The sequence below is a fragment of the Sphingobium sp. TB-6 genome (assembly GCF_012927365.1).
Lineage (GTDB): Bacteria > Pseudomonadota > Alphaproteobacteria > Sphingomonadales > Sphingomonadaceae > Sphingobium.
This window is the reverse complement of sequence record NZ_JABBGL010000001.1, coordinates 514,033-569,500: the sequence shown is the minus strand read 5'-3', so window position 1 is coordinate 569,500 and position 55,468 is coordinate 514,033. Positions and strand designations below refer to the sequence as shown.

The 55,468-nt window shown below is 62.7% G+C and carries 58 protein-coding genes, 1 pseudogene and 1 other annotated feature (2 of these 60 running past the window's edge); of the genes and pseudogenes, 30 read left to right on the top strand and 29 right to left on the bottom strand.

Going from position 1 to position 55,468, the window contains the following annotated elements; all coding sequences use genetic code 11:
• Nucleotides 1-2,072: the 5' portion of a TonB-dependent receptor gene (locus HHL26_RS02575; RefSeq protein WP_169575798.1), read on the bottom strand. It extends 286 nt beyond the left edge of the window; only the first 2,072 of its 2,358 coding nucleotides appear in the window; it begins with the start codon at nt 2,070-2,072; its stop codon lies beyond the left edge, outside the window.
• A gap of 250 nt (nt 2,073-2,322) precedes the next feature.
• Here HHL26_RS02575 and wrbA point away from each other — a divergent pair, with 250 nt between their 5' ends.
• Nucleotides 2,323-3,168 carry an NAD(P)H:quinone oxidoreductase gene (wrbA, locus tag HHL26_RS02570; RefSeq protein WP_206377306.1) on the top strand — a complete coding sequence of 282 codons (846 nt, stop codon included), beginning with the start codon at nt 2,323-2,325 and terminating at the stop codon, nt 3,166-3,168.
• 471 nt (nt 3,169-3,639) lie between these two features.
• Here wrbA and HHL26_RS02565 read toward each other — a convergent pair whose 3' ends face one another.
• A complete protein-coding gene (locus HHL26_RS02565) occupies nt 3,640-4,482 on the bottom strand; it encodes an SDR family oxidoreductase (protein WP_066562347.1) in 843 nt (280 codons plus the stop codon).
• Nucleotides 4,483-4,854: 372 nt separating this feature from the next.
• Here HHL26_RS02565 and HHL26_RS02560 point away from each other — a divergent pair, with 372 nt between their 5' ends.
• Both HHL26_RS02560 and HHL26_RS02555 read left to right on the top strand, forming a co-directional pair.
• On the top strand, nt 4,855-5,268 hold the full coding sequence (locus HHL26_RS02560) for a nuclear transport factor 2 family protein (protein WP_066562346.1): 414 nt from the start codon (nt 4,855-4,857) through the stop codon (nt 5,266-5,268).
• A gap of 498 nt (nt 5,269-5,766) precedes the next feature.
• Nucleotides 5,767-6,450, top strand: coding sequence for a VOC family protein (locus HHL26_RS02555; protein ID WP_066562344.1), 684 nt, complete (start codon nt 5,767-5,769; stop codon nt 6,448-6,450).
• Between the two features lie 64 nt (nt 6,451-6,514).
• On the opposite strand, the gene HHL26_RS02550 is transcribed toward HHL26_RS02555, so the two are convergent.
• Genes HHL26_RS02550 through HHL26_RS02535 form a run of 4 tightly spaced genes read right to left on the bottom strand, consistent with a single transcriptional unit; the run spans nt 6,515 to nt 11,425 of the window.
• Nucleotides 6,515-7,264, bottom strand: a complete 750-nt coding sequence (locus HHL26_RS02550; RefSeq protein ID WP_169575797.1) for a polysaccharide deacetylase family protein — start codon at nt 7,262-7,264, stop codon at nt 6,515-6,517.
• Nucleotides 7,265-7,310: 46 nt separating this feature from the next.
• Nucleotides 7,311-8,219: a fumarylacetoacetate hydrolase family protein gene (locus HHL26_RS02545; RefSeq protein ID WP_066562341.1), complete on the bottom strand. Its 909-nt coding sequence runs from the start codon at nt 8,217-8,219 to the stop codon at nt 7,311-7,313.
• A gap of 19 nt (nt 8,220-8,238) precedes the next feature.
• Nucleotides 8,239-9,549: a phosphopyruvate hydratase gene (eno, locus tag HHL26_RS02540; protein WP_066562340.1), complete on the bottom strand. Its 1,311-nt coding sequence runs from the start codon at nt 9,547-9,549 to the stop codon at nt 8,239-8,241.
• Nucleotides 9,542-11,425 carry an NAD(P)-dependent oxidoreductase gene (locus tag HHL26_RS02535; protein WP_169575796.1) on the bottom strand — a complete coding sequence of 628 codons (1,884 nt, stop codon included), beginning with the start codon at nt 11,423-11,425 and terminating at the stop codon, nt 9,542-9,544. The genes eno and HHL26_RS02535 overlap by 8 nt, the downstream gene beginning before the upstream one ends.
• Before the next feature lie 130 nt (nt 11,426-11,555).
• On the opposite strand from HHL26_RS02535, the gene HHL26_RS02530 reads away from it, so the two are divergent.
• Complete coding sequence (locus HHL26_RS02530; protein ID WP_066563759.1) at nt 11,556-12,563, top strand: LacI family DNA-binding transcriptional regulator; 1,008 nt, start codon at nt 11,556-11,558, stop codon at nt 12,561-12,563.
• Here the strand turns inward: HHL26_RS02530 and pyk are convergent.
• The 3 genes from pyk to HHL26_RS02515 all read right to left on the bottom strand — a co-directional run bounded on the left by pyk (nt 12,560) and on the right by HHL26_RS02515 (nt 15,146).
• Entirely contained in the window at nt 12,560-14,029 is a 1,470-nt protein-coding gene (gene pyk / locus HHL26_RS02525; RefSeq protein ID WP_066563757.1) for a pyruvate kinase, read from the bottom strand. The genes HHL26_RS02530 and pyk overlap by 4 nt on opposite strands.
• 2 nt (nt 14,030-14,031) lie before the next feature.
• The gene (locus HHL26_RS02520) at nt 14,032-14,181 is read right to left on the bottom strand and encodes a hypothetical protein (RefSeq protein WP_158511761.1); all 150 of its coding nucleotides are present in this window, start codon (nt 14,179-14,181) and stop codon (nt 14,032-14,034) included.
• A 119-nt stretch (nt 14,182-14,300) separates the two neighbouring features.
• Nucleotides 14,301-15,146: a fumarylacetoacetate hydrolase family protein gene (locus HHL26_RS02515; RefSeq protein WP_066563755.1), complete on the bottom strand. Its 846-nt coding sequence runs from the start codon at nt 15,144-15,146 to the stop codon at nt 14,301-14,303.
• A 146-nt stretch (nt 15,147-15,292) separates the two neighbouring features.
• Here HHL26_RS02515 and HHL26_RS02510 point away from each other — a divergent pair, with 146 nt between their 5' ends.
• Nucleotides 15,293-16,012, top strand: a complete 720-nt coding sequence (locus HHL26_RS02510) for a TetR/AcrR family transcriptional regulator (protein ID WP_066562339.1) — start codon at nt 15,293-15,295, stop codon at nt 16,010-16,012.
• Between the two features lie 101 nt (nt 16,013-16,113).
• Here the strand turns inward: HHL26_RS02510 and maiA are convergent, their stop codons facing one another.
• The 3 genes from maiA to hmgA are packed head-to-tail and all read right to left on the bottom strand — an operon-like array spanning nt 16,114 to nt 19,363.
• The gene (maiA, locus tag HHL26_RS02505) at nt 16,114-16,761 is read right to left on the bottom strand and encodes a maleylacetoacetate isomerase (protein ID WP_066562338.1); all 648 of its coding nucleotides are present in this window, start codon (nt 16,759-16,761) and stop codon (nt 16,114-16,116) included.
• The gene (gene fahA, locus HHL26_RS02500; protein WP_066562337.1) at nt 16,758-18,059 is read right to left on the bottom strand and encodes a fumarylacetoacetase; all 1,302 of its coding nucleotides are present in this window, start codon (nt 18,057-18,059) and stop codon (nt 16,758-16,760) included. Before fahA ends, maiA begins: the two co-directional genes overlap by 4 nt.
• Nucleotides 18,056-19,363, bottom strand: a complete 1,308-nt coding sequence (gene hmgA, locus HHL26_RS02495; protein WP_066563754.1) for a homogentisate 1,2-dioxygenase — start codon at nt 19,361-19,363, stop codon at nt 18,056-18,058. Before hmgA ends, fahA begins: the two co-directional genes overlap by 4 nt.
• Before the next feature lie 110 nt (nt 19,364-19,473).
• On the opposite strand from hmgA, the gene HHL26_RS02490 reads away from it, so the two are divergent.
• The gene (locus HHL26_RS02490; RefSeq protein WP_066562336.1) at nt 19,474-19,929 is read left to right on the top strand and encodes a MarR family transcriptional regulator; all 456 of its coding nucleotides are present in this window, start codon (nt 19,474-19,476) and stop codon (nt 19,927-19,929) included.
• 8 nt (nt 19,930-19,937) lie between these two features.
• On the opposite strand, the gene HHL26_RS02485 is transcribed toward HHL26_RS02490, so the two are convergent.
• Entirely contained in the window at nt 19,938-20,831 is an 894-nt protein-coding gene (locus HHL26_RS02485; protein ID WP_066562331.1) for a LysR family transcriptional regulator, read from the bottom strand.
• A 97-nt stretch (nt 20,832-20,928) separates the two neighbouring features.
• On the opposite strand from HHL26_RS02485, the gene HHL26_RS02480 reads away from it, so the two are divergent.
• From HHL26_RS02480 to HHL26_RS02460, 5 genes are all read left to right on the top strand, one after another.
• Entirely contained in the window at nt 20,929-21,537 is a 609-nt protein-coding gene (locus HHL26_RS02480) for a TetR/AcrR family transcriptional regulator (RefSeq protein WP_066562329.1), read from the top strand.
• A 345-nt stretch (nt 21,538-21,882) separates the two neighbouring features.
• A complete protein-coding gene (locus HHL26_RS02475) occupies nt 21,883-22,260 on the top strand; it encodes a hypothetical protein (RefSeq protein ID WP_066562327.1) in 378 nt (125 codons plus the stop codon).
• 5 nt (nt 22,261-22,265) lie between these two features.
• Nucleotides 22,266-23,516 carry an efflux RND transporter periplasmic adaptor subunit gene (locus HHL26_RS02470; RefSeq protein ID WP_066562321.1) on the top strand — a complete coding sequence of 417 codons (1,251 nt, stop codon included), beginning with the start codon at nt 22,266-22,268 and terminating at the stop codon, nt 23,514-23,516.
• A gap of 95 nt (nt 23,517-23,611) precedes the next feature.
• Nucleotides 23,612-26,797: a multidrug efflux RND transporter permease subunit gene (locus HHL26_RS02465; protein ID WP_066562319.1), complete on the top strand. Its 3,186-nt coding sequence runs from the start codon at nt 23,612-23,614 to the stop codon at nt 26,795-26,797.
• Between the two features lie 11 nt (nt 26,798-26,808).
• Nucleotides 26,809-28,215: an efflux transporter outer membrane subunit gene (locus tag HHL26_RS02460; protein ID WP_066562317.1), complete on the top strand. Its 1,407-nt coding sequence runs from the start codon at nt 26,809-26,811 to the stop codon at nt 28,213-28,215.
• A 260-nt stretch (nt 28,216-28,475) separates the two neighbouring features.
• On the opposite strand, the gene HHL26_RS02455 is transcribed toward HHL26_RS02460, so the two are convergent.
• The 3 genes from HHL26_RS02455 to HHL26_RS02445 are packed head-to-tail and all read right to left on the bottom strand — an operon-like array spanning nt 28,476 to nt 32,934.
• Nucleotides 28,476-31,001 (bottom strand): TonB-dependent receptor, encoded by a 2,526-nt coding sequence (locus HHL26_RS02455; protein ID WP_066562316.1) that lies wholly within the window; start codon nt 30,999-31,001, stop codon nt 28,476-28,478.
• 30 nt (nt 31,002-31,031) lie between these two features.
• A complete protein-coding gene (locus tag HHL26_RS02450; protein ID WP_066562315.1) occupies nt 31,032-32,042 on the bottom strand; it encodes an ABC transporter substrate-binding protein in 1,011 nt (336 codons plus the stop codon).
• Between the two features lie 28 nt (nt 32,043-32,070).
• Nucleotides 32,071-32,934, bottom strand: a complete 864-nt coding sequence (locus tag HHL26_RS02445) for a TauD/TfdA family dioxygenase (RefSeq protein ID WP_066562314.1) — start codon at nt 32,932-32,934, stop codon at nt 32,071-32,073.
• Nucleotides 32,935-33,253: 319 nt separating this feature from the next.
• Here HHL26_RS02445 and HHL26_RS02440 point away from each other — a divergent pair, with 319 nt between their 5' ends.
• Together HHL26_RS02440 and HHL26_RS02435 are read left to right on the top strand one after the other, a co-directional pair.
• Entirely contained in the window at nt 33,254-33,832 is a 579-nt protein-coding gene (locus HHL26_RS02440; protein ID WP_237230139.1) for a hypothetical protein, read from the top strand.
• A gap of 81 nt (nt 33,833-33,913) precedes the next feature.
• A complete protein-coding gene (locus HHL26_RS02435; RefSeq protein ID WP_066562312.1) occupies nt 33,914-35,251 on the top strand; it encodes an LLM class flavin-dependent oxidoreductase in 1,338 nt (445 codons plus the stop codon).
• Nucleotides 35,252-35,448: 197 nt separating this feature from the next.
• Here HHL26_RS02435 and HHL26_RS02430 read toward each other — a convergent pair whose 3' ends face one another.
• The 5 genes from HHL26_RS02430 to HHL26_RS02410 all read right to left on the bottom strand — a co-directional run bounded on the left by HHL26_RS02430 (nt 35,449) and on the right by HHL26_RS02410 (nt 37,656).
• Nucleotides 35,449-35,634, bottom strand: a complete 186-nt coding sequence (locus tag HHL26_RS02430) for a hypothetical protein (protein WP_066562309.1) — start codon at nt 35,632-35,634, stop codon at nt 35,449-35,451.
• On the bottom strand, nt 35,631-35,822 hold the full coding sequence (locus HHL26_RS02425; protein ID WP_066562308.1) for a hypothetical protein: 192 nt from the start codon (nt 35,820-35,822) through the stop codon (nt 35,631-35,633). The genes HHL26_RS02430 and HHL26_RS02425 overlap by 4 nt, the downstream gene beginning before the upstream one ends.
• Nucleotides 35,823-35,947: 125 nt before the next feature.
• Entirely contained in the window at nt 35,948-36,316 is a 369-nt protein-coding gene (locus tag HHL26_RS02420; protein WP_066562307.1) for a DUF6481 family protein, read from the bottom strand.
• Between the two features lie 292 nt (nt 36,317-36,608).
• Nucleotides 36,609-36,670: a sequence feature (sul1 is cis-regulatory element that is thought to sense ions involved in sulfur or methionine metabolism; They are found in Alphaproteobacteria), on the bottom strand.
• The gene (locus HHL26_RS02415) at nt 36,665-37,048 is read right to left on the bottom strand and encodes a metalloregulator ArsR/SmtB family transcription factor (RefSeq protein WP_066562304.1); all 384 of its coding nucleotides are present in this window, start codon (nt 37,046-37,048) and stop codon (nt 36,665-36,667) included. Its footprint overlaps the feature before it by 6 nt.
• Nucleotides 37,045-37,656 carry a peroxiredoxin gene (locus HHL26_RS02410; protein WP_237230137.1) on the bottom strand — a complete coding sequence of 204 codons (612 nt, stop codon included), beginning with the start codon at nt 37,654-37,656 and terminating at the stop codon, nt 37,045-37,047. Before HHL26_RS02410 ends, HHL26_RS02415 begins: the two co-directional genes overlap by 4 nt.
• A gap of 114 nt (nt 37,657-37,770) precedes the next feature.
• Between HHL26_RS02410 and HHL26_RS02405 the strand changes: the two genes are divergently transcribed.
• From HHL26_RS02405 to HHL26_RS02335, 15 genes are all read left to right on the top strand, one after another.
• Nucleotides 37,771-38,688, top strand: a complete 918-nt coding sequence (locus tag HHL26_RS02405; RefSeq protein WP_066562300.1) for an MBL fold metallo-hydrolase — start codon at nt 37,771-37,773, stop codon at nt 38,686-38,688.
• Nucleotides 38,685-39,125, top strand: a complete 441-nt coding sequence (locus HHL26_RS02400) for a YeeE/YedE thiosulfate transporter family protein (protein WP_066562299.1) — start codon at nt 38,685-38,687, stop codon at nt 39,123-39,125. Before HHL26_RS02405 ends, HHL26_RS02400 begins: the two co-directional genes overlap by 4 nt.
• Nucleotides 39,125-39,532 (top strand): DUF6691 family protein, encoded by a 408-nt coding sequence (locus HHL26_RS02395; RefSeq protein WP_197672820.1) that lies wholly within the window; start codon nt 39,125-39,127, stop codon nt 39,530-39,532. Before HHL26_RS02400 ends, HHL26_RS02395 begins: the two co-directional genes overlap by 1 nt.
• Nucleotides 39,533-39,560: 28 nt before the next feature.
• Nucleotides 39,561-39,770 (top strand): hypothetical protein, encoded by a 210-nt coding sequence (locus HHL26_RS02390; RefSeq protein WP_066562297.1) that lies wholly within the window; start codon nt 39,561-39,563, stop codon nt 39,768-39,770.
• Nucleotides 39,767-40,564 carry a sulfite exporter TauE/SafE family protein gene (locus tag HHL26_RS02385; protein WP_066562295.1) on the top strand — a complete coding sequence of 266 codons (798 nt, stop codon included), beginning with the start codon at nt 39,767-39,769 and terminating at the stop codon, nt 40,562-40,564. Before HHL26_RS02390 ends, HHL26_RS02385 begins: the two co-directional genes overlap by 4 nt.
• A gap of 53 nt (nt 40,565-40,617) precedes the next feature.
• Complete coding sequence (locus HHL26_RS02380; protein WP_066563748.1) at nt 40,618-42,018, top strand: cytochrome ubiquinol oxidase subunit I; 1,401 nt, start codon at nt 40,618-40,620, stop codon at nt 42,016-42,018.
• A 2-nt stretch (nt 42,019-42,020) separates the two neighbouring features.
• Nucleotides 42,021-43,019 (top strand): cytochrome d ubiquinol oxidase subunit II, encoded by a 999-nt coding sequence (gene cydB / locus HHL26_RS02375; RefSeq protein WP_066563745.1) that lies wholly within the window; start codon nt 42,021-42,023, stop codon nt 43,017-43,019.
• Complete coding sequence (locus HHL26_RS02370; RefSeq protein WP_145907578.1) at nt 43,019-43,123, top strand: DUF2474 family protein; 105 nt, start codon at nt 43,019-43,021, stop codon at nt 43,121-43,123. Before cydB ends, HHL26_RS02370 begins: the two co-directional genes overlap by 1 nt.
• A 293-nt stretch (nt 43,124-43,416) precedes the next feature.
• Nucleotides 43,417-43,962 carry a thermostable hemolysin gene (locus HHL26_RS02365; protein ID WP_066563742.1) on the top strand — a complete coding sequence of 182 codons (546 nt, stop codon included), beginning with the start codon at nt 43,417-43,419 and terminating at the stop codon, nt 43,960-43,962.
• Nucleotides 43,959-45,992, top strand: a complete 2,034-nt coding sequence (locus HHL26_RS02360) for an AMP-binding protein (RefSeq protein ID WP_066562293.1) — start codon at nt 43,959-43,961, stop codon at nt 45,990-45,992. Before HHL26_RS02365 ends, HHL26_RS02360 begins: the two co-directional genes overlap by 4 nt.
• Nucleotides 45,979-46,749, top strand: coding sequence for an SDR family NAD(P)-dependent oxidoreductase (locus HHL26_RS02355; RefSeq protein ID WP_066562291.1), 771 nt, complete (start codon nt 45,979-45,981; stop codon nt 46,747-46,749). The genes HHL26_RS02360 and HHL26_RS02355 overlap by 14 nt, the downstream gene beginning before the upstream one ends.
• A gap of 43 nt (nt 46,750-46,792) precedes the next feature.
• Nucleotides 46,793-47,434 (top strand): tetratricopeptide repeat protein, encoded by a 642-nt coding sequence (locus tag HHL26_RS02350; protein ID WP_066562289.1) that lies wholly within the window; start codon nt 46,793-46,795, stop codon nt 47,432-47,434.
• A 17-nt stretch (nt 47,435-47,451) separates the two neighbouring features.
• Nucleotides 47,452-48,072, top strand: a complete 621-nt coding sequence (locus tag HHL26_RS02345; RefSeq protein WP_066562287.1) for a methyltransferase domain-containing protein — start codon at nt 47,452-47,454, stop codon at nt 48,070-48,072.
• A gap of 17 nt (nt 48,073-48,089) precedes the next feature.
• The gene (locus tag HHL26_RS02340; RefSeq protein WP_066563739.1) at nt 48,090-48,710 is read left to right on the top strand and encodes an RNA polymerase sigma factor; all 621 of its coding nucleotides are present in this window, start codon (nt 48,090-48,092) and stop codon (nt 48,708-48,710) included.
• The gene (locus HHL26_RS02335; protein ID WP_066562285.1) at nt 48,707-49,660 is read left to right on the top strand and encodes a FecR domain-containing protein; all 954 of its coding nucleotides are present in this window, start codon (nt 48,707-48,709) and stop codon (nt 49,658-49,660) included. The genes HHL26_RS02340 and HHL26_RS02335 overlap by 4 nt, the downstream gene beginning before the upstream one ends.
• Before the next feature lie 112 nt (nt 49,661-49,772).
• On the opposite strand, the gene HHL26_RS02330 is transcribed toward HHL26_RS02335, so the two are convergent.
• Nucleotides 49,773-50,621, bottom strand: a complete 849-nt coding sequence (locus HHL26_RS02330; protein ID WP_237230136.1) for a class I SAM-dependent methyltransferase — start codon at nt 50,619-50,621, stop codon at nt 49,773-49,775.
• Nucleotides 50,622-50,638: 17 nt separating this feature from the next.
• Here HHL26_RS02330 and HHL26_RS02325 point away from each other — a divergent pair, with 17 nt between their 5' ends.
• Nucleotides 50,639-51,088, top strand: coding sequence for an Rrf2 family transcriptional regulator (locus tag HHL26_RS02325; protein WP_066563737.1), 450 nt, complete (start codon nt 50,639-50,641; stop codon nt 51,086-51,088).
• 130 nt (nt 51,089-51,218) lie between these two features.
• Here the strand turns inward: HHL26_RS02325 and HHL26_RS02320 are convergent, their stop codons facing one another.
• The 6 genes and pseudogenes from HHL26_RS02320 to HHL26_RS02300 form a co-directional block, all read right to left on the bottom strand.
• Nucleotides 51,219-51,881, bottom strand: a complete 663-nt coding sequence (locus HHL26_RS02320) for a peroxiredoxin-like family protein (protein ID WP_169575795.1) — start codon at nt 51,879-51,881, stop codon at nt 51,219-51,221.
• Between the two features lie 473 nt (nt 51,882-52,354).
• On the bottom strand, nt 52,355-52,678 hold the full coding sequence (locus HHL26_RS02315; RefSeq protein WP_066562280.1) for a hypothetical protein: 324 nt from the start codon (nt 52,676-52,678) through the stop codon (nt 52,355-52,357).
• A gap of 302 nt (nt 52,679-52,980) precedes the next feature.
• The gene (locus tag HHL26_RS02310) at nt 52,981-53,556 is read right to left on the bottom strand and encodes a DNA-binding protein (protein ID WP_066562278.1); all 576 of its coding nucleotides are present in this window, start codon (nt 53,554-53,556) and stop codon (nt 52,981-52,983) included.
• Nucleotide 53,557: 1 nt separating this feature from the next.
• Nucleotides 53,558-53,821, bottom strand: a complete 264-nt coding sequence (locus tag HHL26_RS02305; protein ID WP_197672819.1) for a hypothetical protein — start codon at nt 53,819-53,821, stop codon at nt 53,558-53,560.
• A 124-nt stretch (nt 53,822-53,945) separates the two neighbouring features.
• Entirely contained in the window at nt 53,946-54,074 is a 129-nt protein-coding gene (locus HHL26_RS24455; protein WP_257721824.1) for a hypothetical protein, read from the bottom strand.
• A 179-nt stretch (nt 54,075-54,253) separates the two neighbouring features.
• A pseudogene (locus HHL26_RS02300) lies at nt 54,254-54,520 on the bottom strand (FAD-dependent oxidoreductase); the annotation flags it as partial.
• Between the two features lie 10 nt (nt 54,521-54,530).
• Here HHL26_RS02300 and HHL26_RS02295 point away from each other — a divergent pair.
• Entirely contained in the window at nt 54,531-54,680 is a 150-nt protein-coding gene (locus HHL26_RS02295; protein WP_197672818.1) for a hypothetical protein, read from the top strand.
• A 162-nt stretch (nt 54,681-54,842) separates the two neighbouring features.
• Here the strand turns inward: HHL26_RS02295 and pcaF are convergent, their stop codons facing one another.
• A protein-coding gene (gene pcaF / locus HHL26_RS02290; protein ID WP_066562275.1) for a 3-oxoadipyl-CoA thiolase crosses the window boundary here: on the bottom strand, nt 54,843-55,468 show its 3' portion. 583 nt of this gene lie beyond the right edge of the window; only the last 626 of its 1,209 coding nucleotides appear in the window; its start codon lies off the right edge, out of view; it ends in the stop codon at nt 54,843-54,845.

Genomic DNA, 55,468 nt, shown 5'->3' with positions numbered 1-55,468 from the left:
GTGTCGTAGGCGATCGTTCCGCTGGCTGCCCACTTAGGCGTGAGCTCGAAAGACTCGCCCTTCAGATTGATGGGCGCGCCAGTCGGCGTAAGACCCGGATAATCCGATTGGACCTTGGAGTCCGCATAGGTCACGTTCACCTCGAAGGTGAGGCCGGGAGCAGGCGCTGTGAGAATCTGCAGCTCAGCACCCTGAACGCGCGATTTGGGAATGTTGATCAGGGCTTCGCCTGTACCCAGGACTGGATAGATGAACTTTCCGCGCAGTTGCTTGTCGCTATAGTCGTAATAGAAGGCCGAAGCGTTAAGTTGCAGCTTGCGGTCCAAGAGCGAGAGCTTCGTCCCGATCTCATAGGCGAGAAGGCTTTCCTGGCGCGCCGGGATATATTGCGTGCTTAGACTCGCACCCAGGGTTGGAAAGCTGCCTTGCTTGTAACCCCGGCTGACGCTCGCATAGATGAGAGCGCCATCGGCCGGCTTGTAGTTGATGGCTCCGCGCCAGGAAATATTGTCTTCGTTTAGATCGTCGCCCTGAAGGCCGATGACGCCCGTCGCGGGATTGATCGTCGTGCACTGCCCGACGCCCAGTGTAGTGCCGTAAAGGTACGAGAACAGAGCCGCCCAGCGACCCTCGCCAATCGGGCCCGGGTCGCCCAGGCAGCCAGTGAAGCTACGGTCCTGCTTCGTATAGCGGATGCCACCCTGAAGGTTGACGCCTCGGGATAGTTCATAGTCGATGTTCGCAAAGCCCGCATAGGTATCGGCCTTCTGCTTCGTGTACGTCCGCGCATAGCGGAAATTCAATCCCTGCGCTCGCAATCCGTTGGCCTGCGATCCATCGGCCACGATGTAGAGCGTGTCGTCGAAGATTGTATCGTGGGAGTAATTCGCCCCCACGACATATTTGATCGGGCCCGCTTCGCCCTGCAAACGCAATTCTTGGGAAAATGACTTGATATAGCCGGACTGGTTGCTGTCGGCCGCTTCGGCATTCGTGCCGTCCGCATCCGTGGTCTGATCCTGCTTGAAGTGCTGATAGGCGGTGATCGCGATCAAATCCGCGCCGCCGAGCGAATAGGTCGTTTTCAGCGCAGCCTGATAATACCAGTTGTTTCGGCGATATTCGCGGTTGGCACCCCAATCGGCCAGACGGTTGCTGCCCGGCGATGTAAGAACGGCCGCAAGCTCCGCTGGCTGTACCGACGTTGGATCGTTCGGCGAAAAACTTGCCGCGGCCAGCGCCTGGGTGTCCGACCTGTCGATAAAGCCGTTCAGGTTGAGCTCGAAGGTCAACGCGTCGCTTGCATCCACGTCGAGGAGGAAACGTCCCATCGTGACACGGGTCGCACCCATGGTGTCTTCCCTCGAGACGCTCTTCTGCCAATCACCGCTCTGATGCGTTCGAAGGGCAAGGCGAGCCCGAGCGGAGTCGCCCAACGGCCCGCTGACGAAGCCCTGGACATCGGTATCCATGAAGCGCCCGAGGCTCGCGTCGAAGCCAGCCTTGATCTCATCCGTAGGCTTGTTTGCGATGAAGTTGATGGCGCCGCCGGTCGAATTCTGGCCATAGAGCGTACCCTGCGGCCCCTTGAGCACTTCGATGCGCTGGATATCCAGCGAGGTGCCGGCCGCCATTCGAGTGTAGGGAAGCGGAATTTCATCGACATAGGCTGCCACGGGGGAGCTGCCAGCGAGGCTGGACTCGTAGAAGCCGACGCCGCGCAACGTCAGAACGGGCGTGCCGTAAGGCGTTTCAGTTGCGGTCAAGCCGGGAACGAGCTTCGCAAGATCCGCGGTGCTGCTTACGCCTTTCGCCAGCAGAGCGTCACCGCTGGCAGCGACGACCGAGATGCCGACGTCGTTGAGTTTTTCGGAGCGTCGCTGCGCCGTGACGACGATGTCGCCTATACCTGCGGATTCTCGCACCTGCGAGGCCGGATCCGCACCGGCCGTCTGTCCGATTGCGGGAATGACTTTCATCAAGGCCGCCAGGGAAAGCCCAGCAAGCAGGATGCGCTTCGTGTGTTGACTGCAAACGGCCATAAGAATCCCCTCCGGATCTCCATATTCCATGCTTCCGCGTCTCTCCGCACGGTTCTGAATGAATATTCAGTCTTATTGCTTTAGGATTGCATAGCCCTTCCTGTCAAGAGATTTTGAGGAAATCCTCAATAATGCTGCAATTGGCGAAAATCCGGGGATTCTTTCCATCGGCGTCGTGGTGGCGACTCGCCAATATGAAGTGCTAACGTTCGCAAAGGAATGGCATGAAGAAAGCTGGAAGTTGCTTGGCACATAACCCAATGGGTGAAGTGCGCCGAATATGACCCGCTCCTCCAGACTAGGAAAGCACTTATGCGACGGGAAACGTTGCGCTGCCGCTCTGGACGTTTATAGATATCTGACGAATCGATCAGAAACCGACTATCACCCCCGCGCCCCGGGCCGATCGCAACGGCAAAGGCCAACCGGCTACGGTCGCTCGCCTTCCGGCTGCACCGGCGCGCGGCATTCTCAAGGACAGGATATGACCCACACCAAGATTTTAATCGTCTTTTATTCGCGCGCCGGGTCGACCGAAGCGCTCGCTTTGGCGGTCGCCGCGGGCGCTTCGGCTGCCGGCGCCGAAGTCAGAATTCGGCGAGCGCGCGAAATCGTAGCGCCGGAAATCATGCAGGCCGTTCCGGGGTGGACCGAGCAGGCCGAGCGCATGAACGCCAATTACGAAAGCCCGAGCCTCAATGACGCCGAGTGGGCAGACGCGATCATTTTCGGAACGCCGACCCGCTTCGGCTCCGTCGCATCGGAAGTCAAAGCCTATATCGACGGACTCGGCGGATTGTGGGCAAAGGGGCGCCTGGACGGAAAGGCTGGCTCCGTATTTGGTGCGACCTCCTCAACGCACGGCGGCAATGAGTCCACGCTTCTCTCGCTATACAATCCGTTGGCGCATCTGGGGATGGTGATAGTGCCGCTCGGCTATGGAGATCCGGTGATGTTCGCGGCGGGAACCCCTTATGGCGCGACCCACGCCTCCATGGGAGACAGCATTCTCCCCGACGAAGCTCATCTTGCGGTCGCCCGCTATCAGGGGCGGCGCGTAACCGAGGTAGCCCGCGCTCTTCGCTGCTCGCCACTCTCGGCTGTTGAATCTGTTTCCACGAATTAGAAGGGAAGACACATGCTGATACGATCGGGAACATGGGAAGGGCAAGCCCAGCCTGGTACAGAGAGCAAATTGCGCGCAGGAATTTAGAGCGGGTTGCTGCGCGCCAGCTGCCCGGCGTCGAAAGCGCACAGCTCTTGTGGCCAGTCGGCCGGGAAGGCCGACATGCCGACTCATTCTACCTGATCCCGATAATCTGACGAGATGCGGCCGGGATGGACGCAATGATGGCAGCCCCGGGACGCGCGCTGGTACGTAAGGAAATGAAGCGCCTTCCGGCACTTTTCGATGGCGGCATCGGTCATGTGGCGGTCGAAGCATAGATCGCTAGGCAAAATCAGCCAACGCCTGCATCCGTGTGGCAACGTCGTGTACCGGCATTCGGGACTGGTGTCGACAGCAATGGGGAAGTAGACAGGCAGGCGCTTGCAAGCACCCGCCTGCCATCCCGGCAAGGCAAAGGTTCCCCGGAAATTAGGCGGTTTCGGTCTCCGCTTTCTTCAGAAGCGGGGAATCGGCATAGTCGACCTGAACATGCTCGACGACGTTGTTGATGCCGTACATCCCGCCGTCGACGATGATGTCCTGAGCGTTGATGTAATGCGATTGCGGCGAGGCGAGGAACAGGGCCACGTTGGCGATTTCGTCGGCCTGTCCCATCCGGCCCATCGGGATTTTCGAGACGAGCAGGTCGCCGACGACCTTGTCTTCCTTCTCATAGCTCTGCGAAACCGGCGTCAGGATCAGACCGGGGCTGATGGCATTCGACCGGATGTTGTCATTGCGGCCTTCCGCAGCGAACATTCTTGCAAGGGCCGACACGCCAGCCTTGCACGGACCGTGCGCGGCGGAACGGAACGGCGGCAGCTCGACATGGCCGCATAGCGACGCTGTGCTGATGATCACCCCGCCTCCACGTGCGACGAGATAGGGCCAGACCGCTTTGGTGGATACGTAGACGATCGTAAGCTCATACCGTAGCGTGTCGTTCCATTGTTCCAGCGTCGAGTCGATGAACGGCCCGAACGCACGCAGCGATGCGCCGTTATTGTAGAGGATGTCGATGCCGCCGAACGTGTCGACAGCGAACTTCGCCCAGCGCTCAGCATGCTCAGGATTGGAAGCGTCGATAGGCGCAACCGATTCCATGATGCCACCCGCTTCCCGGACCATCCGTACCGTTTCCGCATCATTTTCGGCATTGACATCGCAGCCGACGACTTTCGCACCCGCCTGCGCAAAAAGGAGAGCGGCAGATCGCCCCATACCGCCGCCCGTCCCCGAAATCAGGGCGACTTTTCCTTCAAGAACCTTCATGCTCTTTCTCCTAGTGAATCATCTTTGGCGTGAGGAATCGGGCGAACGCCTTGCGGCCGACAACCGCAGCGCGGGCTGGAAAAGGCCACGGCACCATGGTCCACCGAGGTCATCCTTATCGCTGGAGAGCATTGAGCCGGGAGCTTCATACATTCTCTCGCGACCGCCGCTGACTCCCCAGCGATTCGCTTGCTTAAACTGAGGGAATAATCAGTCAATAAAAATTTTACAAGAAACTAAAATCTTTCGAAATGCTTGCAACAAGGCATTTCCATTTGACCTCGTCCCGCATCCATGTTCATATATTTGAGGATATCGTCAGATAATTTATAGGCGATATGCCCACCCCATTCTGAACATAGGAGACAGGATATGAGCCTGGAGGGCAACAAGAAGGTCGCGCTCGAATTCTTTGACGCTGTTGCAAGCGGCGACACAGCCCGGATGGGCGCACTCATGACAGACGATGCGACTTGGTGGGTGATCCCGTCGACGGTATTTTCCGGCCTGCATCAGAAGAACGATTTCTTGGCGATCGTGCCGCAGCTCTTTGCCGAAGCGGACGGCCCCTTCACCTTTCGCTTCGACGACATCACGGCTGAAAACAATCGCGTCGCGATCACCGCCAAGGGACATATTCTCATGAAGAGCGGCAAGGCCTATTCGAGCGACTATCATTTCCTGCTGTTTTTCCGCGACGGGAAGATATCCGCCGGCAAGGAATATATGGATTCCGCTCATGTGGGCGAGGTGTTCGGCTTCCCCGAAGCCACCGTCGCGGCCTAATCGGAACGGCTTGAGGACGCGAATTCAGCATTCGAGCGCGGCTTGTCGCCTTTGAGAGCGCAATCCCGTGCGCCCCGAGTCCGCTTGTCCGGCCATCTCCTGCTCAACCTCCAGAAAGCACAGGATTGAGGACGAGCCTCCCCATGAAAGCGAACAGTCGCCGTATAATTTGAGTAATTATTCACTTTTTTTGGCTTTTATCAAGCCATAACAGGCCAGGAAGAAGGGAATTCCGGCTCCCATCCTCCAATGAAAGCAAGGCTTCCAAATAGCCCATCCTTCATTGATTGGCCGTATCCGGCAATCGATTCGTGGGAGAAATTTATTTATATATTTTTGAAATTTCAACATAATTTATCTATTTTCATTACTTCGCAGAAGAACGGACCCGACTGAAATCGCTCCGGACGCGCCGGCACTTGACATCATACCGCAGAAATTCGATATAAAAGACTGAGGATTCATTCAGTTTTCTATTCCACCCTTAGGAGAGATATCATGGTCAACGACGGCATCGTACTCGATATCAAAAAACCGGTCAGTCGCGACCGCGCCAAATTGCAGGAAATCCGCGACACCCGTCGGGCGAAAACGACGGTAGCGCGCTTGCATCACCATGCGTTGCGGACCAACAAGATGGAAGAAACCCGGCACTTCTACGAGGATATTCTCGAGATGCCGATGGTGACCGCTTTTAAGGAAATGATCGATCCGACGCGCGGCCTTCCCACTCCCTATCTCCATTGTTTCTTCGAGATGAAGGACGGCAGCTGCCTGGCCTTCTTCGAGTTCGCGAACAATGCGCGCGGCGAGGCGCCTAAGACACCCCAGGATGCGTTCGATCATCACGTCGCGGTGTCCGTTCCGGATTTCAGGGACATTGACCGCTTCATGAAGAAGCTCGAAGGGGAAGGTTATCCGATTGCGGGCATCGACCATGGATTCTGCTACTCGGTTTATGTCCGGGATCCGAACGGCATGCTGATCGAGCTTGTCACCGATCCTGAAAACGAGATCGAGATCAACGAGGAATATGCACGGGTCGCCCATGAGGAACTCGAGCGCTGGAACCGCGGTGATTACTCGGCGAACAACGAAGAGCGCAATAGCGGTGTATACCCCCTTCCCACCTCCTCGTTCGACGATCTTATGAAGGTTCTTCCCGACGATCGCCCGCAATAAGCCGACGGAGCGCAGCGAAGGCCGGGACCGCCGATCAATCCCGGCCTTCTTGGAACGATGAGAATTAAGCGCAGATTCCGTTGCCGGACAATATTCGCGCCGCCTCGTTCGCGGTAACGACATCTATGGCGGCCGAGCGCTCGGCATATTCCAGTATCTCGCGCAGAGCTTGACTTCTCTCCTCCGTTTCGCAGGAGACGAAGGCGTGGAAGATAAAGGTTTGAAACCCGCCATCCTCCTCGAGCTTGCGCAGCTTTCCGAGAAAATTTTCCTTCATCTGCGCAGGAGACTGCGGACCAGCCGGATGCATGGCATAATGGAAATAGTCGATGGACGACCATTGCCAGGGCAGGTTCGGAAAATCGCCCTCCAATATGTGCGGTGCTGGCGCCAGAGCGTCTTGCGGATCATCGAACCCATGTTCGACGCTGCTGTCATACAAAAGGCCGAGACGACGCAGGATGGGCAAAACATGAGGCCCGCGCCATCCCCCAGGAGCTCGGAATCCGAGGGGCGTAATGCCGATGCGCCTGAACGCCGCATACGCATCCAGGAGAACCCGCTCGACGTCAACCTGTTCCAGGGAGCCGATCGCCTCATGGACCCACCCGTGCATGGCGACCTCGTGCCCTGCCTCGACCAGCCGCCGCACGGCTTGCGGGTTGTGCAGGGCGTTCCAACCTTCGATGAAGAAGGTTGCCTTGAGGCCAGTCTCCGACAGAAGGGCGATGGCCTCGGGATATCCGGCCGGTCCGAGGTCGTCGGAGCCGGGGCCCGCGGCCTCCCTTTTGCCGACGGCCTGGGCGCTGCCCATATTGTCGAAGGTGAGGCAGAGGATAGCCTTGGTCATCGCCCGTACCTCACGATGAAAGGCGCGTGGTGAGGATCCCAAGGCCTGCGATCTCGGCCCTCACTTCATCACCTGGTTTGAGATAAGTCCCGGATATGAGGCCGACCCCGGCCGGCGAGCCGGTGAACAGCATGTCGCCGGGTTCGATCGTCATGTGCCGGCTTATCCATTCGATGAGTTCGGGAATCGACCAGATCATCTGATCGGAGTTGGAGTCCTGCTTGAGTTCTCCGTTCACCCAAAGTTTCATGCCTAGGTTCGAGGAGTCCACGAACTGGGCCGGCACGAAAAGCGGACCCACCGGGCTCGCTCCGTCGAAAGCCTTGCCTGCGAAGAGATCGAACTCACGCATGTGGCGCTTGCTGTTCTGCCAATCGCGTGCTGACAGGTCGACACCGACGGCATAACCGGCAATGTAGTTCATCGCTTCTGCGCGAGGAATGGCGCGGCCGGATTTACCGAATATCACGACAAGCTCGACCTCCCAATCGAGCTGCTGGGTTTGGATCGGGAACGCCAGTTCCTGCCCGGATGCGGCCTGGGCACCCTGATGCTTGAGAAATAGAAGAGGATCGAGCGACTCTTTGTCGAAATCGGTAATCCCCAGATCGATGCGCAGATGGTCGTAATAGTTCAGACCCGCGAAGATGAGCTTCGAGGGGTGGGTGACGAGGCGCTGGAACGCCCCGTCGTCCGGTTTGGGCAAGGCAGCCTGATCGCAACCCGCCAGCGAAGCTGCTATGTCATCGAGGATGGTGGTCGACCTGTCCCAGTTCTGGAGCAATGACAGAATGCCGCCAGATGCGTCGACCTGAAGGTCGGGCGCCGCTTTGGACAGATCGTAGAATGCGCCGCCGGTCTCCAGCGCAACCACCGGCCGACCGCCGCTCTCGACCACCGACAATGCATAATTGGTCATGATGCTTTCCTTGTCCTTATTAGGCCGCGACCTTGGGCCGGATGCCGGCCAAGGTCTCACGTCCTGCAAACGGTAGCTCCGCTGCCGCTTCGATGCGAAGCAGCTGATTATATTTCGAAAGGCGCTCGGAGTTGCGGGTGGACCCGATCTTGATCTGACCGGCTCCCGATCCCACGGCCAGATCGGAAATGAAGGCATCGTCGGTCTCGCCCGAGCGGGCAGAGACGATCGTGGAATAGCCAGCGGCCCACGCTGCCCGCATCGCCGCGAAAGTCCCGCTCAGCGTGCCGTTCTGATTGACCTTGATGAGGGCCGCATTGGCGACGTTTTCGACAGCGCCGCGCGTGATCCGTTCAGGATTGGTGGCGAAAAGATCGTCACCCAGCAGTTGGATGTTACCCAGTTTCGAGGTGATCTGCGCCCAGTGGATCCAGTCGTCCTGATCGAGCGGATCTTCGATCGAAACGATCGGATAGTTGTGGGCGAGCTTGACGATATAGTCGACCATCTGGACACCGGAATAAGTTTCACCCTGGCGGGCGAGATTGTATAGACCTTCCTGACACAGTTCGCTCGATGCTACATCGAGTGCGATGGCGATATCAACGCCCGGTTCATATCCAGCCGCCTTGAAGGATTCGACCATGAGGTCGAGAGCTTTCTCGGCCGTTTCCAGGCCCGGGCTCAAGCCGCCCTCGTCGGCGAGAAGAACCGGCAGGCCATGACGGGCGGAGAGTTGTGCCGCGGTCGCGCGCACCTCGTTGACCATCGTCAGTGCTTGCGCATAGTTGTTCGCGCCGATGGGGATCGCGAGGAAGTCCTGGATATCCATGCCGCGGCCCGCGTGCGCGCCACCGCTAAGGATATTCGTCATCGGTATGGGCATCGACAGCGGGCGATCGCCGAGCAGGTCGTTGATGTAGAGATGAAGCGGTCGGCCGGCGGCGATGGCGCCCGCTCGACATATGGCGAGCGATGTGGCCAGTACGGCATTGCCGCCCAAGCGGCTGAAATTCGATGTTCCGTCAAGATCGGTCATCGTGGCGTCGATGCCGGCCTGGTCGTTCACGGCGAAACCCTTGAGGGCCGGAGCGATCTCGTTGGCGACATTCGTTACCGCCTTCGCGACGCCGAGCCCGGCGAACTGGAGAGGATCGCCGTCGCGCAATTCTACCGCTTCGTGGCGGCCTGTTGACGCGCCCGACGGTGCGCACGCCCGTCCGACCGTGCCGTCGCTCAGAATGACATCGGCTTCGATAGTTGGACGACCACGCGAATCGAGTATCTGACGGGCGACCACCTGTTCGATGAGGCGGGAAGAATCAGGCATCAACATTCTCCAGATTTGCAAAGAAGGGGAGAGAGCGGGCGTTCGCATTTCCCCGCACCAGTTCCTTCGCCAGCATAGCCGTCGCGAGGACGTCGATCTGATCGAGATAGTCGATCGGAGACGGACCGAAGAGGCGAGTGGTCATGAGGCAACCCACGAGAGTGACGAGATCGCGGTCCCACGGTCCCGGATTTTCGGATCGATAGGCATCGGCGAACGCACTGGCTGCCTCGATGAACGCGTCGTGGTCGGCGCCCTGGCGGTGCGCCTTCAAAATCAGGTGCGAAAGGCAAAAGGCGATATCGAAGCGGGGATCGCCCCAATGGGCCACCTCCCAATCCAGGACTACGATATCCTGGCCGTCGGTTAGCAGATTCTTAGGGCTATAGTCGCCATGCACCAGCGCTTCGCGACGCTTGCGCATGCCCTCTGCGGCCGAAACTATGTCGTCGGCGATTTCGGGGCAACTTGCGGCGGTGCGCGCGAAGAAGGGCTCGATCCGAAGTTCTTCGAAATTCGTGACATCGTCAAACCTGCCGCGAATATCGTCGCGACCGGCAGAGTTCCTATGCATCCGCGCAAGGATGCGACCGGCCTGGGCGGCAACGGCGGGACAGACGTTTCCTGAGAGCAACTCCCCTTTCCAGTTCGTGAAGGGCGGGCCTACGAATTCCATCGCGAAGCTGTTATGCTCGGCATCGCTCCAGAGGATCTTCGGAACGGCGGCAGCTCCCATCAGCTCGGCGGCCGCTTCGAGGGCGGCGACTTCCGTATTCGACCGGTTCGGATCTGAGAACCAATCCGCTTTGACACGCAGCTTCGAGAGCGCATGTTTGATGACGATGGGGCCATATCCCTCGTCGATAACACGAATATCGCTTGCCACACCCCCTTCGAGGGCCGTCCCCGGTTCATTGCAGGGATGAGCTGGCTTCTCGCCTTGCAGGGCGCGAACGACATCCTCGCAGGCCCGTCTGCGCAACTCGACGAGCGATGCCGTCGACGAGAACGCGACATGGGGCGTCGCGATGATGCGAGGATCCTTGAGCAGTTCCGACGGGGGCGACGGCTCTCCTTCGATGACGTCCAATGCCGCCTCCGAAATCCAGCCCTCCGCCAGAGCGGCCAGAAGAGCGTCGTTATCGACCAGGCTGCCCCGACTGACATTGATAATAAGCGGCGTCCGCCGACAGGCCTTCAGGAAATCCCGATCGACAAGGTGATGCGTTTCGGCCGTCAAAGGCGCGTGAATGACGATCGCGTCGCACTCGGCCTGAATACGCTCGTGCGTCGCGGCCTGAGCGAACTCGTCTCCCTGGAAACTGCGCGATTGCCCCAGCACGGTGCAACCGAACGACGCCAGCTTGCGAGCAGTTTCGCGGGCGATCCTGCCATAGCCGATGAGCCCGACGATCAGATCGGCGGTGCGACGCAGATCCGCCTTGTCCGGCGACCATTCGCCCGCTTTCGTCGCGCGATCGAAAACCGAGATCCCCCGCGAATATGCCAGGAGCAGGGCGATCGCATGGTCGGACACTTCGCCCACGCAATAGTCCGGAACATTCGAGACCCACGCCCCGCGATCCGTTGCGGCCTGAACTGCGATGTTGTCGAGCCCAATACCGAGCCTCGTCACGATAGTGAGCCGTGTGGGATTGCTGATGGCCTGAGCCGACACCTGCGCCCAGCAAGTCATGATTGCCTGGGGATTGGCATCAGCGATCATGCGCTCGACCTCTTCCGGCGCCGGAGCTGTGACCGGCCCGGCGACGAGATCGATGTTCGCTTGGGCGAAAATCTCGGTTTCGATCGCCACGTCGGGCCACGGGTGATCGGTCAGCACAACCGTAGGCCGGCTATCGGACTTTGCAGGCACGTCTTCTCTCCAAAAATTTGCGCTATCGATAGCTCGATGTCTATGCCAAGTTTCTGAGTGAAGTGTCAATCAAATATAGACCGAACGAAGGCAGTCTTCGGATCCGAGGAACATGGGGAAGGAACCGGGCATGGTGGGCGCGAAGGAAATTGCAGCGATGCTCGGACTGTCGATCTCGACGATCGGACGCGCGCTTGCGGACGACCCCAGAATCAGTGCGGAAACGAAAGCGCGAGTACGCAAGGCCTGCGACCAGATGGGCTATGTCGGCAACCTGCCGGCACGGATGATGCGCGGCGGATCGAGCAACTTCATCGGCTTGGTTCTTCCGGACATCCGTAACGACTTCTACGCCTCAATCGCCCAAACTCTCTCCGAATGTTGCGATCGTAACGGGTTCCATGTCGCGCTTTCGATCACCAGCGACAATCGCGAAACCGAATATCGCCATCTTCGCGATCTGGTGGGCGCTCGAGTCGCAGGTACGATCATCGTACCTACCGCCGCCCCGCGACGCGATAGCGTGGCGCTGCTGAAACGGGCTCCTCATGTCCAGATGTTGCGGAAACTGCCCGGCGTGGGCGGCGCGTGGTTCGGGATCGATGACGAAGCGGCGCTTTACGACGCGGCAGATCATCTTCTCAGGCTGGGGCACCGGCGAATCGCCTACATAGGCGTGTCCGACCGGCGATCGACATCAATGGACCGACTGCGCGGGGTTAGGCGCGCTTATGCGGCGCATCGGGCGGACGCGGAGCTGCTGAGCGTATATCTGGGTCCGTCGAACGCAGAGGCAGGCGAGCAGGCTTTCGAACAGATCTTGAACGCTTCGCCCCGTACCTCAGCGATACTCTCAGCTTCCGTTCATGTTACGCACGGCGTGCTTCGGGCCATTCGGTCGCGCAACATAGACATCCCCGGCGAGATGTCATTCGTGGGTTTCGGCGATCCTGAATGGTATTCTTGGTGGGGTCCGGGTCTGACCACCGTGCAGTTGCCCGTACAATCCCTCGCAACCAGTTGCGGACTTTGGTTTCTGGACACGCTGCGGGAGGGTTCGGAACAAGCCTTACAGGCCGATCACCAGTCGACCAGCGCCGCCCAACTCGTAGTCCGCGGATCGACAGGCCGACGCTAGCTCGCCGGCCCATCCCCGCGGTCGTCCAGTTCGTTTCCGTTCAGCAATGCCACGTGAAGCATGTTCGTGGAACCGGGAATGCCGAACGGAACCCCGGCCACGATCACGATACGGTCGCCCCCCTTCGCCATCCCGCAGCGCAAAGCCATGCGTTTGGCCTTGGCGATCATGCTTTCGAAATTTTCGACGTCGTTCGTCTGGACGGCATGAACGCCCCACAACAACCCCGCCCGGCGGGCCGTATCTCTCTTGGGGGTGAGGACCAGCAAGGGTACTGGCGGCCGCTCCCGAGAAATGCGCCGAGCTGTCGAACCGGAAAGGGTGAAACATACGATGAGCGAGGCATTGACGGTGCCGGCGATCTGCGATGCACCCGCGGCGAGCGCGTCCGCGGTGGTCGCATTGGGCAGGGTCCGGATAAAGTGAAGCCTTCCGGCATAGCCATGGTCGCGCTCGACGGCCTGGGCGATGCTATCCATCATTCCGACGGCCTCGCGCGGCCATTGCCCAGCCGCCGACTCGGCCGACAGCATGACAACGTCAGCGCCGTCGTAGATTGCGGTGGCCACGTCCGAGACTTCCGCCCGCGTGGGCGTGGGTGCAACGATCATCGATTCGAGCATCTGCGTCGCGACGACCACCGGTCGTCCCAATATGCGTGCCGTTTCGACGATCTTTTTCTGCATGCCGGGAACAAGGTGGGGCGGCACTTCGACCCCTAGATCGCCCCGCGCCACCATGACGGCGTCGGAGAGCTCCAATATCTCTTCGGCGCGCTCGACGGCCGCCGGCTTTTCGATTTTCGCCATGAGGGAAGCCCGGCCCGCAATGAGCTTTCTCGCTTCGGCGATATCCTCGGGCCGCTGCACGAAGGAAAGCGCGATCCAGTCGGCCCCCTGTTCGCATGCGAATTCCAGATCGCGACGGTCTTTGTCCGTAAGAGCCGTCATAGGAATGACGACGTCAGGAACGTTGAGACCTTTGCAGTTGGAAAGGCGGCCGCCGGTTTCCACGACGGTGTCGGCGCGCGTCGCATCGCAGGCCTCTACCCGAAGGGCCAGCTTTCCATCATCCAGGAGGAGCCGCGCACCAGGAACAAGCGCCTGAAGTATCTCGCGATGGGGTAGGTGCACCCGCGTTTCGTTCCCCGATGCCGGGTCACTGTCGAGGACGAACTTGGCACCTTTTTCGAGGAGGATCGCGCCATCCTGGAAATTGCCGATCCGCAATTTGGGGCCCTGAAGGTCGAACAGGATCGTCGTCGCACGCCCGTGCGTCTTCTCAATGCCTCGGATCGCCGCAACGATCGCGACTTTATCCTCTTGCGTACCATGGCTCATATTGATCCGGAATGCGTCCGCACCCGCTTCGAACAGTTCCGTAATTATTTCCGGAGTCGCGCTCGCCGGACCGAGGGTTGCCAGCACTCTCACATTGCGAAACCGGGGATTGGCTCGATGTTCCATCATCATTCTCCATCGGGCGTAGCCCGCCGCCCCGCACCGATCCCGGCGGAGGCGAGCGCCTCGCTTGCGGCAGACCGGATCAGCTGCTCGAGGCTGAGCGCGTCATGCTTTCCGAACTTGGCATGACCCCATCCGACGATAACTGGTTCCATTTCTGCATTCCTCTCTGCCCCTCGGGGTCAGCATAGGTTTGAAACGATTTGCCCCGTCGGATCGGTGTGCAGCCCGAACCCGACGAGACCCCGCATGCGCAGCGGGTTTCCGGGATCGGTCAGCCCTCCGGCACGACTCGATGTTTCTGCTTTCCAAGATCGTCCACGCCTAACGCAACTATGTCCCCGGGCCGAAGATACATGCGCGGATCCATGCCAAAGCCCACACCCGCCGGCGTTCCGGTGAGGATAACGTCGCCAGGAAGCAAGGTCTGGAACTTGCTTATATGTGCGATGCATTCAGCGACGCTGAAGATCATCTCGCTCGTCGAGGCATCCTGGCGAATGTCCTGATTGACCGTAAGCCAGATGTGAAGCGACTGCGGATCGACTACATCTTGCGGCGTCACCAGCCATGGTCCAAGGGGGGTAAAGCTGTCGTAGCTCTTCCCTTTATTGTGCAGCCCACCATGACTGAACTGCCAATCCCTTTCGGAGATGTCGGCGGCCACCATGTACCCGCCAATATAATCGTAGGCGTCTTCGAGGGCGATGTGACGGCCACGCTTCCGTACGACTACGGCAAGTTCCGCTTCCCAGTCTAGCGCTTCGGCCCCTTGGCCCAGAAGAATGTCATCATATGGACCCGATATGGAGCCTAGAGCCTTTTGGAACAGCATCGGGAAATCGGGAATGGCCATATTTGCCTCGGCTGCATGATCCCGGTAGTTGAGTCCTATACCCAGAAGCTGGGATATTCCGGATATCGGTGCGGCAATTCGAATGTCTCCGTCCACTTTGGGCAGCTTTGCCGGGTCGAGGGCAGCGAGAATATGCTGCCATTCGTCCGACAGATGCTCGACGGTCCAGTCGGTGACCAAGGGCGAGATAGCGCGAAGATTGCCTTCGCCGTCAACAATGCCGGCCTTCTCTCGTCCCGGCTCTCCATACCGCACCAACCGCATATCCGTCTCCATATTTCTGAATTAATCCTCAGTATTACCTCGATCGCATTTTGTCCAGAGCCAGCCGCCCTCTTCGTGTCGTGTTCTGATTGAACCTTCATTCCGATCTTGCTAGGGAACATCGGAACACGGAACCGAGGGGGCGTATGGCCAAGGCAAAACCGATTGCAGCAGTGTCCGCAGAGCCGACGAACGAACCACGCCGAGCGAAGGGTGGCAGGAAGCTGACGGCGAGGCGCAAACTCATCGACGCCGCATATCGCGTCATGCGCACAAAGGGTCTTGAAAGCTCGACCATTGCGGAAATCGTCGAGGAAGCGGATGTCGGAGTCGGATCTTTCTACAACCATTTCACCTCGAAGGAAGAGCTTGCGCAGGCGGTCTTTTCGACGGTCGTCGAAGAATTCGGAGCGGCCCTCGAACAGGTCACTCGGAAACAGCCGAATGCGGCAATATCGACATGTTTCGCAATCCGGCGCCTTATCGAACAGGCAGAACGTGACCGCGCCTGGGCCGCATTCATCATTCAGCTCGAACCATCGTTGCAGATGCTCGACCGTTTGCTGCGCGATCATGCTCGCGTCGGCGTTCAGATGGGTGTCGATTCCGGAATGTTCCGCGTAGACGACGTCGAGTTCGCGATCACGGCGATCCACGCCGTCACCATCGCGATCGTGAAGGCGACGCTCGAAGGACAGATCACACACAAAGCAGCCCATCGCGCATCCGCTTTGCCGTTGCGTATGGTCGGCGTGTCGGAGGAAGAGGCCAACCGTCTTGCCGCGCTTTCGATGACGGCGCTGCGCAAAGAGGCGAGAACTACGGGCGGGAAGGATAGCCAGCCAAAGGAAGACAAGGCTCGCTGACTATCTTCTTGGTCACATCGGCTGGTGGGCTTCCTGTCCGCGATGCTATCGAGCGACGCCAAGGAGGTGCCCGCCGGTCGCCGTCAGCCGCGCTTCGTCGCTCATTGCTGGTCGGCATCGGGCTGGACGGAAGGATGCGCCGCCGTAAAGGCATCCAGCGCCCGCGCTTTTTCCCCCGCCGCGACCAGCGCGGGAAAGGGCGAGAGATCGACCTTGAACCGCTCCGCCGAATAAAGCTGCGGCACCAGATAGCAGTCCGCCAGCCCCGGGCGGTCGCCAAAGGCAAAGCCCCGGCCATGCCGCGCCACCAATATTTCCAGCGCGGCGAAACCATCCTCGATCCAGCGAGCTATCCATTTGTCCAGCGCAGCCTGATCCGCGCCGAAATCACCTTTCAGCGCCTGCAACACGCGCAGATTGTTGAGCGGATGGATGTCGCAGCCGATCAGCGCGGCCATCGAGCGTGCAATCGCCCGCCCTTCCGCATCCGGCGGCAACAGTGGCGGTTGCGGCCAGCGTTCCTCGATCCACTCCAAGATCGCCGGGCTTTGCGTAAGCGCAAAATCGTCCGTCTCCACTGCCGGAACCAACCCTTGCGGCGCCAAGGCACGATAGCCCGCCTCGCGTTGCGCGCCGGTGCGCAGATCATGCGTCACCTGTTCATAGGCCACGCCCTTCAGGTTCAGCGCGATCCGCACGCGATAGGCGGCGCTCGACCGCCAATAGCCATGGAGTGTCAGCGCGCTCATCGGGCCGGCTCGATCACGGCCCGGCATTCCCCGAAGCCGATGGACACATAGCCGTCCGCCCGCGCCACCGCCTTGAGTGCCAGTTCGTCGCCATCCTCCAGAAAGGCCCGTTCCTCGCCGGTCGGCAGGACGATCTTCGTCTTGCCGCCCTCGGTCAGTTCCATGAGACTGCCATAGCTGTCCGGCGTCGGTCCGGAGAGCGTGCCCGTCCCCAGCAGATCGCCGGGATTGAGGTTGCAGCCATTGGAGGCATGATGGGTGACGATCTGCTGCGCGGTCCAGTACATGGACGAAGCTGGCCCGCGGGAAAGCCGCATCGGCGCCAGCCCCTGCGCTCGCATGCGCGCACTCGACAGATGGACCTCCAGTTCGATAGCCAGCGCGCCATGGGCCTGATCCCCCTCATCCCACAAATAGGGCAAGGGTTGCGGATCGCCCTCAGGCCGCTCTGGCTGGGCGATGCGGAAGGGCGCCATGGCCTCCGCCGTCACCACCCAGGGCGAGATGGTCGACTGGAAATTCTTGGCGAGAAACGGTCCCAAAGGCACATATTCCCACGCCTGAAAGTCCCGCGCCGACCAGTCGTTGAGCAGGCAGAAGCCCGCAATATGATCCGCCGCTTCGGCAATCGGCACGCGTTCGGCCAGCGCATTGCCCGCGCCAATCCAGATGCCCAGCTCCAGCTCATAATCCAGCCTTTGGCTTGGCCCCACAATGGGCACATCAGCATCGGGCGCCTTGCGCTGACCCTGCGGCCGCACCACCGGCACCCCTGAAGGACGGATCGAGGACGCCCGTCCATGATAGCCGATCGGCACATATTTATAATTGGGCAGTAATGGATTGTCGGGCCGGAACAGCTTGCCGATATTGGTCGCATGGTGAATGCCGACGTAGAAATCGGTATAATCGCCAATCGCGGCGGGCAGATGCAGCGCACAATCCGCCGTCCGGTGCAACAGGGGTTCAACCGCGTCCCGCTGCCCCGCATCGCTGAACAGCGCACTCAACCAGCGGCGCAGCGCCACACGGTCAGCCACCGGGAGCGCCATCAGCGCGTTCAGCGTCGTTCCGCCCAATGCGGACACCGCACCAGCGGGCAGCAATCCGGCCTCCGCAGCGGCGCGCAGATCGAATATCCGATCCCCGATCGCCACGCCGGCCCGCGCATCCCCGCCGGGCGGCGAGAAAATCCCGTAGGGCAGGTTCTGCACGGGAAAATCGGGATGCCCATCGGCCCCTTCCACCCAGCTCGACCGGGCCGGATCATGGGTTTCGTCGATCTGCGGAAAACTCATGCCCCCTCCTCGTCTCTTGAACCGGCCCCTTGCGGCAGTTGCGCCTTTGTGAAGCCCGACCAGCAATCATCATAGTCCAACTGGCAAAGCGGCGTTTCCATCGCGAAGCGGGTCGGATGGAAAGCGAAGCGGCTTTCGAACATGAAGGCCATGGTGTCGCTGATCCGATGCGGCCTCAACTCGGCGGCCACCGCGCCCTCATAGCTCGCCCGGTCCGGCCCATGTCCCGCCATGCAATTGTGCAGCGAAGCGCCACCCGGCGCAAACCCGCCCGCCTTGGCATCATAGACGCCGTGGATCAGTCCCATGAACTCGCTCATCACATTGCGGTGAAACCATGGCGGGCGGAATGTATCCTCCGCCACCATCCAGCGCGGCGGAAAGATCACGAAGTCGCAATTAGCCGTGCCCGCCCGGTCGCTGGGGGATGTCAGCACGGTGAAGATCGACGGATCGGGATGGTCGTAACTGACCGTGTTCATCGTGTTGAACCGCCGCAGATCATAGCGGCACGGCGCCAGATTGCCATGCCATGCCACCACGTCGAAGGGCGAATGGTCCTGCGTCGTCACCCATAGCCGTCCGGCGAATTTCTGGACGATCTCATGGGGCGTATCGTCATCCTCATACCAGGCGACGGGCGTTTCGAAATCGCGGGCATTGCCGAGCCCATTGGCGCCGATCGGTCCGAGTTCAGGCAGGCGGAACAAGGCGCCGTAATTTTCGCAGACATAGCCCCGCGCCGCGCCATCGGGCAGGTCCACCCGGAAACGCAGGCCACGTGGAATGAGCGCGATCTGTTCCGGCGCGACATCCATCACGCCCATTTCGGTGACGATGCGCAGCGTGCCCTGCTGCGGCACGATCAGCATCTCGCCATCGGCATTATAAAAGGCCCGCTTTTCCATCGAGCGGTTCGCGACATAGAGATGGACGGCCAGGCCTTCGCCACCCGCTGCATCGCCCGCGCCGCAATAGCTGGTCAGCCCGTCAATGAAATCCAATGGCCGCTCGGGCAGCGGCAGCGGATCCCAGCGCAGGCGGTTGGGCGTCGGCGGGACTTCATCAAACGGCCCGCTGCGCAACAGGCTCTCATATTCATAAGGGCGATAGGGCGGATGATTGGCCGCCGGGCGCAGGCGATAGAGCCAGCTCCGCCGATTCTCGCCGCGCGGCGCGGTGAAGGCGGTGCCGGACAATTGTTCGGCGTAAAGCCCATAGGGCGCATGTTGCGGCGAATTGCGGCCGACCGGCAGCGCGCCCGCCACCGCCTCCGTCGCGAAATGATTGCCGAAGCCCGCCATCATGGCTGCGTCGGGACGCCCGTGCTCCTCCATCCTTCACGACTCCAATGGTATCAATTGTTACCATCATAGCGCTTTGCCGATGAAGTATCAAATGTTACCATTTGGGCATGACCGCCAAGACGCTGCGCCTCGACCAATTCCTTCCCTACCGCCTCTCCTTCACGGCGGCGCTGCTAAGCGACACGATCGCGCAAAGCTATGAAACGCTGTTCGGCATCACCATAGCCGAATGGCGCGTCATCGCCTGGGTTGCGGAAAGGGGCAGCATCACCCAGCAACAGATTTGCGCCCAAAGCCGCATGGACAAGGTGACGGTCAGCCGCGCCGCCATCGCCCTGACGGAGCGAGACCTGCTCCATCGGCTGCCCAATCCGGAGGACCGCCGATCCCATCTGTTGGCACTCACGGCGGAGGGGCAGCGGCTTCACGCAGCCATCGCCCCCAAGGCGCTGGAACTGGAAAGCGGAGTCTTCTCCCATTTCAGCGCGGAAGAAATCGACGCCTTTACCACCATGCTCCGCCGAATCGATGCTATCGTGCTTGGCGAGCGGGAGGGAGAATGATTGGGGATTTACCCCTCGCTCCGTCCTGAAATATCCCGCGCCACGGTCAACACCGCCTGCGCCAGCGGGCCCAGCGGCGCCCGATCGGAGACGATCACGCCGATCCGGCTCCCTTCCTCCGCATCGGGCAGCGCGAAGGTCCGCACCCAATCCAGCCCGTCCAGCAGCATCGCATGGCTATCCGGCACGATCGAACAGAGCCGCCCCTGGCGCACCAATGCAAACAGCGCGACATAGCTGTCCGCCGTCACCACCGGCCGCAACGCCAGCCCGCGCTCCCCCAGCCGCGCATCCAATATCCGCCGGTTCTGCATCCCCTGATGCAGCAGGCACAGCGGCAATCCAGCCACATCCTCCCAGTCCAACACCCGCTTTTCATCCAGCACGCCCTGCGCCGCCGCCAGCATGTAACGCTCGACATAAAGCGGCACCGCGAGCATGTGCGACGGCGGCTCGAAATCCAGATAAGTGAGGCCCGCATCCAGTTCGAATGCGGTCAATTCCCGCTCGATCTGGCGCGACGTCAGCGCCCGTACGGATATGTTCAGCCCCGGATGCCGCTCCAGCAGCGCCCCGACCAGCGGGCCGACGGCCGGCATCGCCGCCGGGATCGCCCCCAGTCGCAATTCGCCCTGCAACGGCCCCTTGGCGACCGCCGCCGCCTGCATCAGATTGTCCGCCGCCGCGACCAGTTGCTGCGCCCAGGGCAGGATCGCCAGCCCCTCCTCGGTAAGCCCGGCATAGCGGCGGTTACGCAGGATCAACCGCTTGCCAAGCTGCGCCTCCAGCGCGGAGATGCCCGCCGACAGCGTCGGCTGCGACACATGGCACGCCGCCGCCGCCCGCGCGAAATGCCCTTCCCTCTCCAGGGCCAGGAAATATTGAAGAAGACGGGTCTGCATGCGCTTCGCTCTCTTTTCCCGGCTGATAGGATAAAGTGATGCCCCATGTAACCCGGCTCTGGACGCTGGGCGCAAGCTTCACTATATACCGCTCGGTATGGAAACACAGACGCAGACAGCAAGGGGACGCCCGCGAGAGTTCGATCCCGAAGAAGCGCTCAGCGCCGCGCTCACCGTCTTCTGGCGGCGTGGCTATGAGGGTGCGTCCATGGCCGAGCTGACCGAGGCGATGGGAATCACCAAGCCCAGCCTCTATGCCTGTTTCGGCAACAAGGAATCGCTGTTCCGCAAGGCGCTCGACCTCTATGAGCGCGACAAGCTTTGCTACATGAAATCCGCGCTGGACGCGCCGACGGCGAAGGGCGTGGCCGAACGGCTGCTGCGCGGTTCGCTGGCGATCCAGACCGGCACGACCGATCCCCATGGCTGCCTGGGCGTCATCAGCGCCGTGGCCTGCACCACCCATGCGGATTCGATCCGCGACGATGTCATCGCCCGCCGCGCCTCTTCGGACGCGGCGCTCCTGGCGCGGATGGAACGCGCGCGGGATGAGGGCGACTTCCCCGACACGATCGAGCCGCAGGCGCTGGCCACCTATCTGACGACGGTGATGCAGGGCATGGCCGTGCATGCGAGCGCCGGAATGCCGCGGGAACGGCTGGAGCAACTGGTGGAGACCACGCTGGCCGTCTGGCCAGGCAAGTGACGGAAATCAGACATTTCCTGTATTAAATACCAAAAAATTACCAATCGGTACAAAAAGATTCTTGACCCCACTGCTGCACCGCATTATATACCAATCAGTATTGAATAGACCTGCTATCCAAAAGGGGTCATATGATGCGGACATTTCTTAAACTCTGTCGTCACTGACGACCTGAAGCGGCCAGCCCAACAGGGCGCCGCGACCTGACCATCATCCTATCGCTTGACGCGCGGCCATGGGTTGCGCGGCGGAGAGGTTTTTTCACGTTCGGCCGGGATGGCTCGCGGCGGACGGCATCATGTCGGCCCGAACCCCCGGCTGTGCATCGTTGACAGGGGAATAGCCATGGCATTTCTGCAACTTGCCACGCTTGCCGAAGATGGCGGGGCGATTGGCGCCACAAGGGCAGCAAGCTCCAGCTTCGCGCCCATCGAATGGCAGATCATCCAGTTGGCGCGCCGGGACGGACTGTCGTCCTTGCGCGCGCCGGACCGCTGGGACCGGCTGAAAAGCTGGATATTCGGGGAGCGCGCCAATCCGCGCCTCGCCAACAAGCGGCTGGAAAGCCTGCGCCGCCTGGCGGTCGACGCCTGGCATCGCGGATACACCGTCCGTCCCTCCTTCCTGAAGGCCTTCCTCCAGGCCGGTTTCAATGAAGGCCAGCTTGAAACGCTGCTGGCCAGCATCAGCGCGCAAAGGCGCTTTCAAGGTTCCCGGAGCTGACACTCATGAACATGCATACACCCATCGACGTCGACACCCGGTCGGCCACGCCCCTCGCCCGCTGGCGCAAGCGCCATGTTTCGCTGGGCGTGATCGCGCTGGCCATCGTCGGCGGCGTGACCTGGAAGATCGTCGACAGGCCCGAAGCGCAAGCCGCCGCCACCCCGCTGGTCACCGTGGGCGTCTCCGTCCCGCTGACCCGCACGGTGACGCAGTGGGACGAATATGTCGGCCGCTTCGCCCCCAGCCAGACGGTCGAAATCCGTCCCCGCGTGTCGGGTTCGGTGACCGCGATCCACTTCAGGGACGGCGATTATGTGCGGCAGGGGCAGTTGCTCTTTACCATCGACCAGCGGCCCTTCCTGGCGGCCCTGGCCGAAGCCCGCGCCAGTACCGCCAGCGCCCGCAGCGCATTATTGCTCGCGCAGAACGATTATAGCCGCGTCCAGCGCCTGACCGGCGATGAAGCCGTTTCCGCGAGCGAGGTAGACTCGCTCCGGTCCCGCCTGCAGGCCGCTCAGGCAGCCCTGGCGGGGGCGCAGGCCCGCGAGAGGCAGCGCGCGCTCGACATGGAGTTCACGCAAGTCCGCGCACCGATTTCGGGCCGCGTTTCCGACCGTCGCGTCGATATCGGCAATCTCGTCTCCGCAGGCGAGGGTGCGGGCGCGACGCTGCTGACCACGGTCAACAAGCTCGACCCCATTTATTTCAACTTCGACGCGTCCGAAGCGCTGTACCTGAAATCGCAGCGCGACAAGGGCAATGGCGGGGCAGTCGAGGTTCGGTTGCAGGACGAAGCGGATTACCAGCACAAGGGTCGTCTGGACTTCACCGATAACGGGCTCGACCCGCGTTCGGGCACGATCCGGGTGCGCGCTGTGTTCGACAATCCGGAGATGTTCCTGACGCCGGGATTGTTCGGAAACATGCGCCTCGCCAATGGCGGCAAGGTCAATGCCCTGCTGGTTCCGGATGAGGCCATCCAGTCCGATCAGGCGCGCAAAACCGTGCTGGTGGTCGGAAAGGACGACAGCGTTACAGCAAAGCCAGTCGAACTGGGGCCGGTGGTGGACGGGCTGCGCATCATCCGCGCGGGGCTGGCGCCCGGCGACCGGGTGATCGTGTCGAACATCCAGGCCGCCATGCCCGGCGCCAAGGTCGCTACGCGGCCAGCGGCGATCGAGGCGAGCCCGGCGCCGGTCAAGCCGACGGATGCGGCGGCGCCGACGGCGGCGCAGGCGACCTTCGCTCGCTGACCCAACCCCTTGGGACAGCACGGAGAATTATCCTGCGATCCGGCACTCCCCACCGGATCGCGTACCCCTTTTCACGCCATCGAGGAATTCGTCCGATGCGCCTCTCCCGTTTCTTCATCGACCGGCCGATCTTTGCCGCCGTGATCGCGGTGATCATCACCGTGGTCGGCGCGATCGCCTTCGTCGGTCTGCCCGTCTCGCAATATCCCGACATCGTGCCGCCCACGGTCACGGTCTCCGCCCAATATCCCGGCGCCTCGGCCGAAACCGTCGCGTCCACCGTCGCCGCACCGATCGAGCAGGAAATCAACGGCGTCGACGACATGCTCTATCAAAGCAGCCAGTCGACCGGCGACGGCAAGGTTACGATCACCGTCACCTTCAAGGTCGGCACCGATCTCGATGCCGCACAGGTGCTCGTTCAGAACCGCGTCGCCGTGGCCATTCCGCGCCTGCCCGAAGAGGTGCAGCGCCTGGGCGTCGTCACGCGCAAGACGACCCCGGAATTCCTGATGGTCGTCAACCTCCAGTCGCCCGACGGCACGTTCGACCGCAACTATATCTCCAACTATGCCCTCACCCAGGTCCGCGACCGGCTCGCCCGTCTCGACGGCGTGGGCGACGTGCAGCTTTTCGGCTCGCGCGACTATGCGATGCGCATCTGGATCGATCCCGACCGCGCCGCGGCGCTCAACCTGACGGCGGGCGAGATCGTCCAGGCTCTGCGCGCCCAGAATGTGCAGGTGTCCGCCGGTTCCATCGGCCAGCCGCCTTATGATAGGGGCGAAGCCTTCCAGCTCGGCGTCGAGATGCAGGGCCGCCTGACCGAACCTCAGCAGTTCGCAGACGTCGTCATCCGCACCGACGCCGATGGCCGCCAGGTGCGCGTGGGCGACGTCGCCCGCGTCGAACTGGGCGCGCAGGACTATGGCGTCAACACCTATCTGTCGAACAAGCCCACCGTCGTCATCGCAACGATGCAGCGCCCCGGCTCCAACGCGCTCGACGCGGCGGAGAAGGTGAAGGCGGAGATGGAACAACTGTCCAAGCGCTTCCCCAAGGGGCTGGAATATAGCGTCATCTACAATCCGACCGAATTCATCAGCCAGTCGATCGACGCCGTCTATCACACGCTGTTCGAAGCGGTGATCCTCGTCGTCCTGGTCATTCTGGTCTTCCTCCAGAACTGGCGCGCCGCCGTTATCCCGATCATCGCCATCCCGGTCTCGCTGATCGGCACGGCGGCGATCCTGGCGGGCCTTGGCTATTCGCTCAACAACCTGTCGCTCTTCGGGCTAGTGCTGGCCATCGGCATCGTCGTCGACGACGCCATCGTCGTGGTCGAGAATGTCGAGCGCAATATCGAGCATGGCATGTCCCCGCTGGAGGCCGCCCGCGTCTCCATGGACGAAGTCTCCACCGCCCTTATCGCCATCGTCCTCGTCCTGTGCGCGGTGTTCGTGCCGACCCTGTTCATCACCGGCATTTCGGGCGCCTTCTACCAGCAGTTCGCCGTCACCATCTCGACCGCGACGATCATCTCGCTGATCCTCTCGCTCACTCTGTCTCCGGCTGCGGCGGCGCTGTTGCTGAAGTCCAAGCATGGCGCGCATGATCTGGACAACGCCCCGCGCTGGCGCCGGATCGCGGCGCAGGCCGCCGACCGCTTCAATCGCGGTTTCGACCGGCTGAGCGCAGGCTATGCCCGCCTCACCCGCTTCCTCGTCGCGCGGCCCAGGAAGATGCTGCTGACCTATTCGGGCCTGATCGCCGCCACCATCGCCCTGTTCTGGGTGACGCCCGGCGGCTTCATCCCCGCGCAGGACCAGGGCTATTTCCTTGCCGTGGTGCAGCTTCCCTCCGGCGCATCGCTGGAACGCACCGACAAGGTGACGCGGGAGGTCGCGGCGAAGATCCTGCCCATCAGGGGGCTGCGCGGCGCGGTGATGTTCGCCGGTTTCCACGGCCCCTCGCAGACGCAGGCGCCCAACAGCGCCGCCATCTACTTCCCGTTCAAGACCTTCGCGGAACGTCGGCAAGAAGGCGCCACCTATGCCGGGATCATGGAGCAGGCTAACAAAGCCGTCGCCGGTTATGACAAGGCGCGCATCCTGCTCGTGCCGCCGCCGCTCATCCAGGGCATCGGTTCGGCGGGCGGCTATCGCCTGATGGTGCAGGACCGCGAGGATCATGGTTATGCCGAACTGAACAAGGTCGCGCAGGATTTCATCGCCAAGGCCAACAAGATGCCCGGCCTCAACATGGTCTACACCCTGTTCGACGTCGGCACCCCCCGCGTTTACGCGGATGTGGACCGCCGCAAGGCCGACCTGCTCGGTGTGCCGCCGGAACGCGTGTTCGAAGCGATGCAGGTCTATCTGGGCTCCGCCTTCGTCAACGACTTCAACCTGCTCGGCCGCACCTATCGCGTGACCGCGCAGGCCGATGCCGACCATCGCGGAACGGTGGCGGATATCGCCAATCTCAAGACCCGTTCGAACAGCGGGCAGATGGTCCCCATCGGTTCCGTCTCGACCTTCAAGGACAAGACCGGCCCCTATCGCGTGGTGCGCTACAATCTGCTCCCCGCAGTGGAGATCGACGGCGACACGGCGCCGGGCACCAGTTCCGGCCAGGCGCTGATGACCATGGAAAAGCTGGCCGACTCCACCCTCCCCGACGGCTATGGCAAGGAATGGACCGGCGTCGCCTATCAGCAGGTGATGGCAGGCAATACCGCAGGCATCGTCTTCGCCATGGCGGTCTTCTTCGTCTTCCTGGTGCTGGCGGCGCAATATGAAAGCCTGACGCTGCCACTCTCGATCATCCTGATCGTGCCGATGTGCCTGTTCGCGGCCATGCTGGGCGTGAACCTGCGGGGCATGGACAACAATATCCTGACGCAGATCGGCCTTGTCGTGCTGATCGCGCTGGCGGCGAAGAATGCCATCCTCGTGGTCGAATTCGCCAAGCAGGCCGAGGAAGAACAAGGCCTCTCGCCGGTCGACGCCGCCGTTCAGGCTGCCCAGACCCGCTTGCGTCCGATCCTGATGACCAGCTTCGCCTTCATCCTGGGCGCGGTGCCTCTGGTGATCGCGAGCGGTGCGGGCGCCGAACTACGGCAGGCGCTGGGTACGGCCGTCTTCTTCGGGATGACCGGCGTGACGGCGTTCGGCCTGCTCTTCACCCCCACCTTCTATGTCGTGTGCCGCGCATTGGGCGACCGCCTTTCCCACAAGGGGAAGGGTCAAGCTTCCGCCGCGCTGCAACCCGCCGAATAAGGAACGGCAAGATGATAAAGACCCTCCTCCCCCTTCTGCTGGGCGCATCGGCCTTGACCGCCTGCGCCGCAGGGCCGGACTATAAGGCTCCGGCCACCCCCACCACCGCTGCCGGAGCCTTCATCGGCACCGCCAGCCCGGCGGTCAGCGCCGCTGAGGCCGACGATCATTGGTGGCGGCTCTATAACGACGCGATGCTGGACGGGCTGGTGCAGGATGCGCTGAAGGCCAATACCGACATCCGCGTGGCTGTCGCCCGGCTCGAAAAGGCCCGCGCCCAGTTGCGCGGCGCCCGTTCCGACAAGCTGCCGCAGACGAGTTTGAGCGGTTCGCCCAGCTATGGCCGGGCCTCCGCAGCCCAGACCCTGCCGGGAGCCGACCGCGAGAACTGGACCGTCGATGCGGGCCTGAACGTCGCCTATGAGATCGACCTGTTCGGCCGCGTCAAGCGCAGCATCGAAGCCGCCAAGGGCGATCTCAGCGCGGCGGCGGGCGATGCCGACGCGGTGCGCGTGGCGGTGGCGGCGGACACGGTGCGCGCCTATGTCGACGCGACCAGCTCGGCCGAACGCCTCGCGGTCGCGCAGCAGACGGTGGCGCTGCTCGACAACAGCATCCGCATCACCAACGCCCGGTTCGAGGTGGGCCGATCCGACCGGCTGGACGTGATCCGGGTGACGGCGCTGCGCGACCAGCAGGCGGCGATCATCCCCAGTCTGATCGCGGACCGGGATGGTGCGCTCTTCCGCCTTGCGACCCTCACCGGCCGCACGCCGCAGGAGCTGCCCGCCACCATCCGCGACCAGAAGACGACGCCCGGCCTCAGCCAGCCCATTCCGGTGGGGGACGGGCGCGCCCTGCTCGCCCGCCGTCCAGACGTGCGCGCCGCCGAGCAGCGGCTCGCTGCCGATACCGCGCGCATCGGCGTGGCGACGGCGGACCTCTATCCACGCATCACGCTGGGCGGATCGATCGGCACGACGGCGATCGGCGGCGGCGATATATTCGGCGGCGGCCCGTTCCGCTGGCTGCTGGGGCCGCTCATCAACTGGGCCTTCCCCAATCAAGAAGCCAATCGCGCCCGTATCGCCGCCGCCAGGGCCGATGCAGACGGCTCGCTCGCGACCTTCGACGGCACGGTGCTGCGGGCGTTGGAGGAAACGGAGACGGCGCTGTCGGTCTATGCCCATGCGCTGGAGCGCCGCGATACGCTCAAGGCCGCCCGAGAAGCCGCCGACCGGGCGGCGCGCATCAGCCTTGCCCGCCAGCGAGAAGGGCAGATCGACTTCCTGACGGTGCTGGATGCGCAGCGGACGCTGGCGGCGGCGGAGAGCGATCTGGCGACGGCGAACCGCGCGGTAGCCTTCGCGCAGGTCGATCTGTTCAAGGCGCTTGGGGGCGGGTGGACGATAAGCTAGGCCGTAAACTCATTAATGTCGCGTTCGAGGTTTGAGGCAAAAAGGCCCAGCACAAGGAGAGAGGGCGCAGGAATATGTCGATATTTCAAGCCCTCTCGACGCCGGGATGGGCCTTTTTGGTCAAATCCGCAGGACGCCAAAATGGCTTCCATCTCGAACCGAAATGCGCTTGCAAAGGTGTCCAACCTTCGCCGCGCGCATTTCGGCCCGATATGTTCGCCGTTTTGGCGCCTCGAGCGCGCCATTTATGAGTTTACGGCCTAGAAACGTGCCGACACCCGTCCATAATAGAAACCGCCGCTGAGCCCGAACGGCGCGAAATTGCCGTACGCGCCCGAACCGTCATAAGCGATTACGCCGTTGCGGTCCGGATAGGTGTCGAACAGGTTATTGGCGCCGACCGACAATGTCAGCCGATCGCTGATGTCATAGCCGACGTCCAGATCCGCAATCCATTTCGCGCCGAATTTACGGTCGCCGCTCGCGACATTGCTCGATTCCACATAGCCGCCGAAGCGGGTCAACCGCGCCAGTGCATGCAGCGGCCCCAGCGACCAGTCGTTCGTCAGCACCAGCTTCGTACGCGGCGTCGCGGCGACCAGATCGCGCTGCGCCTGACGGCCGAACAGGGTGACCTTGAGCGCGGCGAGTTGCTGTGGCGTGTCGATGACCTGGGTAATCTTCGTGCGATTATAGCTGTAGGCGGCATTCAGGCGGAAACTGCCGAGCCCGCCGGTGCGCAGCGTATATTCGGCCACGACATCGACGCCGCGCGTCCGGGTGTCGATGGCGTTGGCGAAGAATTGCGCGCTGTCGACATCATCGATGCCGTTGGCGACCAGGATCGCGCGGATGGTCGACCCGCCATTGGACGCCGTGCCGAGGAATTCGGTCTTGACGATGCGGTCGTCCACCTTGATCTGATAGGCGTCGACCGTCAGGCGGAACGGCCCGCGCTCGAAGGAAAGGCCCGCCGTGTAGTTGAGCGACTTTTCGGGCTTGAGCGGACTGGCGCCCAGCGCTTGGGCGGCGACGCTGCCGACCGGCAGGAATTTCGAGGTGGTGCTGACCCGCTCATTGCCGATGATCGTCGCCGTGTTCTGCGTGGTCGAAAAGCCGCCCTGCGCCAGCGAGGGTGCGCGGAAGCCGGTGTTGACGCCGCCGCGAAGGGCCAGGCCGGGCGCGAATTCATAGCGGGTGGAGAATTTGCCCGATACCGTGTCGCCCGCGCTGTCGTCATAATGTTCGAAGCGCCCGGCGACGCCGACGAACCAGCCCGGCGTCACGTCCGCCGACAGGTCGACATAGGCGGCCAGATTGTTGCGGCTGAGCGTCGCCTCGTCCGCGGGGGAGGTTCCGGTGAAGGACACCAGTCCCGGCGAAGGCGACCGGCCGCCATAGGCGTTGCCGAATGGCGTTCCATCGGCGGGGATCACATAGCCGCCGTCGCGATAGCTGTCCGGTTCCCCGGCGCGGTTGCGGAATTTTTCCCAGCGATGCTCGAACCCGATCGCCACGTCCAGCGGCTGGGCGGTGCCGATGTCGTAGCTGCGGGTGAATTCCAGATTGTTGACCCAAAGATCCTGTATCTGCTTGCCCATGAAGAAACTTGTCGGGCTGGCAGGGCCGAGCGAGGGATTGAGCGTGCCTACCGCCCCCAGCTTCACATGGTCGCGGCCATAGCTGGTGGAAAGATCGAACGACCATCCCGCCGTCAGATCGCCGCGCAGCCCGACGGCTGACTGCCAATCCCATTCCCGGATGCGCCGCCGCGCCTGAAAGCCCGAAGGGTAAATGCCCGGCAGGGACGTCTGTCCCTGACCATTGGTCTGTCCCCCATAGCCGGTCTTTGCCGGGACAATGGCCCCGCGCTTGTCGTCGATGTCGCGGTAGCTGAGGGTGGAGAAGCTGTAGGCGGTCAGCGCCGCGCCAACGGGCAGTTCGGCATTCAACGATCCGTTGACGATCTTGTCGCGGTTGGAGCGGCCATAACCGCCCGCGATCAGATGATCGGCATTGGCCTCGCGCGGGTCGGGCGCGCCGTTCACCAAGGGATAGACATAGGGCACAGGTTCGGCCGAACTGTCGGCGCGGTCATGATATTTCCCCTCCACCGCAAGGCGGATGAACCCATCGCCGCCGATGCGCGTGCCATAGCTCAGCCCCTGCTGCACCAGCGCGCCGCCCTTTTCATAAAGCTGCCCGGCGGTGGCGGAGAAGGAACCGCCCTCCGGCGCGTCGTCCAGCAGGATGTTGATGACGCCGGAAATCGCGTCCGACCCATATTGGGCGGCGGCGCCGTCGCGCAGCACCTCGATCCGGCCCACGGCGTTGGTGGGGATCAGGTCGATGTCGACCGGCGTCGAGCCGCCCGATATGCGCGAAAGGTTATTGATAAGCGCCGTCGTGTGCCGCCGCTTGCCGTTGACCAGCACCAGCAGATAGTCGCCCGACAGACCCCGAATGGAAATGGGGCGCACGCTGGCCGATGTGCCGCCGCCGCCCAGCGCCGGCATGGTGAGCGAGGGGATGATGTTGCCCAGCACTTCCTTAAGGCCGGTGCGGCCGGTGGCCTGCAATTCCTGGGGGCTGATGACGTCGATCGGCACCGGGCTGTCGGCCACCGTCCGTCCCCCGCCCCGGCGCGTACCGGTGACGACGATCGCTGATCCCGCCTCCGCATCGTCGGCAGCGGCGGGCGGCACCGCGCCAGGCTCCTGCGCGAAGGCATAGGACGGAAGGGCGGCGCCGGACAGGGCGGCACCCGCGAGCAGCAGGCTTTTCATCGGGATTCCTTCGAAATGGTAAAAGGGGGTTCAGTCCCGCCGGGCCAGGGTCGTGGCGTTGAAGGAGGGATCATAGGCGCCGCGAATGTCGGGCAGCGCGGGGATGATGCCGGCGCGGCGGTATCGGGCGAAGATTTCGGTTTGTTCGCGGACCAGCGCATCGTCGATCGGCTCTGCCGTGCCGATATAGGCGGAGATGGAAAAGCGGGCGACCTTGAAGGGCAGGCCCGTCTCCCGCGCCAGCGTCCGGGCAAAGGCGTCGGGATGCGCCGCGGCCCAGCGCCGCGCCCGATTGAGCCGCGCGAGGAAATCGCCCAGCACTGCCCTCTTACCCTGGATCGCTGCATCCGATGCCGCGAAGAAACCGGCCTGGGTGGGCAGGCTGCTGGCGTCCCCCAGCGCCCGGTCGCCATTTTCCATGACCGCGATGCCGACATAGCTGCCCCAGGTCGACCAGGCGTCGATCGCGCCGCTTTCCAGCGCAGCCTTAGCGGCGCCGTTGTCGAGATAGGTCCAGCGGATATCGGACGGCGCGAGTCCCGCCTTCTCGATCAGGCGAAGCGCCAGATCCTGCCCGACGGACCCCCGGACGGTGGCAAGCCGACGCCCCTTGAGCTGCGCCAGGGACCGGATCGGAGAGTCCTTCGGCACGACGATGGCGGAAGCGCGACCGACATGCGCGCCCTGAGGGCGATAGGCGAAGACCGCCTTGATCTTCGCGCCGCCCGCATAGGCAAAGGCAAAGGGCGGTCCCCCCACGCCGCCGACATCGATCGCCCCTGCCCCCAGCGCCTCCAGCAAGGGAGAGGCGGCCGGAAACTGCGCCCATTCGATCCGATAGGGCACATCGTCCAGTTCCCCGGCCGCGCGCATCAGCGCCTGCGCGCCGCCGCGCTGGTCTCCGATCTTCAGGACCGGCCGAACCTGATCGGCCCCGCCGTGCTGACGAAACGAGACGAGGCCGATCGCCACCGCCGCGATCAGGGCGGCTAGGGCAATCCAGGGAAGAACCCTGCGCCGGGAGGAGGGATTGCGAGTCATGGCGTCTCCGCGACCGGCCAGTCAGGGATCAGAGGTTCGCGTAGAGCGGCTCGTCCGCAATCAGGATGCGTTCAAGAACACGCGGGAAATCGCCATAGTTGCGCACAGCATAATGGACCGCAGCGCGATTGTCCCAGAAGGCGACCGAATTGGGACGCCAGGAGAAGCGCACCTGATATTCGGGCCGCTTATACTGGCGGACGATCTCGTCGAGCAATTCGCGGCTCTCGGCAAGCTCCACGCCCAATATCTGGGGCCGCTGGGTATAGTTAACCCAGAGAATTTTCTGGCCGGTTTCGCGATGGGTGCGCACGACAGGATGCGCGACGATCGGATAGTCGTGACCCGCGCCGGTCAATGCTTCCCGGAAGTCATGGGTGACATGCAGCCCCGCCAGCCGGGCCTTCACATCGTCGGACAGGCCTTCATAGGCGAGATGGGCGTCGACCCAGATGGTGTCCCCGCCAACCTCAGGCAATGTGACGGCGCGCAGCACCGCGCCCCAGGTCGGCACCAGCCGCCAGCTCGTGTCGCTGTGATAGCCGTCGCCCGGCTTCACGTCGCGATGGATGCGCTTTTCATATTTGGCCGCATCGGCTGCGGCGATCTTGTGGATCGGCGCGATCTTGGGATCGGCGGTGTTGCTCGGGTGGGTATAGAGCGGACCGAAAGCACCCGCGAAGGCAGCATGCTGATCGTTGGTGAGCGGCTGGTCGCGGAAGAATAGCACCTTGTAGCGCAACAGCGCGGCGCGGATGGCGTCGCGCTGTTCCGGGGAAAGCGGCCTGCTGAGATCGACGCCGTCGATTTCGGCGCCGATGGTCGGTTGCAGGGGGCGGATGCCGATGATCCCGTCGGCACGGTCCAGAATATCTGCTGCTGCTGAGGACATATCATCACCTCTCAAGTCGCCGGACAATTCCGCGACGGACTATTGCTAAGGGAGGATTGCGCCGCGCGGTTATGACGATTGGGCGGCGATGCTTTGAATATCCGAATATTATTGGCAATGCTCATCCATGGAGAAGATTGGATCACCCGATAGCAATCCATGTTCAGGATCGATTTCCATTCTTCCTATTCCAATCCTTCATAATCCTCACAGTAGAGACAATAATTATTCGGTGGCCAGACCATGTACATAGACCGGGAGGGGTGTCGCCGCGCGCCGATCGGGAGCGCGGAAACTGCCGGGAAACCGGAGAGTGGAGATGGCGCTGATGGATTATGTCACGATCGATTTCGAAGCGAGCTGCCTGCCGCATCACGGCCGGTCCTTTCCCATCGAAGTGGGAATTGCCGACGCGCAAGGAGCGCGAGCCTGGCTGATCCGTCCCATCGCTGAATGGCGCAAATGGGACTGGACGCAGGAGGCGTTGGAACTGCACGGCATCGGCCCCGAGCGGCTCGAACGGGAGGGAATGCCGCCGCATCAAGTATTTGCCGAACTCAACCGGGCCATCGGGAGCCGGCGCATCATCGCGGACAGCAGGATCGACGGCTATTGGTGGCGCCTGCTGGCCGGCGCCGCGGGCGAGGTCCGCGCCCGTCCGATCGAACATGTCGCGAGCGTCTTGGACGCGCTTGCCGTGGCGAGCGAAGATATATTTTCGGCGCAGAAACATGCCGATCGCCTCTGCCCTGCGCGGCATCGCGCGGCGGACGATGCGCGGTGGCTCTGGACGTTGCTGGCGGAGTTGGAGCGGCGCGTGGATGCCATGTCCTACCCGGCCCATTTGCCGTCCGATCCGGCGCGCGAGTCACGCTCGATGGTTTTGCAAAATCCATAAATGACCGATCATTACGCATTGGTCGGCGCGCATCCCGGCGCTTAAATCCTGTTTTGCAACTCATTCAGCGAGACATCGATCATGCCCCAACAGCGTCATATCAAGCTCGGCTTCATCCTGCACGGCGTCGGCCGCACCTGGAACGACTGGCGGCATCCCGGCCGCGACGTGAACGCCAGCACCAGCCTGGCCTATTATCAGAAGCAGGCCGCGACGGCCGAACGCGGCAAGTTCGATTTCCTTTTCGTCGCGGACAGCCTGTCGATCACGGAAAAATCCAGCCCGCATTATCTCAATCGCTTCGAGCCCATCACCATCCTCTCGGCGCTGGCGGCGACGACATCGCGCATCGGGCTGGTCGGGACGCTGACGGTCAGCTACTCCGAGCCGTTCAACGTCGCGCGCCAGTTCGCCTCGCTCGACCATCTGAGCGGCGGCCGGGCGGGATGGAACATCGTGACGTCCTGGCTGGGCGACACGGCGGCCAATTTCAGCAAGACCGAACATCCGCCCCATGCCGTGCGCTATCGCATCGCCGGGGAATATCTCGACGTAGTCCAGGGCTTGTGGGATAGCTGGGAGGAGGACGCCCATGTCGCGGACAAGAAGAGCGGCCAGTTCGTCGATCCCGATCGGCTCCACCGGCTGGACCATAAGGGCGAATTCTTCCAGGTGCGCGGTCCGCTCAACATCAAGCGGACACCGCAGGGCCAGCCGGTCATCTTCCAGGCGGGCGCATCGGACGACGGACGCAATTTCGCGGCGAAGCGGGCGGAGGTCATTTTCACCCATGCCGAAGACGAGGAAGCCGGTCAGGCCTATTATGCCGACGTGAAAGCGCGGGCCAAAGGCTTCGGTCGCGATCCGCACCAGCTTTTCATCCTGCCGGGCATCGCCCCGATCGTCGGGGAAACGGATGAGGATGCGGAGGCGCGCTATCGCGAGCTGGCGGCGCTGGAATCGATTGACACGGGGCTCGGCTTCCTGTCGCGGACCTTCAACGATCATGATTTCCGCCAATATGATCTGGATGCGCCCTTTCCCGATGTCGAACATATCGGGCTCAACAGCCAGCAGAGCGGAACGCTGCGCATATTGGCACAGGTGCGCGCCGAAAATCTGACCTTGCGGCAAGTGGCGGAGCGGCTGGCGACGCCACGCGGTGTCTTCGTCGGCTCGCCCGAAACCGTGGCGGATCGCTTGCAGCAATGGTTCGAAAACGGCGCCGCCGACGGTTTCGTGGTGTTCGAGCCGCTTCCCGGGCAGCTCGACCTGTTCGTCGACAAGGTGGTCCCGATCCTTCAGGCGCGCGGTCTGTTCCGTACCGATTATGAGGGCGCCACCTTCCGCGAGCATCTGGGCCTCGCCCAGCCGGACAATCGCTACAGCAGCAAAGCTGCCGAAAAGAGCGCGGCGTAATTAGTCGACAAAACCAGTGGGATATATTCCGCACCGGCCCATCCATGACGAAACTGGATCGTCACAATAATCTACCGATTTTAGCAGATAAATGGCCACCGGAGTGGGATAAAGCCATATCCCGCCGGGTGGACCTGCGACAATCATCAGCGGCCGATTTCGGTCCTGAACGACGGCAAAGGGTCGAACTCAGCAGACTACGCCTCCGCGAGCGCTTCCATTACTGCTTTGAGGTCGCCCTTGACGACGATGTAATGTCCCTTTTCGAAATTAATGGCGCTGGCTTGATCAGTTCCCCTGTACCGCCGAACGAAACTGACACGGTCCGCATTGATGGCAAGGACATCGCCATCGGGCGTTTCGAATTTCACATACCCGTTCATGGAATTTTCGCCTGGGAGCCGGATGGGTCAGATGCGGCGCCTTTCTTGGCTTTATGCTTCGCGAGCAATTCGTCCAATTCCGCTATTCGGATGCGCTCCGGAGTATCCTTTGCAAGACCTTTCAACCTGCATTCGGCCCACAGGCTTCGGCGTTCCGACTCCAATGCTTTCTGATACAAATCGGCCATGCGTTCTCCAGAATTGGGATGCTCAAAGGTTCGGCTGTGGATCAGCAGCCGACTTGGGCAATGCGCTCTTAGGGCGCTGGGGCGTGTTGACCATGATAAAGCCGTGGCACGCCAGCATTAGCTATTTATTTGCGAGCTTTGCGCGCAGCGTAGCGAGCATCCCGCGCAGCCTTCATTTCAGCGGCGCTGGCGGGGGTCAGCCTGGCGGCCTTGAGTGCCGCCGCGGCGGCGGCGGCGGCTTGTTTTTCGGCTTCCGCCGCCTGCTCGGCCGCTTTGCGTTCCGCCTTTTGAGCCTTGGCCAAAGCAACCGCCTCAGCCTTGGCCGCCCGCTCGATCGCAATTGCCTGATCCCGCGCTTCGCGCGCCTGGCGTCGTTCCGCCATAAGAGCCTCGTCGACGGGTGGCTTGGCTCTCAGCGCATCCAGAGCCTTCTGTTTGGCCAATCCTGCAGCGGCAATACGATCTTGGAAGGAGGGAGCTTTATAGGAAGGCAATGTTTATCCTTGAACGTTCAATATCGATGACGCGGTGTGGTGCAACTGCAACGCTCGTTTAGCGTTGAGGCCGCAGCCATTAACAAAGAATCTTCCTGATCTCAAGGTCGCCCGATTGCGCGGTACGAACGTCATCCTTGCGGTCAGTCCGCACGGGCGCTTCATGACCTCCCATCCTCCACCGTCTCAGGTCCGCGGACAGCGGCCGATTATTCACCACATCCATTGCTTTTGCGCAGCTTCGCCCGGTTGGGAGAAGGTGAGGCTCCGGTCGCGCATGTAAAAGATCATGCGCTGTCCGACGGATCGGCGGCCGGAATGCCCATCCGGAATTTCGTTAGGCGCGGATCATAAAATGCGCGCGAAACTGGCGACGCCCTGTCTTTTCCTCGACGGGAAAGACGATGTCTCAACAGGCGTCGGCTGCGGAGTTCCCATCCCTGCGAAAATGGCTTCGATATTGCGGACGCACAAAGCGACGCTTTCATCGGCCAGCATATACCAGACCTGCTTGGCTTCCTTGCGGGTCTGAACGAGCCCGGAGCGGCGCAGTTCACCCAGTTGCTGGCTGAGCGCGGGCTGCACAAGTCCAGTGATCTCTGCGATCTCGCCGACATTGCGTTCACCGCGCAGCAGGCAGGACAGGATCATCAGCCGTTGCGATTGCGCAAAGACCTTGATCTTTTCCGCCGCGACTCCCGCAGCATCGCGATCCTCATAGAGCGCCTTCATGCGCGATCCTCGAAACGGCAGAACCAATCCCGATCGCCGTCCGCCTGCTCCGCCACGGGAAGCAGCAACCGCTGGCCATCGTCCCAGCCTTCCGGCGTCAGCACATCTGCGCCGTCGACGCACTGCAACGCGCGCAGCAGACGCAGCATCTCCTCGACGGAGCGGCCGACATTGTGCGGATAGCAGGTCGTCGCGCGAATGATTCCTTGGGGATCGATGAAGAAGGTGTAGCGCATGGTCATGCTGTCGGAAGCCGCATCGTCGATCATGCCATAGGCGCGGCCCACCACCATGCTCGGATCCTCGATGATCGGGAAGCCGATGTCGACGCCGAACAGATCCTTGAGGGCACGCACCCAGGCGAGATGGGCATAGAGGCTATCCACCGAGAGGCCCACCAGCTTGCAGTTCAACGAATCGAAAGCCGCCTGACGACGGGCCAGTTCGGCAAATTCCGTACTGCACACCGGCGTGAAATCCGCCGGATGGGAAAAGAAGATCACCCACTGTCCGCGCAAGGTCGAAAGCCGGAAATCCCCCTTCGTGGAACGGGCCTGAAAATCGGGCGCCTGATTGCCGATCCGCACCGAACCGGCTGTCTTCATCATCTCAACGTCCATGCCGCATTCCCTGCGATCGCTCGCCGCATATGGCAAGCCCTTGACGATTTCAAAATATATAAATACATAGTTTTTGTAAATATGAAATTGAAAGAGAGTCGCATGTCCGACGACGCACTCGCCAAGGCTGCCGTGCAAATTGCTGCCGCACGGAAGGGCGCACCCATCATCAAGGCGTTCTTCGATGTGCCGACCTTCACGATCACCTATGTCGTGCATGATCCGGAAACGCGCCGTGCGGCGGTCATCGATAGCGTGCTGAGCTATGATCCAGCGTCCGGCCGGACGACATTCGAGGCCGCCGGTCCGATCATCGCCTATGTCGCCGAGCAAGGATTGGCCCTCGATTGGCATCTGGAAACCCACGCCCACGCCGATCATCTGTCGGCCGCGCCCTATCTCCAGCAGAAGCTGGGCGGCAAGATTGCGATCGGCGCGCACATCTGCGAAGTCCAGCACACTTTCGGGAAGCTTTTCAACGCGGGCACCGAATTTGCGCGGGACGGCTCCGACTTTGACCATCTCTGGGCCGATGGCGACAGTTTCCAGATCGGCAACCTGTCGGTCACCGTGCTGCATGTGCCGGGCCACACTCCGGCCTGCGTCGCCTATGTGATCGGCGATGCCGTCTTCGTGGGCGATACCATGTTCATGCCGGACTACGGCACCGCCCGGGCCGACTTCCCCGGCGGCGATGCCCGCACGCTGTTCCGGTCGCTGCGCCGTCTTCTCGACCTGCCGCCCCAAACGCGCCTGTTCATGTGCCACGACTATCTACCCGAAGGTCGCGATCATTATGTCTGGGAGACGACCGTGGCCGAGCAGCGCCGGGCGAATGTTCACGCTCATGACGGGGTCAGCGAGGACGAATTCGTGGCCATGCGCGAAGGCCGCGACCGCACGCTGGCCATGCCGCGGCTCATCCTCCCTTCCGTGCAGGTCAACATGCGCGCCGGCCATCTGCCGCCTGCGGAGGACAACGGCGTCGTTTATCTCAAGATCCCGGTGAACCAGCTATGATCGCCGCCGCCTTTCCTTATGCGCAGCCCGGCGCCGGCTTGGTTGGTGGGCTCATGATCGGCCTGGCCGCCGCGATCATGCTGCTGGGCCTGGGCCGGATCGCCGGGGTGAGCGGCCTCACCGCGCGCGCGACCGGCATCGCAAACAGTGGGACTCCGCGCGGAATCGCGATCGTCTTCATCCTGGGCCTGCCTCTTGGTGCGTTCATCGTCGCATCCCTGACCGGCGGCGTCGCGGCGACCTTTCCCGCGCCGGCCCTGCTCATCATCGCCGGGCTGATCGTCGGGTTCGGCACGAGACTGGGCTCCGGTTGCACCAGCGGTCACGGCGTATGCGGACTGTCGCGCCTGTCGCGCCGCTCGATGCTGGCGACCGGGCTATTCATGGCCAGCGGCTTCGCGACAGTGGCGGTGATGCGCCTTGCGGGAGCGCTGTGATGCGGATCGTCATTGCCCTGCTATCAGGCATGCTGTTCGGAGCCGGGCTGGCCATTTCCGGCATGGCCGATCCGGCGCGGGTTCGCGCCTTCCTCGATCTCTTCGGTCGCTGGGATCCCACTCTGGCTTTCGTCATGGGGGGCGCGATCATGCCGATGGCACTTGCCTGGCTCGTCCAGAAGCGGCTCGAGCAGCCGCTTGCGGACACGGCCTTCAACCTGCCTGAAACGCGCAGCCTTGATGGCAGACTGGTGCTCGGCGCGGTGTTGTTCGGCATCGGATGGGGCATCGGCGGGCTGTGCCCCGGCCCGGCCATAGCCAGTCTCGCCCTCGCCCCCGCAGCGGTCGCCCCCTTCGTTCTGGCCATGCTCGCCGGCATGGTTCTGCACCGTCTCACGACACGATAATCACGCGATGCCGACAAGGAGCATCCCCATGGACATCAAGCCGCTGACACCCCGCCTTTCCGTGTCCCCCCAACGGCTTCCGCAGGATATGCAGGAGATAGCGCGCGCTGGCTTCCGTTCGGGACTTGCCGCTGCCGCGAGCAACGCCCTGGCCGCGCTCGACGGCAAGGCGCCGGTGGCCGCCTATGACGGCTATGGCAGTTGTCCGCTGACCGTCGTGGCAGGCCAGCCGTCATGATGGAGCCGATCCAATATGCCCTCGGCGCCTTGTCCGGCGGCCTTGTCGGCTTCGTGCTGGGTCTGGTCGGCGGTGGCGGCTCCATCCTAGCCGTGCCGCTCATGGTCTATCTCGTCGGCGTCCCCAATGCCCATGTCGCGATCGGGACGAGCGCCCTTGCCGTCGCCGCCAATGCGGCTGCCGGACTTGCCGGCCATGCGCGCGCCCATCATGTCAAATGGCGCTGCGGCGGCATCTACGCCGCCGCCGGTATCGTCGGCGCGCTCGCCGGCTCGACCTTCGGCAAGATGGTCGATGGCGAAAAGCTGCTGTTCCTCTTCGCGCTGGTCATGCTGCTGGTTGGCGCCCTGATGCTCAAGGGGCGCGGCAATCCGGGCGATCCCGGCGCGGAATGCAACCGGGAGAAGGCGCCCAAGGTGGTCGCCTACGGCCTCGGGTCGGGCGTGTTCTCAGGCTTTTTCGGCATCGGCGGCGGCTTTTTGATCGTTCCGGGGCTCGTCGCATCGACGGGCATGCCGATGTTGATGGCAGTCGGCACCTCGCTCGTCGCGGTCACGGCCTTCGGGCTGACGACGGCCGCCAACTACGCCTTTTCCGGGCTGGTCGACTGGCCGCTCGCGCTGGTCTTCGTGCTGGGCGGCGTGGCGGGCAGCATCGGCGGCACATGGCTTGCGGAACGACTGGGTGGAAAGACCGGGCGACTGACCATGGTCTTTGCCGGCCTGATCTTCATCGTCGCCCTTTACATGCTCTGGCGCAGTGCAGCCGCATTTCTGCCGGGCATGACAATCTGACCCATCACGCTGATCGCGCTGGCCTGCTAAAAGGCGGGTGAAAGGACATGACCATGTTCGATGCCGTTGACGCCCTGTTGCTGGCCCGCGCGCAATTTGCCTTCACCGTCAGCTTTCATTTCCTGTTCCCCGCCTTTTCGATCGGGCTGGCCAGCTATCTCATGGTGCTGGAGGGATTGTGGCTGGCGACAGGCAAGGGCGTCTATGCCAATCTCTATCGCTACTGGCTCAAGATCTTCGCCATCGTCTTCGCCATGGGCGTCGTTTCGGGCATCGTCATGTCGTACCAGTTCGGCACCAACTGGTCGGTCTTCTCTGACAAGGCCGGTCCCGTCATCGGGCCACTCATGGCTTACGAGGTGCTGACCGCCTTCTTCCTGGAAGCAGGATTTCTTGGCGTGATGCTGTTCGGCATCAACAAGGTAGGGCGCAAGCTGCACTTCGCGGCCACCTGCGCCGTCGCGATCGGCACGTTCATCTCCGCCTTCTGGATCCTGTCGGTCAACAGCTGGATGCAGACGCCGACCGGTTACGAAATCGGGGCCAATGGCCAGTTCCTGCCTGGTCCAAGCTGGATCGCGATCATCTTCAACCCCAGCTTCCCCTACCGCCTCGTTCACACCGTGCTGGCGGCCTATCTGACCACCGCCTTCGCGGTCGGCGGGGTGGGCGCATGGCATCTGCTCAGAGACCGAACCAATCCCGGCGCGCGGACCATGTTCTCGATGGCGATGTGGATGGCCGCGATCGTCGCGCCCATCCAGATCTTCGCGGGTGATATGCATGGCCTCAACACGCTCGCGCATCAGCCGGTCAAGGTGATGGCGATGGAAGGCCATTACGACAGTCATCCCGATGGCGCACCGCTGATCCTTTTCGGCATCCCGAACAGCGTCACGAAGCGGATCGACTATGCCGTCGAAATTCCCAAGGCATCCTCGCTCATCCTGAAACATGAGCTGAATGCGCCGCTCAAGGGGTTGGACAGCGTTTCCGACGGCGATGAACCGCCGGTCGGCATCGTCTTCTGGGCCTTTCGCGTGATGGTGGGCCTGGGCTTCGCGATGCTGGGGCTGGGTGCCTGGAGCCTGCTCGCTCGCGCACGGGGCAAGCTGAACGACTGGATGTGGCTTCATCGCGCGGCGCTCATCATGGGACCATCCGGGTTCGTCGCGGTTCTGGCGGGGTGGATCGTCACCGAAGTCGGACGGCAGCCTTTCACGGTCTATGGCCTGCTGCGTACGGCGCACAGCGCATCCCCGCTCGACGCGCCTGCCGTGGCGAGTTCTTTGCTGGCTTTCGTCATCGTCTATTTCAGCGTCTTCGGCATGGGCATCTGGTATTTGCTGCGTCTGATGAAGAGGCCGCCGCAGGCGCATGAAACCACCCTTGACGGCGCGCCAATTCGTACCGCTGGCATCACACCGGCGCCGGCCATCGAAGGAGGGCAATGACGATGTTCGACCTTACCGTCATCTGGGCCGCCATCATCGGCTTCGCGATCGTGGCCTATGTCGTCATGGATGGCTTCGACCTCGGCATTGGCATCCTCTTTCCGCTGCTCAAGGTGGGCAAGGACCGGGACACCGGCATGAACAGCATCGCGCCAGTGTGGGATGGTAATGAGACCTGGCTGGTGCTGGGCGGCGGCGGGCTGCTCGCGGCCTTTCCTCTGGCCTATGCCATCATCCTGCCCGCGCTCTACGCACCGCTGATCGCCATGCTGCTGGGCCTGGTCCTGCGCGGCGTCGCGTTCGAGTTCCGCTGGCGCGATCCGGCGCACCGGGCGTGGTGGGATCTGGCCTTCACCGGCGGATCGGGAATCGCGACCTTCGCGCAGGGCGTGGCGTTGGGCGCCCTGCTGCAGGGTATCAGCGTATCGGGACGGGCCTATGCGGGCGGATGGTGGGAATGGCTGTCGCCCTTTTCCATCCTGACCGGATCAGGGTTGATGATCGGCTATGCACTGCTGGGGGCATGCTGGCTGAACTGGAAGACGGAAGGCGCTCTGCAGCGGCAGGTCGCGACCTATGCGGGACGCCTGGCAATCGCCTTGTTGGCTGTGATTGGTGCGGTCAGCCTCGCCACGCTCACGCTGGAGGCGAGCTACCAGAGTCGTTGGCTCGGTTGGCCCGGCGTTCTGGCCACCGCGCAGGTGCCGCTGGCCACGCTCATCGTCACGGCGCTGTTCTACCGCAGTCTTTCACGCCGCAAGGATGCCCAGCCATTCTTCTGGGCGCTTGCACTATTCGGGCTGTGCCTGCTGGGCCTGGGCATCTCGATCTGGCCCTACGTGATCCCCGCGCGGGTCACGATCTGGGAAGCGGCAGCGCCCTATCGCAGCCAGTTGTTCATGCTGATCGGCGGTGGCGCGCTGGTGCCGGTGATTCTGGCCTATACGGCCTGGGCTTACTGGGTATTCCGGGGCAAGGTTGGCAGCGAGGGCTATCACTGATGCGCGCCACTCTGGTTCGCATGGGCTGGTTCGTCGCGATCTGGGCGATCAGCGTCGCCGCGCTAGGGCTATTGTCTCTCCTTATCGGCAGCTGGCTGTCATGATAGCGGAATGCCCGAGACGATCCGCGATACCCTGCTCTCCGATCTAAAATTGGCTGGCTTCCTGCGATAACGGGGAGCCAGGTCCGTTAGGGTGCCGGTAACGCACCAAATTCAGTCGCGCCGTCTGAAAATATCTTCCTCAAACCTGCCATGCCTTCAAACGGCGTGTCGCAAACGACGAGAGCGATGCCGTCCGCCACCAAAAAAACCGGCCGGGACCAAAAAAATCCGTCCGCCAACTGAGGAAGAAGATTCGGCCTGCCGTCTCATCCGCAAATGCCGAGGTATTGCTGATGATCGAGACGAATTCGAGCAATCTGATACGACGCAGATATTCGAGTGTTCACGGCGCACGGGCGCAACCCTGCTTTTCCAACATGCTCGACGTTGCGCGAGCCGGGGCGCCAAGGGCAGTGCTGGGATACCGCCGCGCAGGCAACGAACCACTGTTTCTGGAATGTTATCTTGATGCGCCGGTGGAGGACTGTCTGACGGCCGCATTGGACCGGCCCATCGTGCGCAAGAGCGTGATCGAGATCGGCAGCCTTGCCGCCGACGATGCCTTTGCGATGGTCTCGCTCTGGGCAATGGCCGCAAACGATCTTGGAGGCGAATGCGAAATTGCCGTCGCGACCCTGACCGCGCCCTTGCGGCAGATGTTCAGGCGCATGGGCGTGCCATTGCATACGCTCGCCCCAGCCAGGGCGGACCGGGTCGGCGATCCGGAAATCTGGGGACGTTATTATGATAGCGATCCCTTGGTCTGCGCCGGACTCATAGCCGAGGGGCAGCGCGCGATCGGCGCCTATCTTTCCGCGCGCCGGAATATTGCGGCATGACCCGCCTGCTTCCGAGCATCCGCAGGCATGCTTCCGCGCAACCGGGCGGCATCGCGCTCGATCCCGTGGTCGGGCCGCCCGTGACATGGGCCGAGCTTGCAGAACGGGTCGCGTCCGAGGCCGTTCGCTATCGCGCGCAGCGGCACGGCGTTCCTGCGGTCCTCAGCCTCGACCATGGGGTCGAAGCCGCGGTGCGCGAACTGGCCCTGCTGGAAGCTGGCGTCCCCGTGCTGTCTCTGCCGACATTCTTCACGTCCGATCAAGCGAACCATGCCTGCTCCGCCTGTGGTGCGACAGGCGAACCCGCGGCGCCACCAAAGCCTGGGCCGTCCCTGCTGCCCGAGGGAACGGCCCGGATCACCTTCACTTCCGGATCGACCGGCGCGCCCAAGGGCGTATGCCTCTCAGCCAGCCACATGCTGAACGTTGCAGGCGCGGTGGTGGAAAACGTCGGGTCAACCCATGCGGGCCGGCACTGCGCGCTACTGCCGCCGGGCATCCTGCTGGAGACGGTGGCCGGCTTCTTCGCCACCATGCTGGCCGGCGGCACCTATGTCTGCCCGCCGCAGCAGGCGCTGGGGCTGGCCGATCCGTTCCGCCCCGATTTCGGCCGCATGGTGCGCATGATTGCCCAATGGCGCATCACTTCGCTGATTCTCGTGCCCGAATATCTGGCCGGCATTGTCGTTATGCTCGAGCGAACCGAGCTCCGCCTGCCGGACCTGACACTCGTGGCGGTGGGCGGCGCGCGCGTTGCGCCCGAACTGCTTGCGCGCGCCCGGCGAGTCGGGCTTCCGGTGCGCCAGGGCTATGGACTGACCGAATGCGGTTCGGTGGTTTCGCTTGAATCCGGTGCAGACGCGGCCAGCGGGTCCGTCGGGCGGCCACTGGGCCACATGCAGGCCTGGGTCGCGGAGGATGGCGAGATCATGCTGGAAGGCGAGATGTTCCTCGGCACCATCGGCGAACCGCGCCTGCCCGGTCCCTTCGCCACCGGCGACATCGGACGGTTGGACGAGGCGGGGCGGCTGTGGATCGAGGGGCGCAAGTCCGCCCTGATCGTCACCAGCTTTGGCCGCAATATCTCGCCCGAATGGGTCGAGACGCAGCTGACGGCACAACCGGCAATCCTGCAGGCGATGGTCCATGCCGACGGGCTGCCAGCGCCAGAAGCGCTACTGGTTCCAGCGTTGTCCGAAGCGGACCTTGCCGCCGCGATCGAGGCCGCGAATGCGGCGCTGCCGGCCTATGCCCGCGTGGCGCGATGGCGCGAGGTTTCCCCCTTCACGACCGACAACCGCATGCTGACGGGTAACGGCCGCCTGCGCCGCAAGGCGATTGCCGAGGCATGGCTGGAACGCGATCCACCCTTCTTCGACGAACTGGAGGCGGCGACCTTTCGCGACCGGCTGCGTTTCCTGACGATCCCGCAGGTCCGGGCGGGGCTGGCGGGCGCCATCGGGCGCCGCGCCTATATCGACTATCTGGGACAGGCCTATCATCATGTGCGCCACACCGTCCCGCTGATGCAGGCCACCCGCGCCCGCTTGCTGGACCGCCCCGAACTTGTCGCCGCGCTCGACGACTATATCGAGGAAGAGACGGGCCATGAGGAATGGATCCTGTCCGACATCGCCGCCGCCGGTGGCGACGCCGATGCCGCCCGTAACAGCGAACCCCATCCGGCGACCCGCGCCATGGTGGAACATGCCTATGCCCGTATCGCATCGGGCAACGCGGCCGCCTTCTTCGGCATGGTCTATGTGTTGGAAAGCGTCAGCGTGGCGCTGGCCCAGCGCGGCGCGAACGCGGTGGCGGAGCGGCTTGGCCTGCCCCCGGAGGCCTTCACCTATCTCACTTCTCACGGTGCGCTGGATCAGCATCATATGGCGTTCTTCGCCGGGTTGGTGAACGGACTGCCAAACGAGGACCGGGATGCGATCCTGTCCATGGCGCGCGAGATGTTCGGCCTGTTCGGCGCCGTTTTCGCCAGCATTGAACTGGAGGATGCACAGCATGTCGCGGCATGAAGCCTCAAGGCTCGACGGTCTGCGCGTCATGATGACGGGTGCGGCAGGCGGGATCGGCACGCCGGTCGCCCGGATGCTGGCCGAGGCGGGCGCGCATATTACCGGCATCGACCGCAGCGAGTGTACCGCGTGCCATGCCAGCATCGTCACCGACCTGTCCGACGATAGCGCCCTGACGGCACTGGCGCAGCGGCTGGAAGATGAATGTCCGGACATTCTGGTCAATGTCGCGGGCGTGATGCGGTTCGGACTGCATGAAAGCCAGCCGATCGAGGCGCTGGCCCTGTGCTACCGGGTCAACCTGCTGGTGCCCGCGGTGCTGGCTCGCGCAGTCGCGGCGCCGATGCGGGCGCGCGGATCAGGGCAGATCGTCAATGTCGGCTCCGTGCTAGGGGCGATCCCCTATCCCTGGTTTGCCGCCTATTCGAGCAGCAAGGCGGGCCTTGCCGCGCTGAGCCAGGGGCTGCGCCGCGAACTGATCGGCAGCGGCGTCACTGTCACGCACGTCAACCCGCGCGCGGCGCGCACACCCTTCAACAATGGCGAGGTGAACCGCTTCCTCGCGCTTACCGGCATGAAGGCGGACGAGCCGGAATGGGTCGCACGACGCATTGCCTCTGCCATCGTCGAACGACGGGAGACTGTGAGCATCGGTGTGATGGAACGGGTCTACGCGGCCCTGAACGCCATCGCGCCAAGGATCGTCGACAATGGCCTTGCCGGGCAGATCCGCAAGGCCCGCGCCGAATTCAGCTGATCGTCCGGGCAGAACCCGGCACCATCGTGAAGGAGAGAAGTCCATGAAAATCCGCACCGCCCTTACGGCCCTGGTCCCGCTGCTCGCCATGCTCGCGCCCACCGCCGCCTTCGCCGACATGGCAAGCGACGTGAAGGCCGTGAACGACGGCTGGGCACATATCGCTTACGAGGTGCAGGGATCGAGCACCCAAACCAAGGCGCTCGATCAACTGGCAAAGCAGGCCAACACGCTCGTCGCACGCTATCCGGGCAAGGCAGAGCCGCTGCTGTGGGCCGGAATCGTCACCAGCGAACAGGCCAACCGCGCCAACTTCTTCCACAAGCTTGGCCTTGCCACGCGGGCGCGCGACCTGATCGCCAAGGCCTATGCCATCGATCCGCGCGCGGCCGACGGCGGCGCGGCGCTAAGCTTGGGCGTCCTTTATTACAAGGTGCCCGGCTCGCCGCTCGCCTGGGGTGATGGCGACCGGGCGGTCAAGCTACTGAGGCAAGCGCTGGCGATCGATCCGGACGGCCTCGATTCCAACTATTTTTACGGCGACTATCTGCTCGATCGGGGCGACAAGGCCAGCGCGCGCGCCTATCTGCAAAAGGCGTTGCGCGCGCCGCATGACGCCAGCCGCCCGGTCTGGGATGCAGGCCGTCGCCGCGAAGTGCGCAACCTGCTCGCCAAGGCGGCCTGAGCGGAAGGCGACCCTTCATGAGCTTCGCTGGAAGCCTGGCCCGGCAACTCGCCCATCCGAGGGGCAGTTCAGGACGCCTGCTCGGCAGCGCAATGGATGTGCTCAACCGCCGGCCGATGCGCCTTGCCCTCGACATGCTGGCGATCCGGCCCGGCGAGGACGTGCTTGATGCCGGATGCGGCACGGGCGCGGCTCTGGCCGAGATGCGTTGGGCCGGTCCGGCATCGCTAACGGGCATCGACCGATCCGATGTCATGCTGAACATGGCGCATCGATCGCTCGGCGGCACAGCCACGCTGATAGCGGGCGATCTGGGGGCGCTGCCGCTGGAGGACCGCTCCATGGACGCGGCGCTGGCGCTGAACATACTGTATTTCGATGGAAGCGACCACGGCTTCGTGCGCGAATTGCATCGCGTGCTGCGGCCCGGGGGCCGGATGGTCGCCTACGTCACACATCGCGGCACGATGGAGGGCTGGGCCTTCGCCCGGGAGGGGCTTCATCGCCTGTACGACGCCGATGATCTGCGCGCAGCACTCATCGCGGGCGGGTTTGCGGAAACAGAGGTGGAGGTGCATGAAGTGGCGGTGACTCGCTCGGTCCGGGGACTTATTGGCCGGGCCCGACGCGGATCGTGATCGCCGCGGAGAAACGGATGGGGGCAGGTCAGGACGAACCGCAGGGCGCGGGTCTTGCCAGGCTGCTCGAAGTGCACCGGGCCGAACTGCTGCGCTTCCTTTGCGGGCGATGCGGATCGCGGGACGAGGCGCAGGACGTCATGCAGGATCTGTGGATCAAGGCGCGCGCACAACCCGCCGGGCCGATCGGCAATCCACGCGCCTATCTGTTTCGCATGGCCAACAACATCGTGCTCGACCGCCTGCGGGCCGCGCAGAGGGCAATGCGGCGCGAACGGGCCTGGCTTGAAGAGGATCATGGGGGCGTGGCCGAAGCACCGGAGGTGCGGATCGACGCCACCGAGCCTGTCGATGAAGCGATTGCCCGTCGGCAGGAAGCGGAAATCCTGCGATCGGCCATCGCCGGCTTGCCCGAAGGCGCGGCGCGCGCCCTGCGTCTCTATCGGTTCGAGGGGATGGGTCAGAGTGAAATCGCGCAAGTTCTTGGAATTTCTCGCAGTGGCGTGGAAAAGCATCTGGCGCTGGCGATGAAGCATTTGCGGGCGGCTCTGGCGAACTGCGGATCATTTGCAGCGGCGGCGTCGCAGGATCATGGGGCAGACGACGGCGCAAAGCCGCGAATGGAACAGGGACGATGAACCGCGAGAACCAAGCCAATCTTTCCGATGCGATGCTGTCCGAAGCCGCGGAGTGGCACCTGCGCTGCGTGGACCAGCAGGCGGACGCGATCAACTGGGACGCCTTCACCGCCTGGCTTGAAGCGGACCCGCGCCACCGGGTCGCGCTCGACCAGATGGCGCTGACGGCCGATGCCCTCGATCGCCATGGAGATGCGCTCAGCGTCGCCGACGGTAGCGAAGCAGCTCCCACGCCGCGTCGGCGCCGGGCCTATTGGCGCTGGGGCGGGCTGGCGGTCGCCGCCTCGCTCGCCATGATCATCGCCGTGCCGCAATTCATGACGCCTGCACCAAGCGTCTACGTGACGGACGCCGGCAGCCGGCGCATCGCCCTGGCGGATGGATCGTCCGTCCTGCTGGCGCCCCACAGCCGCCTGGCCGTGGATGGGCGCGCGCAGGATCGCATCGCCATGACTGGCGGCGCCACGTTCGACATCCGCCACGATCCCTCACGCACGCTGACGATTTCCACCGGAGACGTCAGCATCAGCGATATCGGCACCCGGTTCGACGTGCAGCAACAGGACCATGTGGTGCGCGTCGCCGTGGCCGAGGGCAAGGTTCGGGTCCACGCCGAAACGATGGCGCAGCCCGTCTCGCTCAGTGCCGGGAACGAGCTGACCTTCGATATGGATGGCGGGATCTCGGTGGTTGCTCCGGTAAAGGCGACCAATGTTGGATCCTGGCAGGATGGGCGGCTATCCTATGATAACGCCGCGCTCCCTCTGGTCGCAGCCGATCTGCGCCGTTATGCCGGGGTCAGGGTGGAGGTGCCGGCTGCATTGCGCTACCGGCGCTTTTCGGGGACTCTGATTGTCGACGATGGCGAAAAGGCTTTGCGCGATCTGGTTGAGCTCATGGATCTGCGTCTGAGCGGCCATGTTGGCGCCTGGCATCTGGAACAGCGCTGAGGCTCGCGAGGCAGGCACGCTGGCGAAAAAGAAATCGGGCGGCGATCTCTCCGATGCGTTGAGCGAGTTTGCCCGCAAACTGCGGATTTCCATCGGCGACGACACTAAATCGTCAACGTTGAGCGGTCGCTATCAACGCGGTCGAAGGGATGGCAAGCGTAAGTCGGGTTCCAGCCATCTGCCGCGCTTCGGCAATGACTGCCTCTTTCTCCCTATCGTTCAGGCTGCTCCAATCGGGTGACATACCAAATAAGGTGTCGGGATCGCCAAGGGCCGACACATCAAGTTCATAGTCATGCGTGACATATTCGATCTGGGGATCGCGATATCCGGCAGCGATCAATTCGCGGGAAAAATCCTCCGGTTCGCTCAGTGCCTTCACGCCTTCTGGCATTGTCATGCCTTCGCGTTCGGGGAAGAGCTTTCGGCGGATCTGGCCAAGCAGCAGAAAGGTAGCTGCGCCGCGGTCCTGCCATGTGGCGATGACTCCGTAGCCGCCGGGACGGGTTACACGCGCCATTTCCGATAATCCCTTGCGCCAGTCGGGAAACATGATCACCCCAAAGATAGAGAAAACCGCATCGAACGCCGCATCAGGAAGCGCGAGCGCCTGTCCATCCATGACGCGCGTCTCCACATTGGACAGGCCATGGGCTGCGATGCGGGCAACCATGCCCGGCGAGAAGTCGGTCGCCAGAACCTGCGCTCCGGTTCGGGCTGCGGCCAAAGCAAGTGCGCCTGTACCTGCGGCGACGTCCAGGACGCGGCTCGCAGGCGTCAGGAAAACCCGCGCGAGCGCCGCGTCGGCATAATGTGCCGTAAAAGGGTGGGCGGTTTTCTCATAATGCAGGGCGGCAGTGTCCCAATGATCAGGGCTTTCGAACTCTCTCATATCTTCACTCCGTGAATCATGTAACATAATAAGTATCGTGATTGATCGCTCTTGCCAATTGCGGCGCACATGCGAAGGATCGTCCCGTGCGAAACGACAGCCGCCTTTCCCGGATGCTTCATGTCCTGCTCCATATGGCACGGCAGGACGGACCCATGACATCGGAAGAAATCGCGCGGATGCTCGGCACCAATTCGGTGGTGATCCGCCGTACCATGGCGGGATTGCGGGAAGCGGGTTATGTGCTCTCGGAAAAGGGCCATGGCGGCGGCTGGGTAATCGTAACCAACCTGGAAAAGATTTCCCTTCTCGACGTTCACCGCGCGGTTGGCGGCCCACGCATCTTCGCGATAGGCAACGAGCGCCAGAACCCGGACTGTGCGGTCGAAAAGGCCGTCAACTCAGCCTTGGAAGGCGCATTGGCCGAAGCGGAGGCTTTGCTGATTGCCAGGCTGGGGGCTGTCAGCCTCGCGGAACTGGCCCGGAATTTCAATGCGCGATGTGATGTGAAAGGTGCAAAAGCGCATATCCGATGATCCGGCGACGGACAGAGATATGTCGATCAAGCAGGTCTGCGCGATGCAGCCCTGCGACTGGCTCGACATGCCCAGACCAGCATCAGCGCATTGCAGCACCCTCATTCCGCAGGAAAGCGGCATCATTTCATCAGTCACGATTCTGGTCGACATGGCGCAGGACCGTGTCCGCTTCCGGGCGATCCAGCCAGTCGGGACTGACCTGCAACCAGCGCACGACGCGTCCGGCGCCAACGAGCAGGAAAGCGGGCTGGGGCAATTCCCAACTGCCCGTGCCGGTCACTTCACCGATCCAGCCGGACGGCGGCGGCGACGGGCGGTGATCGGGCTGGAAGCTGATATGCAGCAGCCGCGCCAGGCCATTGTCGGCATCGGTCGCGACATGGAAGGGCAGATCATGCCGCGCCTTGATTTCGCGCAGGAGAAGGGGCGGCTGCGGACTCAATGCCACGAGTGGGATGCCCCGTTGTCTCAAGGCAGGAAACAGCGCTTCCGCATAATGGGGCAAAGCGATGTTGCGGGCCGGGCAACCCGCATAGCGAAAGAAGACGAACAACGCAGCGCCATCAGCGGTGAGCTCGTCCAGGCTCAGCGTGTCGCCGTCCACCTCCACGAAGGACAAGGGTGGCAACACCGTACCGGGTTGGGCCACGGCGGCGGGATCGAAACGTTCCAGCAACTGGTTGCGCTGCCGCGCATTGCCCTCAAGCTGAGCGGGGGGCCAGCTCCTCTCGCGCTCCGCCTGCAGGGCGGCATAGCGGGACTTGAGCGTTTCGTTGACTGTGGTGGCCATGATGATCTCCTTCGCCGTGCAAGCCCTTTTTGGCGGCGGCCGCCGGGCGCCGCCAATGAGACTTGGCCCGTCAATCACGAAGAATGATCATAGATCCATTTTTCAAGCGGTAGCCACACTGTAAGGCGCGACGGGGTCGAACACGTTCACATCTACGGAAATGGTGGGCATTTTCGTCACTCCTTCATTCCGTTCCCCGAACGGCCTTACAGCGCCCATGGGAGACGACGGACTCACCACCCCGCTAAGCGATCATGGCGAGTAGCGTTTGATGGCGCTCGGGAACTGTACTGGTGGTGCGGATCGGCTGCATTGGATCGTTGGTGCGGATCACGAACTGGGGCATGCCGGTTACGCGTCGCTCCTGAAGGGCAACCGAATAGGCATGATCGAATGAAGGAGCGCAGCCCGTTTGGCGGACAGCGCGTGCGGGATTGGATGCGTGGACATGAGGAAACACCCTTCATGGATAATCATGGGTCGGGAAAGACAGGCAGGTCAGGCATGGATGGCTCGTCGCGATCGAAGAGAATCCAGGATGCATCCGATTCGAACGCGGCGGTCAGGATCGCCCAGAACTCTGGGGATATATGAGAAGTCCTCTCGTCCCCACGCATGACGACCTCGGTGTGGACGAAGAAACCATAACCATGAGGTTCTATGATCAGGTCTGGATGCGCAACCTCGATCCGCCCACCGGCATTGCGGGGCGAGTTGGCGATGATCCTGTCGATTTCTTCTCGTTCGGCGACGGGCAAGTGCGCAGTCGAACAGACAAAAATGGTGGTACGGCGCATAGCGGCCTCCCAATATACAAGGAATTCGAACGGACGACCGGCGTCAGCCGGAAGCGGGCGTCACCGCGACCGTCTCCTTGCTCGCCGTCAACGGGAGAGCGTGGGACCATGGCGGGACATCTTCATGATCAGCGCGTCGCCGACCGCCTGGATGCCATTGTCATGGGATTGGGATTTCTGACGCATGGAGGCCATTTTCCGGCCACATCAAATCCCTACCCCCTCCCCTCAGCAGGATACGATGGGCGCAAGTGGATGAGCGCCGCCACCGGCTGGATATCGATTCAATCGACAGGGAGCGGCTAGGCTCTCTTGCCCGATCGATACATAAGGACTCGTCCAGTCGGCACGAGTTGAAGAAGGAGATCGAACTCGATGATATTACCCGTGACGACGGTAAATCCGAGCTTTTGCGCTTGGAGGAACAGGGTGCAGTCTTGCAGCGCCTTGAGCCGTTGATGCCGCGCATAGCCTTGCAATCGGCTCAGCATGCCCGCGAGCAAGGCAGCCCGCCCCAGAATCTCGGCATCGGGTGTGAAAACGCGGTGCGCGGGCATGGCTTCGATCTGCTTGCGGATGATAGTGATCACCGGACCTGTTCGTTTATCCTTGGGATCGAGCGCACCAGCCGAATGCATGAGTTCCTGGATGGCGACCGTCGAATGATTGACCTGCCGCGTGTCGATCAGACGCTCAACGACCGAAGGCGCGTGGCCCTGCATCTGGTCGATATAGACGCAGGTATCGAGCAACAGCGGCTGGCCGACCAGTTCCTCTTCGCTGGCGAAGGGGAGTTCGCTGTCCGCCCGCCGCGCAAGCGTCCTACCCGGATCGAACCGGGCCCAGCGCAGCGCGCCCGCAATATCAAATGCCACCACGTCAGAAACCCAGCTTCAGATCCGGGTCCACTTTGCCCCGAGCAGCCTTGAAGGCCTCGGAGAATTTGTCTTCGAGCGCGAGGTTCGCGAGGGCGAATTCAATGAGGTCGGTATCCGTCTGGATGCCCGTTTGCGCCTTGGCCTGCCTGACGAGCGCGGCACTCACACGGCCACCGATACGACCGCCCTTCTCCTTGAGGAGGCCCGAACGTTCGGCGGCCGCCATCACGGCTTCGACCCGCACATTCTGGGCGGAGACGATCACGTCGGCGGCGCTCCGCGCCTTGCCCCGAACTTGCTTTGCGGAGAGTGGCTCCGATCCATGCGATTTTGCCATAATGTCCAACAATATGAAATTTTGTCTAACGTAACGCAGCGGTGCTCTCAGATCAAGACTGGCCGTGGTCGGCCGAGGTTGAACTATCATCGCGCCCAGAGGCGATGGCCGGACCGTAAGGGTCCGACCAGTCGATATTGTCGAGAATCCATTGCGGCACGAAATCCCAATCGAAGCACATCGGATAATCATCTTCCACACGCCGCTAGGCCTCATCCCGTATCAGGCATATCGGGCCGGTTCTCCCCCAATTGTCCAGGAAATCACCGCCATGCAACGCCTTCATAGACGCCGGCCGGGCGCTGCGGTTCTGGCCTCGCGAACTGGCAGTCGACCTCGACGCGCAGCCCTTGGCATGACCTAACGGCGAAGCGGCGTTCGCCGGGCGAGATCGTTGCGGATCGTAGTCGCGGCGACGCCGCCTTCGCCCATCGCGTGACTGATCTGGTCCAGACCCAGCACCACGTCGCCGGCCGCGTAAAGCCCCGGAACATCGGTCCGTTGATGCGCATCGACCGTGAGGCATCCCTCAATCGAAAGATGGGCGCCAACCTGGGTCGCCAGCTCGGAACGGATATCCGAACCCAGCGCCGGGTACAGCGCATCGAAGACGAGCGTGCCATCCGCCATTGTGAGGATGAGGCTCACCCAGATCCTACGGGAACGCTGGACCGATCTCCTGCTGCTGATGGCCGAGCAGGCGCTCGCATCCGGCTCGCCCGGCAACAACCCGAGAGTTCCGGACAGCGAGACCATCCAGACTCTTTATCGCGAAGCCTGGACATGACGAACAGCCGTTCCCAACGCGTAGCCCCCGGTGCCGGACGCGGCACCGGGCAAGCTATCGCAAGTACGCTTGCATAGCGAGGGGCAGTCGATCATCACTGTCCCGGGGCTGCGTGGATGATCTCGCTCGGAAGCCGCCGGTCGTCCCGCAACGACGACCGGATCAGACCCGCTCGACCGCCAGCGCCAGACCCATTCCCACGCCGATGCACAGCGTCGCGATGCCGCGCCTGCCCCCCGTTTTCTCCAACTGGTGGACCAGCGTCATCGCCAGCCGCGCGCCGGACATGCCGAGCGGATGACCCAGGGCGATGGCGCCGCCATTGGCGTTCACGTGCGGTGCATCGTCGGGCAAGCCCAAACCGCGCATCACCGCCAGGCTTTGACTGGCGAAGGCTTCGTTGAGTTCGATCGCGTCGAAATCCCCGATGCCGAGGCGGAGGCGCGTCAGCAGCTTCTGCGTGGCGGGAAGCGGGCCGATCCCCATGACCCGCGGCTCCACGCCGGCCGACGCCATGCCCAATATGCGCGCGCGGGGCGTCAGCCCATAGGTTCTGGCCGCAGCTTCGCTCGCCACGATCATGGCAGCGGCGCCGTCGTTGATACCCGATGCATTGCCCGCCGTGACGGTGCCATGGGGGCCGAAAAGCGGCTTCAGCTTCTGAAGCGCGTCGATGCCGGTGTCGGCACGGGGATGCTCGTCGACCGCGAACTCCATTGTCTCGCCGCCTTTCCTGCCCGGCACGGAAACCGGCATGATTTCTTCGGCAAGAAAGCCGCTCGCCTGCG

Coding starts and splice junctions, on each gene's coding strand:
- wrbA (WP_206377306.1), top strand. CDS start 2,323: ATGACCCGCTCCTCCAGACTAGGAAAGCACTTATGCGACGGGAAACGT.
- HHL26_RS02565 (WP_066562347.1), bottom strand. CDS start 4,482: ATGAAGGTTCTTGAAGGAAAAGTCGCCCTGATTTCGGGGACGGGCGGC.
- HHL26_RS02560 (WP_066562346.1), top strand. CDS start 4,855: ATGAGCCTGGAGGGCAACAAGAAGGTCGCGCTCGAATTCTTTGACGCT.
- HHL26_RS02555 (WP_066562344.1), top strand. CDS start 5,767: ATGGTCAACGACGGCATCGTACTCGATATCAAAAAACCGGTCAGTCGC.
- HHL26_RS02550 (WP_169575797.1), bottom strand. CDS start 7,264: ATGGGCAGCGCCCAGGCCGTCGGCAAAAGGGAGGCCGCGGGCCCCGGC.
- HHL26_RS02545 (WP_066562341.1), bottom strand. CDS start 8,219: ATGACCAATTATGCATTGTCGGTGGTCGAGAGCGGCGGTCGGCCGGTG.
- eno (WP_066562340.1), bottom strand. CDS start 9,549: ATGCCTGATTCTTCCCGCCTCATCGAACAGGTGGTCGCCCGTCAGATA.
- HHL26_RS02530 (WP_066563759.1), top strand. CDS start 11,556: ATGGTGGGCGCGAAGGAAATTGCAGCGATGCTCGGACTGTCGATCTCG.
- pyk (WP_066563757.1), bottom strand. CDS start 14,029: ATGGAACATCGAGCCAATCCCCGGTTTCGCAATGTGAGAGTGCTGGCA.
- HHL26_RS02520 (WP_158511761.1), bottom strand. CDS start 14,181: ATGGAACCAGTTATCGTCGGATGGGGTCATGCCAAGTTCGGAAAGCAT.
- HHL26_RS02515 (WP_066563755.1), bottom strand. CDS start 15,146: ATGCGGTTGGTGCGGTATGGAGAGCCGGGACGAGAGAAGGCCGGCATT.
- HHL26_RS02510 (WP_066562339.1), top strand. CDS start 15,293: ATGGCCAAGGCAAAACCGATTGCAGCAGTGTCCGCAGAGCCGACGAAC.
- maiA (WP_066562338.1), bottom strand. CDS start 16,761: ATGAGCGCGCTGACACTCCATGGCTATTGGCGGTCGAGCGCCGCCTAT.
- fahA (WP_066562337.1), bottom strand. CDS start 18,059: ATGAGTTTTCCGCAGATCGACGAAACCCATGATCCGGCCCGGTCGAGC.
- hmgA (WP_066563754.1), bottom strand. CDS start 19,363: ATGGCGGGCTTCGGCAATCATTTCGCGACGGAGGCGGTGGCGGGCGCG.
- HHL26_RS02490 (WP_066562336.1), top strand. CDS start 19,474: ATGACCGCCAAGACGCTGCGCCTCGACCAATTCCTTCCCTACCGCCTC.
- HHL26_RS02485 (WP_066562331.1), bottom strand. CDS start 20,831: ATGCAGACCCGTCTTCTTCAATATTTCCTGGCCCTGGAGAGGGAAGGG.
- HHL26_RS02480 (WP_066562329.1), top strand. CDS start 20,929: ATGGAAACACAGACGCAGACAGCAAGGGGACGCCCGCGAGAGTTCGAT.
- HHL26_RS02475 (WP_066562327.1), top strand. CDS start 21,883: ATGGCATTTCTGCAACTTGCCACGCTTGCCGAAGATGGCGGGGCGATT.
- HHL26_RS02470 (WP_066562321.1), top strand. CDS start 22,266: ATGAACATGCATACACCCATCGACGTCGACACCCGGTCGGCCACGCCC.
- HHL26_RS02465 (WP_066562319.1), top strand. CDS start 23,612: ATGCGCCTCTCCCGTTTCTTCATCGACCGGCCGATCTTTGCCGCCGTG.
- HHL26_RS02460 (WP_066562317.1), top strand. CDS start 26,809: ATGATAAAGACCCTCCTCCCCCTTCTGCTGGGCGCATCGGCCTTGACC.
- HHL26_RS02455 (WP_066562316.1), bottom strand. CDS start 31,001: ATGAAAAGCCTGCTGCTCGCGGGTGCCGCCCTGTCCGGCGCCGCCCTT.
- HHL26_RS02450 (WP_066562315.1), bottom strand. CDS start 32,042: ATGACTCGCAATCCCTCCTCCCGGCGCAGGGTTCTTCCCTGGATTGCC.
- HHL26_RS02445 (WP_066562314.1), bottom strand. CDS start 32,934: ATGTCCTCAGCAGCAGCAGATATTCTGGACCGTGCCGACGGGATCATC.
- HHL26_RS02440 (WP_237230139.1), top strand. CDS start 33,254: ATGGCGCTGATGGATTATGTCACGATCGATTTCGAAGCGAGCTGCCTG.
- HHL26_RS02435 (WP_066562312.1), top strand. CDS start 33,914: ATGCCCCAACAGCGTCATATCAAGCTCGGCTTCATCCTGCACGGCGTC.
- HHL26_RS02430 (WP_066562309.1), bottom strand. CDS start 35,634: ATGAACGGGTATGTGAAATTCGAAACGCCCGATGGCGATGTCCTTGCC.
- HHL26_RS02425 (WP_066562308.1), bottom strand. CDS start 35,822: ATGGCCGATTTGTATCAGAAAGCATTGGAGTCGGAACGCCGAAGCCTG.
- HHL26_RS02415 (WP_066562304.1), bottom strand. CDS start 37,048: ATGAAGGCGCTCTATGAGGATCGCGATGCTGCGGGAGTCGCGGCGGAA.
- HHL26_RS02410 (WP_237230137.1), bottom strand. CDS start 37,656: ATGATGAAGACAGCCGGTTCGGTGCGGATCGGCAATCAGGCGCCCGAT.
- HHL26_RS02405 (WP_066562300.1), top strand. CDS start 37,771: ATGTCCGACGACGCACTCGCCAAGGCTGCCGTGCAAATTGCTGCCGCA.
- HHL26_RS02400 (WP_066562299.1), top strand. CDS start 38,685: ATGATCGCCGCCGCCTTTCCTTATGCGCAGCCCGGCGCCGGCTTGGTT.
- HHL26_RS02395 (WP_197672820.1), top strand. CDS start 39,125: ATGCGGATCGTCATTGCCCTGCTATCAGGCATGCTGTTCGGAGCCGGG.
- HHL26_RS02390 (WP_066562297.1), top strand. CDS start 39,561: ATGGACATCAAGCCGCTGACACCCCGCCTTTCCGTGTCCCCCCAACGG.
- HHL26_RS02385 (WP_066562295.1), top strand. CDS start 39,767: ATGATGGAGCCGATCCAATATGCCCTCGGCGCCTTGTCCGGCGGCCTT.
- HHL26_RS02380 (WP_066563748.1), top strand. CDS start 40,618: ATGTTCGATGCCGTTGACGCCCTGTTGCTGGCCCGCGCGCAATTTGCC.
- cydB (WP_066563745.1), top strand. CDS start 42,021: ATGTTCGACCTTACCGTCATCTGGGCCGCCATCATCGGCTTCGCGATC.
- HHL26_RS02370 (WP_145907578.1), top strand. CDS start 43,019: ATGCGCGCCACTCTGGTTCGCATGGGCTGGTTCGTCGCGATCTGGGCG.
- HHL26_RS02365 (WP_066563742.1), top strand. CDS start 43,417: ATGATCGAGACGAATTCGAGCAATCTGATACGACGCAGATATTCGAGT.
- HHL26_RS02360 (WP_066562293.1), top strand. CDS start 43,959: ATGACCCGCCTGCTTCCGAGCATCCGCAGGCATGCTTCCGCGCAACCG.
- HHL26_RS02355 (WP_066562291.1), top strand. CDS start 45,979: ATGTCGCGGCATGAAGCCTCAAGGCTCGACGGTCTGCGCGTCATGATG.
- HHL26_RS02350 (WP_066562289.1), top strand. CDS start 46,793: ATGAAAATCCGCACCGCCCTTACGGCCCTGGTCCCGCTGCTCGCCATG.
- HHL26_RS02345 (WP_066562287.1), top strand. CDS start 47,452: ATGAGCTTCGCTGGAAGCCTGGCCCGGCAACTCGCCCATCCGAGGGGC.
- HHL26_RS02340 (WP_066563739.1), top strand. CDS start 48,090: ATGGGGGCAGGTCAGGACGAACCGCAGGGCGCGGGTCTTGCCAGGCTG.
- HHL26_RS02335 (WP_066562285.1), top strand. CDS start 48,707: ATGAACCGCGAGAACCAAGCCAATCTTTCCGATGCGATGCTGTCCGAA.
- HHL26_RS02320 (WP_169575795.1), bottom strand. CDS start 51,881: ATGGCCACCACAGTCAACGAAACGCTCAAGTCCCGCTATGCCGCCCTG.
- HHL26_RS02315 (WP_066562280.1), bottom strand. CDS start 52,678: ATGCGCCGTACCACCATTTTTGTCTGTTCGACTGCGCACTTGCCCGTC.
- HHL26_RS24455 (WP_257721824.1), bottom strand. CDS start 54,074: ATGTGCTTCGATTGGGATTTCGTGCCGCAATGGATTCTCGACAATATC.
- HHL26_RS02295 (WP_197672818.1), top strand. CDS start 54,531: ATGAGGCTCACCCAGATCCTACGGGAACGCTGGACCGATCTCCTGCTG.